This is a genomic window from Paenibacillus sp. AGC31 (genome assembly GCF_057334655.1).
Genome location: NZ_JBHFJH010000006.1, coordinates 1 through 57671, shown reverse-complemented (window position 1 = coordinate 57671; position 57671 = coordinate 1). Strand labels below are relative to the sequence as shown.

Genomic DNA, 57671 nt, shown 5'->3' with positions numbered 1-57671 from the left:
TGCCGGTTTGCCAGCCATTTCGGACCCTGGTTCTGACCTTGTACAGCTTGCACTGGAGGCCGGAATAACGGTCATTCCCATCCCTGGACCCAACGCTGCGTTGTCTGCTCTGATCGTGTCCGGATTACCGACGGAGCGTTTTACATTCGGCGGTTTTTTGCCGCGGGAGAAAAAGGACATGCGAAAAGTGCTGGAGGCTTTTGACGAATCCAACGGGACTTTGTTATTCTATGAATCGCCTCACCGTATTCGGAAAACATTAGTCCACCTCGAAGAGATTCTGGGTGATCGTTCGATTGTCCTGGCTCGTGAACTAACCAAGCGTCATGAGGAATTCGCAAGGGGCACCGTGAAGGAATGTATAGACTGGCTTGAAGAACATCCGCCTCTTGGCGAGTACTGTTTGCTGGTAGAAGGCATTAAGGAAGAGGAGCGTAAGGCTGAGCGCGAAGCATGGTGGCAGCTCATGTCACTCGCGGATCATGTCAGCCATTATGAGGATGAAGGACATAACCGCAAAGATGCAATGAAAAAAACGGCTACTGATCGCGGTCTGACGAAGCGTGATGTATATAATGCATTAATTGAGCAGTAATCTAACCAAATATCTTCTGTTGTGGGGAACATAACCTGAAAAGAAGCTTATAACCAACCTTAGTGGAATATTAAAAAGAGCAGAGTGACTCAAAAAAATTTCATCGTTTCTTCCGGTTCTCGTGTGACAGAATTATTTTGGATAATGGAACCCATAACAAGGCAAAAAAATACCTTCCTCGGTGGGGTTCACACCGGGAAGGTCATTAAGGAATATTAAAAAGGTTAGAAATAACAATTTAGATAAGTCCAGTATACCTGTATTTTTTATTTTGCTACAGGTGCAGGGATTTCGGAAATACATTCGTTACAAACAATTTTACCTTTGAAGTAAGTAACGTTCTCTGCATTACCACAGAAGATACAAGCAGGCTCGTATTTTTTCAACATGATGCGCTCGCCGTCAACGTAGATTTCCAGAGCATCTTTTTCACCAATACCGAGCGTACGGCGCAATTCAATTGGAATAACTACCCGTCCCAGTTCGTCCACTTTTCTTACAATACCTGTTGATTTCATCATTATAATCAGTGCTCCTCTCAGCTAACTATCATTGTCATTATTCGACATTATTTTATGTTTTATGATACTCATCATACCAACGATTCCCAAATCAGTCAACCTTAAAATTAGCTTAAAATTAAGGCTGTTTTTCACAAGGTTACGGGTGGTAAGGGATTGGAAGCTGTTTTTCGCATTTAAACCTCAATGTCAGCTTTGTCGATTTGGAAAACGACAAAACTACTTCATTCGACAAAGTTCGTCATGTCGTGTCGAATCCTAGGTGAATCGTAGAGCTCAAAGCGTTAATATAAAAGAAATTAAAGGAGTGAGTCGACATGGAACAACGTTTAACGGAAGAGAAAGTATTCAAAGATCCGGTACATAATTATATCCACGTGCAAGATCCGGTTATATGGCAGTTAATTAACACCCCGGAATTTCAGCGTTTACGCCGGATTCGTCAGCTGGGTACTTCTTACCTTACCTTTCACGGAGCAGAGCATAGTCGGTTCTCACATTCACTAGGTGTTTATGAGATCACACGCAAGATCATCTCTCAATTTGAAAGAAGTCATTATTCGGATTGGCCGAAGGAAGAAAAGATTGTAGCTCTGTGTGCAGCTCTGCTTCATGATCTCGGGCATGGGCCATTCTCTCACTCCATCGAGGAAGCTTTTGACATGAATCACGAAGATTGGACTTGTCGCATCATTACAGGTGATACCGAAGTAGGGGCGATCTTAAGACGGTATGCTCCTGATTTTCCTGAGAAAGTAGCATCTGTCATTCAAAAAACGTATGAAAAGCCGATTGTTGTGAACTTGGTGACCAGTCCGCTTGATGCAGACCGAATGGATTATTTGCTCAGGGATGCCTATTTTACAGGTGTAAATTACGGCACGATTGACCTTGATCGTATCCTTCGGATGCTGCGTCCTTATCATGGGCGGATTGTAGTCAAGGAGTCAGGCATGCATGCTGTGGAGGATTACCTAATGTCTCGGTATCAGATGTATTGGCAGATTTACTTCCATCCGGTAACTCGTAGTTCTGAAATTATATTGCGGCAAATATTCAAGCGAGCGAAAACACTCATACAACATGGTTTTCAATTCCGCTTCATGATTGATCCACTCCCTCAACTATTTGAAGGGGAATTATCCGTAGATGAATATTTGCAGTTGGATGAAGCATTAATTCAGACGGCATTTACGCAGTGGCGCAAGGAGGACGATACTGTTCTGAGTGAGTTATGCGAACGTTTTATGGATCGCAAGTTATATAAGTATGTAGAGCTTGAACAGGTCGACTTGACAATGATGGAAGAGATTCGGGAAGCTTTTGTACAGGCTGGCCTCGATCCCGAATATGATCTTGAAATTGATTTTCCTTCGGATAATCCGTATGATGTGTTTCGTCCGGATGAATCCACAGATAAGCAGATTCTTCTTCTGGATCGACAGGACAATTTACGTGAGTTGTCAGAAGTATCTGACATTGTCCGTTCCATCAGTGGGCTTCACCGAGGGAAACATCATTTGTATTACCCGCAAAACAAGGTGGATGCGATTATTCACGAATTACCGTCACATATACGCCCCTATTTCTTGTAATCGTGTGGGTATAATCCGATGAAGAATTTTGATATCAAAACACTTTCTAAAAGAGCTATTTTTCATGATACAGTAATCTGCTTTAATGGGGAGTATATGTAGATCGACATAATTTTGTAAATGCAAGCAGGCAAAATGAGCGCAATTAGCAATATATAGATCAGAATATCCGTATCTCTTCTATATATTGTAGTTGTGAAGAAACAAACGTGATGATGTAATACACAGATTACCCAAAATGTTTTATGTACGAGTCATTAAATTATTGGAATTTACAAATTAAATTTACAAAAGAAGATAGTCGTTATTTCGACATGAAGGGAGATACAGACATGATGCTGTTCGACACACATACACATCTGGATGCACCACAATTCGACGAGGACCGCGAGGACATGATTCAGCGTGCTGTGGATGCAGGAGTTGGTCGCATGATCAACATTGGCTTTAACCGGGAGACGATTCCAACCACAATGAAACTCGCTGAAACATATGATTTTATATATGCAGCTGTAGGGTGGCATCCCGTAGATGCGATCACAATGCAGGAGGGCGATTTGGAGTGGATTGCATCTTTATGCAAGCATGAAAAAGTGGTTGCGATTGGTGAGATTGGATTGGATTATCACTGGGACACTTCACCAAAGGAAATACAGCATCGCGTATTACGACAACAAATTGCTTTGGCGCGTGAAGTGAAGATGCCGATTGTCATCCATAATCGGGATGCACATGAGGATATCATAAGAATTTTGCGTGAAGAGAAAGCGGGTGAGGTTGGTGGTGTGATGCACTCGTTCTCGGGCAGCTGGGAAACAGCAAAAAGTTGTCTCGATATGGGCTTCCATCTCTCCTTCGGAGGACCAATCACATTCAAAAATGCAAAGCAGCCCAAAGAGGTGCTGGAGAAGGTTCCTATGGACCGGTTTTTCATTGAAACAGATGCTCCATATTTGACACCTCACCCTTATCGTGGGAAGCGAAATGAGACAGCGCATGTACGTCTGGTTGCAGAGGCAGCTGCGGAAATTAAAGGCATTTCGGTGGAGGAAATTGCTGCAATAACAACCAAAAATGCCATGGAACGATTTGGAATTCGTTAAAAAAACGAGTAAATGAGGTGAAAAAGGCAGGTAAGCGGAGTTAATTTGCCCTTTGATCCAAATAAATCAAGAATATTACAATATTTTAACCAAATATTCAGAAAAACGTACTTGATCAACGCTTTACAACATGCATCAAAACAGGATATCATCTTTTCAGTGAATTGTTGTGCGGAAAATTGGACAGATGTTCGGGGGATGAACAAAGGGACACTTTCCGATGAAACAACATTACTTTCATGAATCAGTCTCGCTGAGTCTCCGTTAACGGAGAGCGGGGGAACCAATAGGGCTTAAACATCGGTGTATTTGGCCGATGCGCAACGTTCGCTGACCCAAAAGCAGCGAAGGGAACTGCGAAGCCGTATTTGATTTCTTCTTTGGGTCTCGGGGTGAATTCAAGGGCGTCCGCCATGAGCGGGTGACCCAAGATAGGGCGGCTCTCTTTCGCCCGAACCCGACAGCTAACCTCGCAAGCGGAAAAAGAGAGGTAACCTCGTGCATGAATTTCCGATATTCAAAATCATTCGGAAGCCACGAAAGAGTTCCTCTTACACTCTTTCTTTGGCTTTTTTGTTTTTGAATAAAAGAAATATTGTCATCATACGGTAGGTATTCAGGAGGATGACATCATGTTGCGAAGATTGATTCATGGTGCAGAACCGGATTATGTTGGTCCAATCTGTGTTCTGTAGAAAATTTGGTATAGTCACGTCAAAGACATCATGCATTACTTTAGACGGCGAGGCTATGAAGGAGGACGGAGAAGTGGGCACATTCCAACCAGAAGAGACCCATGAGTCACGATCATCCAGTAAGTCTTTCGCGTTGCGGTGGAAGCATGAGAACATGCGTCAAATGGCATTGATCGCGATTTTCTCAATTGCGCTTACAATCATGATCTTGTTAGTCGTTTACGGTCAGGCCGGGAAACAAATTTCGCTGGTTATTGATGGCAAAGCTCAGGTGGTAGAGACTCGTACAGGAATGCTTCAGGAAATGCTGGAGGAGCAGTCGATCACAGTCAGCCCTCACGATAAGGTATCCATGTCCATGAATGGGGCGATTACAGATGGAGACCGAATCGTTATTGAGCGGGCCGTTCCAGTTAACATTACGGCAGACGGAGACACCAAGACTCTGTATACAACCGATTCATCGGTGGAAGATGCAATTCAAAAATCAGGTATTCAAGTTGAAAGTAATGATAAAGTGTATCCGGCGCTCGGAACTGCGATCAAAGCGGAGATGAAGATCCGTGTAGTGCGCGTAACAAAGCGTACAGTGGAAGTAGAGCAACCGATCGCTTACAAAGTTATTAAAACGGCTGACCCTAGCTTGTACAAAGGGGATAACCGTGTCGTTGTAAACGGCAAAGAAGGCACACTTGTACAGCATATCGAAAAGGTATTTCAGGATGGAGAATTGGTCTCCAAAAAAATGGTCGGCAAATCTGTCGCGAATAATCGTGTAGATAAAGTGATCGCTGTCGGCACCAAAGCAAAACCGGTCGTGAAAGAACCTGAGATTCAGACTGTATCGGCTCAAACTTCAACAACCAAAAAGGCTACAACAACGAACTCGAAGAAAACATCTGCCTCGGGCAGCAAAGTGATTACTGTATCCGGGACTTCTTTTAAATACTCCAAAGTACTTAAAAATGTATCCATGACTGCCTACTCTTCCGAAGAGCCTGGCATTGGTACTAAAACAGCTTCCGGTACTCGTGTAACGGAAGGTCGCACCATTGCGGTTGATCCCAAAGTCATTCCAATTGGCTGGTGGGTATATATCGAAGGTCTGGGATTCCGTCGTGCGGAAGATACAGGCGGTGCCATTAAAGGCAACAAAATTGATGTATATTATGACAGTGTGAAGCATGCCCTGAATTTTGGACGTAAGAAAGGCAAGACGGTCTACGTGATCGGTCCGGTGAAGCCGGAAGCGAACTAAAATCGTTTTACTTTGAAATGGGAATGCTATAAAATAGTTGCATGAATGATTCATGCGGAATATGCGGCGGAGGAGTCTGAATTCAGTCTCCCCGCCGTTTGGCAGAGAAGAGGATATTCCTCTTCTTTTTGCGTTAGAAAGGAAGAAATGGAACATGATAAAAGAAGTCATTGTGGTGGAAGGCCGTGACGATACGGTAGCTATCCGTCGGGCCGTTGAAGCCGATACAATAGAAACAGGTGGATCAGCAATCAACCAACGCATTCTGAAGCGGATTGCGCTTGCTCAGGAGAGACGGGGAGTCATTGTACTGACAGATCCGGATCATGCTGGCGAACGCATTCGTAAAATTATTGCGAATAAGGTGCCTGGCTGCAAACATGCCTTCATTCCGGAAGCCGATGCAACGCGTAAAGGGGACATTGGGGTGGAGAATGCCTCACCTGAAGCGATCCGTCATGCTCTGGCGCGCGTACATACTTCATACGAAGGTGCTCCGAGCCTGATCGATTGGGAGGACCTGATCGCGGCAGGACTTATCGTGCATCCGCAGGCTGCTGCACGTCGCATGGAGATGGGCAATCTGCTGGGCATCGGTTATTGTAACGGTAAGCAGTTCCACAAACGTCTCAGTGTATTTCAGATTACACGGGAAGAGTTCTCTACAGCATTAGCGCAAATTGAACGTGAAGGAATGTGAGCATATGAAGGATATGGAAGAGACGATAGAAATTGCAACGCCCAAGCGAACCAAAGAGATTATTCAAAGACACGGATTCTCATTCAAGAAAAGTCTGGGTCAGAACTTTCTGATCGATCAAAATATACTGAACAAAATTGTTAATGCAGCCGATTTGGACGAGTCCAAGGGCGCGTTAGAGATCGGGCCGGGTATTGGAGCCCTTACGGAGCGACTGGCTCGGGTAGCAGGTCCTGTCACAGCCGTAGAGATTGATCAGCGCTTGATCCCAATCCTGGGAGAAGTGATGCAGCCTTATTCGAATGTACGTGTTCATCATGGGGATGTGTTGAAGCTTGATCTGGCTGAGTTGTTTAATACGGATTTTGCATCCGTGGACAAAGTCAGTGTCGTGGCTAACCTGCCTTATTATGTAACGACTCCAATTATGATGAAACTGTTGGAAGAGAAGCTGCCGGTAGACAGTATTGTTGTCATGATCCAAAAAGAAGTGGCTGAACGCATGGCTGCTGCACCAGGATCAAAAGACTACGGCAGTCTGAGCATCGCAGTTCAGTACTACAGTATGCCGGAGCTTGTGTGTATTGTGCCGCCTACAGTCTTCATTCCGCAACCTAATGTGGAATCAGCTGTCATTAAGCTGAAAGTGCGTGAGAAACCACCAGTGGAGATTCCGGATGAAGCACACTACTTCGAAGTGGTACAGGCTTCTTTTGCCCAACGGAGAAAAACAATCTCAAACAACTTGAAGGCACGTTTCTTCACAAAGGAGAACCGGGAACAGGCAGACATTCTGCTGGAGCAGGCAGGTATTCAACCGTCCCGACGTGGAGAGACGTTGAGTCTGCAAGAGTATGCCACACTCAGCACCGTAATGTGGGAAGCAGGAGTACGTGCAGCACTGTAAAATTTGAATGAACCAAACCGGGTCTCTGCCCATACGATGGGGTAGAGGTGATTACGTTGATGAATATCGGAGACTTGGTCGTTCGGAAGTCATACGGCGGCGATGTGACTTTTCGGGTGGAAGGCCTCCAGTTGGATGCTGCGGTCATTAAAGGGACTGAGTTCCGGCTGATTGCCGATTCCCCGGTGGACGATTTGATACAGGTTCCTTACGAACCACAAAGCGCCAAGACTAGACAGGCGCATATTAAAGCACATCAGACCCTGTCCCGTCTGCAGCAGAATCGTATGGAACAGGCTGAGCGGAATCGGGAAGGTCTGGTACAGGATTGGTCTGCTCAGCAGGAACCGGCTTATTTTGAGATGCCTGGAAAGGTGCTTCATCTGGATGGAGATCCGAACTATTTGAAAAAAAGTATGGATCTCTATGAGCAACTTCGTGTGCCCGCAGAGGGACAATATGTCCATGAATCGGCAATGGCAGATACCCTATACCGTTTATTACCCAAAGTACGTCCGGATATCGTGGTCATTACGGGTCATGATGGGGTCCTAAAGACACGTCAGCCCTATGACTTATATAGTCTTGGTAGCTACAAGAATTCGCAAAATTTTGTGTCGGCCATTCAGGTGGCCAGACAATATGAACGCCATCTGGATGCACTGACTATTGTGGCAGGGGCCTGTCAGTCCCATTTTGAGGCACTGCTGCGCGCTGGAGCGAACTTTGCCAGTTCTCCAGGCAGAATTCTCATTCATGCACTTGATCCGGTCTATGTGGCTGCCAAGGCCTCCTTTACCTCTGTGCGGGATACGGTCAACATGAGTGATGTTCTGCACAATACCATCAGTGGCAGCCAGGGTGTGGGTGGTGTCGAGACACGGGGGAGTTACCGGGTAGGTCTGCCTGGGCTGAATGATTTATCTACGCTAAAAGTGAACCCCTCGGCAGTCTGATGTAGGCCATTTAAAGTCCCAATTTGGGGCTTTTTTTGTTTGCAAAAAAATTCATTGACAACAACTTTTTGATGCTGATATAATAATTAGCTTTGATTTGACAATGACTGTAAAAACCGGTATAATGGACAAGAAAAGAGGTGGTCGTCGACAATGGCTAAAAACACGCTGTTGGATATCAAACGCAATCTCGATGCACATATTGGTCAGAAAATTATGTTGCGGGCTAATGGTGGCCGCCGTAAGACCATTGAGCGTACGGGTGTATTGGAAGAAACGTACCCTTCTGTTTTTATTGTTAAGCTTGATGAGGAGCAAGAAACCTTCAAGCGAGTTTCTTATAGTTATGCGGATATACTTACGGAGTCGGTGGAAGTCATGGTTTATGACCCGGGCAGCCAGACGCATAGCTCCTATATGGAGACGTAAGTATCGATTTACAGGCGATTCGCCCCACAAGGCGGATCGCTTTTTTGTTTTTTAAACATCAATTCGCCCTCTAACGTAACCCATACATACTCAGGAATGAGCAAGGAACGGTCGCGGCATACTATATGGACAGGTAAAGAGTCAGTTTCTGAAGCAATGCAGGGAAACTGAATTTGGCCTGATGGCAAGATGTCCAAAACGTGAACGAACTCATCACATTATGAAGGATACTTTGGAGGAGGATGGTTTCATGAGTCGCAGAAGAAGAAGTGTCATGTCAGAGGATCTGAAGAATGAACTTGCGAAAGACCTGGGCTTCTACGATACGGTCCAACAGGAAGGCTGGGGTGGAATCAAAGCCAAGGATGCAGGAAACATGGTGAAAAGAGCCATTCAACTCGCTGAGCAGGCTGCCCGCAAATCTTAATCTGGTTCAAGCTGACAGAAAAGCGGGGGAAATCCATCAGGAACTACCCCGCTTTTTCCCCTTAGATGCGGAATAGAAATGACTTGACAGCCCCATTTTGATATAATATGTTAAGTTGTCTTAGGGAAAAGGTGAGGACGGGTGAACGCCTTGAAAATTTACGAAAAAGCGCCTGCTAAAATTAATTTGATGCTGGACGTTTTACATAAAAGAAGCGATGGATTCCATGAAGTTGAAATGATCATGACCATGGTCGATCTGGCTGATCGGCTGGAAATGTCGGAGCTGCCGCGAGATACTATTTTCATCTCCAGTCAGGCGGGGTATATCCCGCTCGACGAGAAGAATCTGGCTTTCCAGGCAGCTAGACTCATTAAGGAGCGCTATAACGTGCGTACGGGCGTCCATATTCATCTGGATAAAAAGATTCCAGTTGCAGCCGGACTTGCCGGGGGCAGCAGTGATGCAGCAGCAGCGCTGCGTGGATTGAACCGTCTGTGGCGGTTGAATATACCGGATCACGAACTGCAGGAGCTTGGAGCTGAACTTGGGTCGGATGTTCCATTCTGTATCACAGGAGGGACTGCACTCGCTACAGGCCGTGGTGAGAAGTTAACTCCCATTCCTAATCCGCCGCAATGCTGGGTAATTCTGGCCAAACCTCCGATCAATGTGTCTACAGCCGATGTGTACGGAAGGTTCCGCAGTGACAAGATTGTTCGTCATCCGAGTGCGGCTAAAATGGAGCAGGCTATTCGCAATCAATCATTCACGGAAGTCTGTAACCAGATGGGCAATGTACTTGAAGATGTAACGTTGAAGCTGTATCCGGAAGTTCAGCATCTGAAGGATGCCATGATTCGATTGGGTGCAGACGGCGTGTTAATGTCCGGTAGCGGTCCAACGGTATTTGGGCTGGTCTCCAAAGAATCCAAGGTTGCCCGGATATACAATGGTCTGCGTGGGTTCTGCAAAGAAGTGTACGCTGTGCGTATGTTGACGTAAAATTCGCTTTTATAATGTACAAACACGTATAAAGGTGGTATATTCTTAAATAATTATTCGGATTTGGATGTTTCCGTGATCGTGAGGATGGATCTCTGTGAAGAAGTTAAAACGAAGCGCAAGGCTGGTTGAAATGACGCAATACTTATTGTCCAGACCGCATACGGTTATTCCGTTGACCACATTTGCCGAACGTTATGGAGCCGCAAAGTCTTCAATTAGTGAAGATTTGGCGATTATCAAGGAAGTGTTCGAAGAAGGTGGGTCAGGAGAACTGAATACACTGGCTGGAGCAGCCGGGGGAGTTAGATGGATTCCGAAGGTGTCCCGAGAGCTGGCATTGGCTTTTGCAGAGCGACTCTCGACCCAGCTCGCGCAGCCTGATCGGATCTTGCCTGGAGAATACCTGTACATGTCTGATCTGCTCGGACAGCCCGCATTGATGAATGAAGCCGGCAAGATCTTTGCAACGGCTTTTGGCAACATGAATATTGATGTGGTTATGACGGTAGAAACCAAAGGAATTCCACTGGCTTATGCGACCGGAGCCCAGCTCAACCTGCCTGTCGTGCTCGTACGCAGGGACCATCAGGCTACAGAAGGATCGGCCGTAAGTATCAATTATGTATCCGGGTCCCATAAAAGTCTGCATACGATGTCCCTCTCTCGTAGGGCGATGCGTGAGCATTCCAGAGTACTTATTGTGGATGACTTCATGAAGGCCGGGGGTACGGTGCAAGGAATGATCGATCTTTTGGCCGAGTTTAATGCTACAGTTGCCGGGGTAGGAGTACTGGTGGAATCTGGTTCTGTGGATTCAGAAGAACGCCTGCTAACAGATTACGTATCTCTGGCGAAACTGACAGCGGTTGATGCCAAGAGCAGACAGATTTCCGTCAAGCCGGGCAACTATTTTGACCTGTAGAAAGATGACGAATGTTATGTCGTTAAAAGGTCTTTTCCATCGACCTGGCACTAACGTTGTCGAATTGTGTATTAAATAAAAAAATTCCTGAAATTAGGAAATTTTTGTGGTTATAAAAAGAAGGAGTTCGTATATGCTGTGTGGAATTATACACCAAGTTCTGATGGAAAAAGGTGGTGAACACACACATGCAAATTACGGATGTCAGACTCCGCCGTGTTAACTCGGAGGGGAGAATGAAGGCTATCGCATCCATTACCATCGATAACGAATTCGTCGTTCATGACATTCGTGTCATTGATGGTAACAACGGAATGTTTGTTGCTATGCCGAGCAAACGTACTCCTGATGGAGAGTTCCGTGATATCGCCCACCCGATCTCTTCCGGTACGCGCGAGAAGATTCAGGCAGCAGTTTTGACTGAATACGATCGTGCGGCAACTGAGGAAGAAGTCATTGAAGAAGGTGCCTGAGAACATTATTGGGGTTCGAAGGAAAAGAGAGCCATGTCTTATGGCTCTCTTTTCTTTTTGACCGGAATAAGATATATTCAGTATTGAGTTTAATAGCAGAGAACAAAAAGCGCATCGTGCGCTTGGTGGCAGGGCGGCATCTTAGGAATCATTGGGATTCGGTTAAGCTCGCAGGTACACGGCGTATACATATAGGTCACGATTCGTTGGTGTCCGCGTTGTTACGTGTGATTACAGAGACAGCAGGCGATGAACAGGACCGGCTTGAAGCCGGCTGAACGATACTCATTGGATATGGATCAGCAATGCATTTCAATGGGATTTTCAGAACAGGAGGTCGTTAATTTTGAAACGAATGGCAATCGTTCTTGCCGCAGGGCAAGGGAAACGAATGAAATCAAAATTGTACAAAGTACTGCATCCCGTATGCGGTAAACCTATGGTTGGACATGTGCTGGATGCAGCACTCAGCGCAGGCGTTGAACGCAGTGTAGTTGTAGTCGGTCATGGTGCCGAAGCGGTGCAGTCATTTTTGGGTTCCAGAGCAGAGTATGCACTCCAGGCAGAACAACTGGGTACAGGTCATGCAGTGAAGCAGGTTAAATCTTTGCTTGGCGGCGAAACAGGCTCTACAATTGTGGTCTGTGGAGATACACCTCTTGTAACCAGTGAGACGTTGGAAGGTCTGATGAAGCTCCATGAGAGTAGCGGAGCAGCAGCGACAGTTCTTACGGCTCAGTTGGACAATCCCAAAGGTTATGGCCGCGTTATTCGCGGAGAAGATGGATCTGTACAACGGATTGTGGAACAGAAGGATTGCACGGAGCAGGAAGATGCTGTGAATGAGATTAACACGGGCACATACTGTTTCGATAATGCAAAATTGTTCGCTGCCCTGGAGAAAGTGACGAACCAGAACGCTCAGGGAGAGTATTATCTCACAGACGTAGTTGGCATTTTCCGCAATGATGGAGAAGTCGTTGAAGCTTACATGTCGGATGACATCGCAGAATCCATCGGGGTTAATGACCGACTCGCACTTTCGCAAGCCGAAGCCTTCATGCGTGAACGTCTTGCCGTACGTCATATGTTGAACGGTGTTACGATCATTGATCCGTCATCGACATATATCGGAGCGGATGTTACGATTGGATCAGATACAGTTTTGTATCCGGGGACGATTCTCAAAGGCACAACTTCCATTGGTGAAGCATGTCATATTGGTCCTCAGGCAGATGTGGAAGACAGCGTTATTCAGGACGGAGTTACGATTAAACATTCGGTAGTATCCAATGCCGAGGTTGGTTCTGATGCAACGGTTGGTCCATTTGCTAATTTGCGTCCAGGGACTAAACTGGGTCGCAACGTAAAAATTGGTGACTTTGTTGAAGTGAAAAATGCTACAATTGATGAAGGTTCCAAAGTATCTCATCTCAGCTATATTGGAGATGCCAAAGTAGGGAAAAACGTAAATGTTGGATGCGGGGCAATAACTGTCAATTATGATGGTTATAATAAAGCTGTGACAACGATTGAAGATGATGCTTTTGTAGGCAGCAACGTCAATCTGATTGCACCGATTACGGTAGGAAAAGGCGCTTATGTGGTTGCTGGCTCCACCGTTACCCATTCCGTTCCCGAGAATGATCTGGCCATTGCTCGTCCACGTCAGGAGAATAAACCTGGTTATGCGGAGAAGATTCGCGGACGTGCCAAAGCCAAGAAACAAAATGCCAAACCCCAATAAGGGGTTTTGATAACAAGATTGCCTCCCGAAGATCGGGGAGGTGCCGACATGTCGCAGACGCTTATTGATTCCAATGAACCAGCACGGAGGGTTTTTATTTTATGACTTATTTTGATTCGAAATTAAAAATATTTACTTGCAATTCTAACCCCAAGCTTGCCCATCAAATTGCTGATTATATCGGGATCCCTATGGGTGAATCTCACACAACCAGCTTTAGTGATGGCGAGATTCAAGTGAAACTCTCCGAGAGTGTTCGGGGTTGTCACGTTTATATCGTGCAGTCCACTTGCTTGCCGGTTAATGATAACCTGATGGAAATGCTCGTTATGATTGATGCACTCAAACGGGCATCTGCCAAGACGATTAACGTCGTTATTCCTTACTATGGCTATGCAAGACAGGATCGCAAGGCACGTTCGCGTGACCCGATTACAGCGAAGCTGGTTGCTAACCTGATTGAAAAAGCGGGTGCAACCCGTGTCATCGCGATGGACTTGCATGCAATGCAGATCCAGGGATTCTTCGACATTCCGGTTGACCATTTGCTCGGCGTGCCAATTCTGGCTCAATATTTCCGGTCGAAACAGATCGAAAATCCAGTTGTTGTGTCGCCTGACCACGGTGGCGTAGTGCGCGCACGTAAACTGGCTGATTTCCTGAATGCGCCCCTGGCGATTATCGATAAACGTCGTCCTGAGCCAAATGTGAGCGAAGTGATGAACATTATCGGTAACATCGAGGGTAAAACAGCCATCCTGATCGATGACATTATTGACACGGCGGGAACGATTGTACTGGGAGCGAATGCTCTGATGGAAGGCGGCGTAAAAGAAGTATACGCGTGCTGTACTCACCCGGTATTGTCCGGACCTGCGATGGAACGTTTGGAGAATGCACCATTGAAGGAAGTCATCGTAACGGATACCATTCCAATTACGCATGCTAATCCGACAAGCAAACTCAAAGTGTTGTCCGTAGCGCCTTTGCTCGGAGAAGCGATTATCCGGGTTCATGAGGAATTATCAATCAGCAAGCTGTTTGAAATTGAATAAGGATGTCTGCATAAAGTAGTAGAGGGGTTACGTTTTCCGGTTCAATGGAAAATGTAACCCCTGTCGGCGTGCCGTTTTATTAAAAGTGAAACAGACGCTGGTCAGTCCATATAATTTGAACTACTAATTTACACAATAATGGAGAGGGCAGAAAAGATCTGAAGAAGTGAAGTTAAAAGCTTTCTGAAAGAAAGCTGCTTCGGAAGATGTTTCTGCACGCGCAGTAATCCAGTGTAAAATGGTTCGTTCATCTTATATGGTTAATACCCGGGGCGGGAGATAAATCGGAAACGACGCCGATGAAAAAGCGTGTCAGCAATTTCGACGAATTGATTATCGAAACGTGTGATTAGACCAATCTCAATATGGGTGTCGCGGTCGTATACCTGTACAGGTACGTGATATTCGAGATGATAGATAAAATCGCTATGTTGAGTCAGTTGTCCATTGTCTTCGCGCAAAACCCGCTCACCTTCCTGGGTCGATAAAATATTAACTGTGAACACTACAGTAAATCGATCTTTACTTTCTTGATATTATATGAAATATAACATTCGAAGTCTATGCCTCACCTCAGGCTAATCCGAAGGAGGGAACAAGATGAAGTGGATTGTTGGACTTGGAAATCCAGGCTCGAACTATGCCAAAACTCGTCATAATATCGGTTTTATGGCATTGGATCGGTTGGCTAATCGTCATAATATCTCCATTACACAGAATAAATGTAAGGCGCTGATTGGAGAAGGCAATATTGGCGGTGTGAAAACCGTACTGATCAAACCAATGACCTATATGAACTTGTCTGGTGAATCGGTTCGAGCCTATATGGATTTTTATAAAGTTAGTCTTGAAGATCTGATTGTTGTGTATGACGACATGGATACAGAGATTGGCAAAGTCAGATTGCGTTATCAAGGTAGTGCAGGCGGACATAATGGAATCAAGTCCATTATTCAGCATACCGGTACACAGCAGTTTAACCGGGTACGCATGGGAATATCCCGGCCCGAACCAGGACATGCCATTGTTGATTATGTACTGTCAACATTCATGAAGAAAGAAAAAGAAGCCCTGGATCAGACCATTGAGCAAACGTGTGATGCCTTGGAGCATAGCTTGACTCATACGTTCGAACAAACAATGGCGAAGTTTAACGGTTAATTTTGTAGACATACTTGGTAAAATAATCATAAAAGACGGGTTCGATTCAGCCATACTGGACATACTGGATGTATAAACCATGTTCAGGAGGCATAAACATGTCAGTGAATTACGTATGTAGGCATTGCCGTACCTTTATTGGACGAATCGATTCTGCCCAGATAACGGAAGTAGAGCTCGGCTTTCATTTCTTGACCCCCGACGAGCGGAGGGATATAATAGCGTATAATTCCGGTGGTGACATTACCGTTCGGATTACATGTGATTACTGTAAGGAAGCCCTGGAGCATAATCCGGAGCTTAGCCTGCTCGCGAGTCCGCTTCAGTAGACATCGCCTGTAACAGGATCGAATGACAGTTGAGGGCGGTTGCGTAATAACGCTCCACCTTTTATAGCCTTGGCAGCCTGCTGAGGCTTCTTTTCAGTTTGCATGAAAGCCATCGCTATCTCGAAATCAGGCTCAGCCGCATCAACAGATGTGGCAATGTTGCGAGTAATCCGATATGATGAAACAGGACAAAAAGGAATTTGTATCCATTTTAATAGTGATGCTACGCGTTTGCGTGAGATAATCAAGTAAGTTATAAGAGAGGTGCCCCTTTTGTTACAAGCACTTATACAGGCTTTTTCCAAAGATCCGGACTTCGGGTCCATTACAGCCGGAATCAAGTCCGGCATGAAGGAACAATTGGTTTCGGGTCTATCCGGCTCGGCGCGTCAGATTATGCTGGCTGCTCTGCATCAGGAAATGAACCGACCATTGCTCGTAGTAACACATAATATGTTTTCAGCTCAAAAAATTGCAGAAGATTTACAGGAAGCGCTTTCACCTGATCAGGTGTTGATCTATCCTGCCAACGAACTTGTCGCTGCTGAAGCTGCTGTTTCCAGCCCGGAAACATTGGGTCAGCGTATTGATGTGTTGGTCCGCTGCGCCCAGGGATTCAGGGGCGTTGTTGTTATTCCTTTTTCCGGGGTAAGACGTTATGTTCCGCTTCCGGAAGTGATGGCCAATGCTCGAATTTTGATTAAACAAGGCAACACACTTCAACTGGACTCCTTCCTGCTGGAGATGGTAAAGCTCGGATATGAGCGTGTGGAACGCGTGGAATCTCGTGGTGAGATGAGTGTACGCGGAGGTATCATCGACTTCTATCCGGTTACTTCATCGATCGCATATCGGGTGGAGTTATTTGATGATGAGATCGACTCCATTCGGACATTTGATCCAGCAGATCAACGTTCGATTGAACGGATTGAAGAAATTACGGTTTTACCATGCAAGGAGTTAATTGCAGATCGTGAACGTATGGAAAAGGCTGCCGATGCGGCTGCTCTTTTGCTGGAGCAACAGCTGGAGAAAATGACGGACCGGCAGGCGAAGCTGCGTCTTCGTGAAGAAATTCACCGGGAGATCGAGCTTTTGCGGGAACACGTGTATTTCTCCGAAATGTACAAATATATTTCTCCGCTCTATCCGGAGAACAAAACGATCTACGACTATATGCCGGAAGATACCCTGCTGGTACTAGATGAGCCTGCCAGACTATCGGAGACATCGAAACAACTGGACCGTGATGAATCGGAGTGGAACCTGCATTTGATGCAAAACGGAAAAACACTTCCGGATCTTCCATTATCCGCAGACGGTGATGAACTCTTGTATGAGCGTCCATTCCAGACGCTGTTTATGTCGATCTTTTTGCGCCAAGTTCCACACACCCAACCACAGAACATTCTGAACTTCATCAGTCGTGGCATGCAGGATTTCCATGGACAGATGAACGTACTTAAGGCAGAGATGGAGCGCTGGCAGAAGGCTGGAGTCCAAGTGCTCATGCTGGCGAACGGTGATGAACGACTCGAGCGGATGCGCCGGGTACTAATGGACTATGATATTCCAGAGCCAGAGATGATGATCGGTAATTTGCAAACGGGATTTGAAATGCCGTCCATTCATTTGGCTGTTGTGACCGAGGGCGAGATGTTCTCGCAAAAACAGCGTAAAGTACGCAAACCGATTCGGAATGTAGATAATGCTGAACGGATCAAATCCTATAGCGAGCTAAAAGTTGGCGATTATGTCGTTCATCAGAACCACGGAATTGGTAAGTATCTGGGGATCGGTACACTCGAGGTTGGCGGTATTCATAAGGACTACATGCATATTCTCTATGCGGGTGGAGACAAACTGTCTGTACCTATTGAGCAGATCGATCTGATTCAGAAATATGTTGGTTCCGAAGAGAAGGAACCGAAAATATACAAGCTGGGCGGCAATGAATGGACACGGGTTAAAAATAAAGTCCGCACATCCGTACAGGATATTGCTGATGATCTGATTAAGCTGTATGCAGAGCGTCAGACCTCCAAAGGGTTTGGATTCGACAAGGATTCCGCGGAGCAGCAGGAGTTTGAGGACATGTTCCCTTACGATGAGACGCGTGATCAGGTACGTGCGATTGAAGAAATCAAGAAGGACATGGAACAAAACCGTCCAATGGATCGTTTATTGTGTGGGGATGTTGGTTACGGCAAAACTGAGGTCGCTATTCGAGCTGCATTTAAGGCAGCTATTGAAGGTAAACAAGTGGCTGTACTTGTTCCAACAACCATTTTGGCACAGCAGCATTTTGAGACATTCCGTGAGCGCTTCTCCGGTTATCCGTTCAACATTCATGTGCTTAGCCGGTTCCGCTCCCGTAAAGAGCAGAATGAAACAGCCAAAGGCATCAAGGCAGGCACAGTGGATATTGTCATCGGGACGCATCGATTGCTGTCGCAGGATCTGGTGTTCAAGGATCTGGGACTACTCATTGTTGATGAAGAACAGCGCTTCGGAGTAACTCATAAGGAAAAACTGAAGAAGCTGAAAACCAATGTGGACGTGCTGACGCTGACGGCAACGCCGATTCCGCGTACGCTTCATATGTCCATGCTGGGTGTGCGTGATCTGTCCGTTATCGAGACTCCGCCAGAGAATCGGTTCCCGGTACAGACCTATGTGGTTGAACACAGCCAGGCGCTTGTCCGCGAAGCGATTGAGCGTGAACTTGCCCGTGGTGGGCAAGTGTATTACCTCTACAACCGTGTTCAGGGAATCCAGGAGATGGCTGCCGAAATTTCTGAACTTGTGCCTGAGGCCAAAGTTGGTGTGGGACATGGTCAGATGTCGGAAACAGAGCTGGAGAAAACGATTCTCGACTTCCTGGATGGTGAATATGACGTGCTTGTGAGCACAAGTATCATCGAGACCGGGGTAGATATTCCGAACGTAAATACACTGATCGTACATGATGCGGATAAAATGGGACTCTCCCAGCTGTATCAGCTGCGCGGACGTGTGGGTCGTTCCAATCGTATTGCGTATGCCTATTTTACGTACCAACGGGATAAAGTCCTTACTGAAGTTGCTGAGAAACGTCTACAATCAATCAAAGAATTTACCGAACTGGGTTCAGGATTCAAAATCGCCATGCGTGACTTGTCGATTCGTGGTGCGGGAAATCTGCTAGGAGCGGAGCAGCATGGTTTCATCGCTTCCGTCGGGTTTGATCTGTATTCCCAGATGCTCGCAGAGGAGATCAACAAACGCAAAGTTACGATGCTTGGCGAAGAGCCGGTACTTTCAGACCAGTGGAACACAACTCTGGATCTCAGTATCGATGCCTACTTGCCGTCCGATTATATCTACGACAGCATTCAGAAGATTGAGATCTACAAAAAAGTGGCGGTCATTGCATCCTTCGACGATGCGATGGAGTTGGAAGACGAATTGGTTGACCGATTCGGTGATCTTCCGGAGGCCGTTATCAACCTGCTGGCTGTTGCACGGATGAAAGTATACGGCAAGATCTACGGTATTGAGTCGATTTCCCAACGTGGTGAGGACATTACCGTGAAGTTCTATGAAGGGCGTGAACATGCCTTTGAACTCTCGAAAATCGCGCACATTGGAAATCAGTTCGAAAGACGTGTACAATTTGAACAAGGACCCCATATGCTGATTCACGCTAAAGGCAAGGGGCTTGGGGATAAGCAACTGATGGAGCTGGTAGAGAAAATTCTGGAGTCCATGAAAACTGCTTTTAAATCAAAGGGGGAACTAAAGGATGTTACCAAAGTATAAAAAAGTAGGAAAAGTACTGTCTGTGAGCATGGTCGCAGTACTATCCTTATCACTGCTTGCTGCATGTGGCAAGAAGGAAGAAGCAAAAGCACCTGAATCGACGGATACAAGTGCTGTAGTCGCTACGTATGATGGTGGTACCATTACAGCCAATGAATTCGACATGGAGCAACGTGTCATGAAATTCCTCTATCCGGAGTATGCACAAATGATGGATATGGATGATTTCAAAGAGTATCTGGTGAAACAGGAAGTTGCTTATGAATATCTGAGTGGCAAAGCAAGTGAAGAAGCCAAAACAGCAGGTACCAAAACAGCAACCGAGCAATTTGATAAAATGAAAGCTTCTGTTCAGGCAGATCAATGGACTGAGATGCTGAAAGCTCAGAACCTGACTGACCAGAACATTAAAGATTATATGACTCGCATCATGACGGTAATCAAAGACAAAGAAACAGGCGTTACGGAAGATGCCATTAAGGCTGAGTTTGAGAAAAACAAAGATCAGTTCACTACGGCTTCCGTTCGTCACGTGCTGATTAACTTCACAGATCCAAAAACGCAAAAAGAACGTAAAAAAGAAGATGCACTTAAAATTGCAAAAGAAGTAAAAACCAAGTTGGATGGCGGAGCTGATTTTGCTGAAATTGCAAAAAAATATTCCGAAGATCCAGGTTCTGCTGAAAAGGGTGGACTGTATGAAAATACACCTGTAGGCAGCTGGGTAGAGGCATTTAAGGAAGCTGCAAAAACATTGCCACTGAACAAAATCAGTGATCCAGTAGAGACAGAGTACGGTTACCACGTCATGAAAGTGGAAGCTCGTACAGAAGCTGACTTTGCCAAATTGACGGCTGAACAAAAAGAAAGTTTGAAGAGCCAATTGGCTGCAGCCGAAATCGATACGTTCATGCAAAATGAATTGGACAAAATCGTAAAAGAAGTTAAACTGCCAAAAACAGAAAAAGCTGAAGAAGGTAAGACTGAAGGCACAACTGAAGGCACTACGGGTACAGGAACTGAAGGAGAGAAAACAACCGAACCAAAAACGGATGACTCCACAGGTACGGATACCAAGACTGACCAAGGTACGACTGGAACAGACAAAGATGCAACTACAGATGAAGGTACAAGCAGCAAGTAAGCTGGTAAAATTGCTGTGTTAGCATACGTTCAGGGTTTAAATTTGCCCGAATGAATGCTTTGTATGACGCAAATATGGACAACCATACAGAGAAGCAAGGGGAGGACTTAGGATCTCCTTCTTGCTTCTTCTTTTATATATTCAAGTCGTATGGGTACATGGTCGCCTTCTTCGAAAGTTACACAACTATATTCTCCGAAGCATGTATAAGGAAATGGGAACAGATGAATACTATGGTCAAGATATCACACTAAACGTTCTGGGACTTTCCTCTACCCATTAAGGAACAGTAGTTGAAAAATCTTCTCGAGAAAGTGGGGCAACATGTGAAATGAAAGCTACTGGTATTGTCCGCCGTATAGATGACCTTGGTCGTGTGGTCATTCCAAAAGAAATCCGCCGTACGTTACGTATTCGTGAAGGTGATCCACTGGAAATTTTCGTGGATCGTGATGGAGAAGTTATCCTTAAAAAATATTCGCCAATTGGTGAACTTGGTGATTTTGCCAAAGAATATGCAGAATCCCTGTATGAAAGTACAGGACATGTAACGATGATTTCGGACCGTGATACTATTATCACGGTGGCAGGAGGCTCCAAGAAAGAATATTTGGACAAACAGGTGGGTCAACTGTTGGAAGGTTGTATGGAAAACAGAAAGACCATTTTGGAAACAAACAATGGTTCTTATGAGCTTAGCAAAGATCATGACGAGACGTTATCCTCTTTTGTTATTGCGCCGATTATTTCAGGTGGTGACCCCATCGGAACGGTTATTCTGTTCAATAAGGACGAATCAGTTAAGATGTCTCAAATGGAAGTGAAGATGTCTGAGACGGCTGCTGGTTTCCTTGGCAAGCAAATGGAACAATAGACCGCAGACCAACTCCTGGTGCCCTGTCTTGGGCATACGGGAGTTTTTGCATTTTAAAGGTACAAAGAAGTAGATCCGGATGATTGTGATGGGGAAGGGTTAGTCTGTGTGCCTTCAGGCAGGTATAATAGCAAGGTATGGTTAAAAGGATTACGCAGGAGGGACTTATGAAACAGCCGTCTACAGGCTCAAGGCTGCTACAGGGTGCATGTATACTTGGGTTTGCTGCCATTATCTCTAAAATTATTGGTGCTTTTCAGAAGATTCCGCTGCAGAATCTGGGGGGAGACGGTGTATTTGGCATCTACAATACGGTATATCCGTTATATATGCTCATTATCACACTTGCTGCTGCAGGACTGCCGCTGGCCGTATCCAAATTCGTAGCAGAACAGAACGCACTCGGAAGACCAGACGAGAGCAGAAGAATTATTCGATTATCTTCCCTTCTGCTCGGGGGAATTGGAATTATAATGGCGCTCTTGATGTATGCAGGTGCGCCGCTGATCGCTGACATGATTGGCAACCGTCATGTGGTTCCATCGATTCGTGCAGCTTCATGGGCCTTGTTGTTCGTACCGGTGATGACAGGGCTGCGTGGATATTTTCAGGGATTACAGCAGATGGTGCCAACAGCGGTATCACAAGTGGTGGAGCAGACGATACGTGTTACCGTCATGATTGTTCTGCTTCTGTGGTTGATGAGACGGGACGCTTCGCTTGAGACTATTGCCGCTGGTGCCATGATGGGCTCTGTTGCTGGTGGAATGGTTGGTCTGTTAACCATGTTAGGGTACATGGCCCGACATCGGCGGAAAGACAAGGAAGTGGTCACAGGGCAATTGAATTCGGAATGGAGCAGCAACGTTGGAGAGGTTGGATCAGACAGGCATGAACGTCAGGAGCATAGGTCGGTTACGCCGCAGAAGAAAACGGTGAGTACTATTAATCCCGCTCTGGGAGAACGGTCACGATCCAACGGGGAATGGATCAGGACGTTGCTCATGTATGCCATTCCAGTCTGTCTCGGTTCACTGGCTGTGCCGCTGATGAATCTGGTGGATACTTTCACCGTGCCACGGCTGCTGCGGGGAGAAGGACTGGATGAGCTTCAGTCGATGGTTTCCTTCGGCATCTACAACCGTGGATTGCCGCTGGTTCAACTGGTGACGATGCTTGCCACGTCACTATCTGTGCTGTTTATTCCGGCGATGGCGGAAGCCCGATTAAAGGGCGGGCCAGAAGCCGTCCGGCAGCAAGCAGGCCTCGCGCTGCGCTGGTTCTGGTTGATCGGCCTGGCGGCATCCGCGGGTCTCGCGGTGCTGGCGGAGCCGATTAACCGCATGCTGTACGGAGATGCCGCAGGCACCGAAGCACTGCGGTACATGGCGCTGACGGCTGCGGGCAGCACCGTCAGCATCATTGCAGCGGCGCTGCTGCAAGGCCTCGGCGCCGTGCGTGCACCCGCGTTCAGCATGCTGGCCGCCGCAGGCGTCAAGGCGCTGCTGAACGTCATGCTTGTGCCGGCGCTGGGCATCAGCGGCGCGGCTCTTGCAGGCGCAGTCGCCTACATGCTGGCGGCTGGCCTGAATGTGGCGCTGCTGGCGCGACTTGTCGCCCTGCGCCCTGCCCCTGGCGCCGTCCTGGCGAAGCCAGCGCTGGTGATCGCCGCCATGAGTCTGGCGGCGGTAGGCACGGCCTGGGCCGCCGAAGCGGTACTCGGCGGCATGGGTATCGCGGCCGATCGCAGGCTGGCCGCGATGGGCGTGAGCCTGCTGGGCATTGCCGCAGGCTCGGCCGTGTTCTTGCTGGCGGCGGCCCGGACAGGGTTACTGACCGCCGCGGAGCTGGCGGCTGTGCCCAAGTTGGGGCCTCGCCTTGCCAAGCAGCTGCGCAGACTGCGTGTGCTGCGCTAGCTCCATGCTCACGGTGCTTCTACACCTGGCACAGCGAATATGCAATTATAGGATATCGAATGATTCTGGTATAATACGTGTAATTAGTCCTGTTCAGACACGATGATTATGAGCCTGGACAGGATAGTCCGGATGGAGGTTTACGTAATGAGTGCAGCTTTAACCGTAGTGGGTCTTGGATCTGGAGATGCAGACCAACTGACCGTAGGTATTATCAAAAAAATGAAACATGCAGCTACACTGTATGTACGTACCCTGGATCATCCCGTATTGAATGATCTGCAACAAGAGGGGCTGGAGATGACATCATTTGATGCTATCTATGAGGCGAAGTCCTCCTTCCCCGAAGTATATGATGAGATCGCGAATCAACTGATAGAAGCCGCTCGCAAGGGGGAGGCCGGAACGGAGATTGTGTATGCCGTACCCGGTCATCCGATGGTGGCAGAAGCAAGTGTACGCCTGCTCAAAGAACGTTGTCCGCAGATGGGTATCTCATTGCGTGTCATGGGCGGGGAGAGCTTCCTAGACGAAGCCTTTATACGACTTGGATTTGATCCTATCGAAGGCTTTCAACTCCTGGATGCCAGCAGCTTGAATACAGAACTGGTACAACCACAGCTACATACGTTGATCGGACAAGTCTATGATGTGTTCACTGCTTCGGACGTGAAGCTGTGCTTGATGGAAGTTTACCCGGATGATTATCCGGTATTTGTTGGTCACGCGTTGGGTGTACAGGACCAAGAGGTCATTCACAAGATTCCATTGCATGAACTGGACCGGATCGAAGGGTACGGCAATCTGTCACTGATCTATGTGCCGAAGAACACTGATGATGCCCTGCGTCGCCGTTCCTTTGCGCGTTTACATGAGATCGTCAATATTCTTCGCAGTCCGGGTGGCTGTCCATGGGATCAGGAGCAGACACATCAGTCCATTCGCAAAAACCTGATTGAAGAGACCTATGAGGTCATTGAGACGATCGATGAGGATGACCCCGACCATATGAAAGAAGAGCTGGGTGATCTGCTGCTGCAGATTTTATTGCACTCCCAGATGGAAGAAGAAGTGGGCACATTTAATGTGTATGATGTCATCGAAGGTTTGAATGATAAGCTAATCTTCCGCCATCCACATGTTTTTGGAGATAATCAGGCAGAAGATGCGAATGAAGCTCTTCAGAACTGGGAACAGATGAAGGCAGAGGAGAAGAAGCGCAAAGGCCAGGATCAGCAGAAGGTTTCCGTGTTGGATGGTATACCGCGTGACTTGCCTGCATTGATGAAGGGATACAAGTTACAGAAGAAAGCAGCCAAAGTAGGCTTTGACTGGGATGATGTTGAAGGTGTGTTTGCCAAGATCGAGGAAGAACTGGCGGAGTTGAAAGAAGCGGTGCAACAAGGCCAGTCTGCGGAAGAACGGAAGCTCGAACTGGGTGATTTATTATTCGCAGCCGCGAATGTTGCAAGATTCATCGATACAGACCCGGAAGAGGCGCTTGCTGCGACCAACCGCAAGTTCGTCGGGCGGTTCCAGTACATCGAGGAGCGTTTGCGTGAACAGGGAAGAACACCAGCAGATAGCAATGTAGAAGAGATGGAGCAATTCTGGCAGGATGCGAAGAAGGCAGGATTATAACGGGTTCAATTTTCTGGGAAAAGCCAGATAACTTTATTCCATTCATGCTATGCAGTGTGTTATGATAATACGAACATGTGTTCATCTGTGTAAACTGGAGTTGGTGTTTAGCGACAGATGGTTTCGGGTATTGGTCTTAGACTGTTGCCTGCGGACCATCGACAAAAAGCTAAAAAAAGTCGCGGACCAAGGCAGGATTTCAGATACCAAGCCAGAATACATGTGTAGTGACCTAACGCGAATCAGCGGCAATCGATGCATTGTCAGGAATCGCAGATACTTTTTTTTCAATTTGGGAGGCTTTTAAAAATGAACAAAACAGATCTGATTAACAACATTTCAACCAAAAGTGGTTTGACTAAAAAAGACGTTGAGTCCGTATTGAACGGCTTTTTGGGAGAAATTACAGATGCACTTGCCAGCGGAGACAAAGTACAATTGATCGGCTTTGGCACTTTTGAGACCCGCAAACGTTCCGGTCGTACCGGACGTAACCCACAAACAGGGAATGAAATTGTGATTCCTGAGTCCACTGTTCCTGCATTCAAAGCAGGCAACAAACTTAAAGAAGCCGTAAAATAATGCGTCTTGATAAATTCCTGAAGGTCTCCCGGCTAATCAAACGCCGCACTGTGGCTAAGGACGTCTCTGAACAGGGACGTGTTCTGGTGAACGGACGTGAAGCAAAGCCCAGCGCCGCTGTCAAAGTGGGCGATGAGCTGACGGTTCAGTTCGGTCAGAAACTGGTCACCGTGAGGGTGGAACGAATTGCCGAGAGTACCAAGAAGGATGAGGCGAGCAGCCTCTACACCTTGGTGAAGGAAGAGCCGATCGCCAAGGATAACGGAATGAACTGGTAACAGTACATCTGGTATTAAATATTCATTCAATGCAAGTTGAATCGAAACGTCCTCCTGTAACAGGGAAGGGCGTTTTTGTTTTTTACTGGATACCGGGTTATTTGTTCAACAACGCTGGTTCTATTCCAACCTCCTCATCCATAAGCTAGGTGTAAGAAGGAGGGGTACATGCCATGGTTGAGCACGGTAAGGCCAAACAGCATCATCTGAGCATGCAGAATCGGAAACTGCTGGATCTGACGGGTGTCTCCAACGTGGAGAGCTTCGACAGTGAGGAATTTTTGCTGCAGACTGAACTTGGGCATCTGACCATCCGGGGGCACAATTTACATATCAAAAACCTGAGCCTGGAGGAAGGTCTGTTATCCATTGAAGGCACAGTCAGTTCGCTCCAATATCTGGACCCCGGTTCCCAGTCCAAAAATGGTAAGGGCCTGTTTGGCAAGATGTTCCGATGAGTCCGGATACTCAATGGATCACATTGATGTGGATGCTTACCTCGGGGGTCGTGATGGGAATGGCCTACGACAGTTACCGGGTACTGTCCGGACAGCTGCGGTTTCCGAGATGGAGTATTCACACGCTCGATCTGTTGTACTGGGTTGCTTCCGCGCTGTTCGTTTTTCGGATGCTATACGCCGGAAACCACGGACAGTTGCGGTTTTATGTCTTTTTGGGGCTGATTATAGGGGTTTGCTTCTATTTTTGGCTTTTAAGTGTTACAACCCAGCGTTTTGTGGTAATGTTAATTAAACTCGCAAGAACGCTGATTCATTGGTGTGGACATATCCTTAACATCCTGATCGTTATGCCGGCTAAAGGAATTTATAAGTTAATTCGCGTATTATTCGGTTTTGTAATTGCGATACTACTATTCCTGGGCAGGCTGGTGCTGCAGTGTTTGGTACCTTTCGGCAAGTTGTTCCGCTGGATGTTTAGGCCGCTCCTGAAACATTGGGTAACGCCACGCTTCATGATCCGTGTGGGTACAAGAATTGCAGCGATATGGAAACGCTGGTTTTAAGGAGGTCCGTAATGGGTAAAACACCTGTGGGCAGATCAAAGGCTCCAACTAACCAAGGAAAATCTGCCGGTGCAAAAAGGCGCCTCATGCTTTGGATGACGTTTATGATTGTATTTGTAATATGGGCAGGATATACATTCCTTGTGCAGACTGCACAAATTTCGGACAAGAGTTCTCATCTGGCCACTCAGCAAGCTTCAAAGGAAGATACGTTGAAGAAGCTGGAACAGTTGAAGTACGAAGTCAGCCGGTTGAATGACCCTGAATACATAGGACAGCTGGCACGGAAAAAAGGATATTATCTTCCTGAGGAAACGCCGATCCAGGTTGAAGAGTCAGGGAACTGATGGAATTCGGTCCATTACCGAGCTAGGTTTGTTATCCTTGTGTCTGAAGCCGTTAAACCGGAAAAAATAGGCTCTCTGATGGGGTAGTGTTCAGTTGACCTTGGTTTACGGCATAAGGTATAATTACATTAGCGCAGCATTGATTTTGGCATTCAAAAAATCGGGTTGTATATTTTTAAGGGAGGATCATTTTATTCTATGGCAATTGAAGTGGGCACCAAGTTAGAGGGCAAGGTGACAGGAATCACGCATTTTGGAGCATTTGTGGATCTGTCAGGAGGTGTCACGGGTCTCGTTCACATCTCGGAAATCGCCGACAATTACGTCAAAGATGTCAACGACCACCTGAAGCTGAATGACCTCGTTACAGTGAAGGTTATCAACGTTGACAAGGATGGCAAGATCGGACTTTCCATTAAGCAAGCTGTTGACAAACCGGTTGAGCAACAAACCCAATCTAGACCCCCGAGAGCTCCTAGACCGGAACGCAGTGGAGGAGATCGCGAACGATTCAGCGGCGGAGGCCCAAGTGGTGGCCAAGGTCGTGGTGGTGGCGGCGGTGGATTTAACCGTGGTGACCGCGGAGGCCGTTCTTTCAAGCCCGCAGCAGGCAAACCTTCATTTGAGGATAAAATGTCACGCTTCCTGAAAGATAGTGAAGAGCGGATCTCTTCGCTTAAGAAGAACACAGAAGGCAAACGCGGAGGCCGTGGGGCCAAGCGTGTGTAATCTGTCACAACCTGATCTAAACATATAAGTAAAACCGTTAGCCCATGGGCTAGCGGTTTTTTTGCGTTTCTATCACAGATAAGGAGTTGAATAGCTTTTTTTGTAAGGTGAAGCTCCATATCCCCAGTTTTTCTGCACGGCAAAATGGAACCATAAGAACATTTGTCGTCTACCATTTTTTACCGACAGGTTTCCGTGGCATTCCACAGTTATCCTGCTCAAATGATGGCGAGACCAAATCATCGCCGGTTCAAAATCAGACATTCCGATTGTCGGAATCAAGTAGGAGAATGAATGAAACCACAATAAGGCCGGGGGTTTCGCTCCACCGCGCCAGGCTTGTTTCTTTTGTCGTAAACTTTTTGGACCCTGCCCACCTATTCTGACAAACTACGTCTTCTAATCTATCTATAATCAGAACCATCGAGAACGAAACACGAAAATTCAAATTAATCGAATGGGGTGCCTTGAGGATGATGGAAAAGTGGAATGTCATTCAATTTCCGGGAATGAAAGCAGGTAAAGGAGGTACGGAAGCTCGGGAGGAGCTGTCGGTACGTCTGAAACATTGGCTTGGCTCCCGCAAGGCTGTCCAGATGGTTGCTTCCCGCAAATGGGTACTGCTGCTCACATTCATGGGATTTCTGCTCGGAAAGGCGATGATCCTGAATGAGTTATCTCCCTTTGCCATTGCTTACTTCGCCGTAATTGCTTTCATGCGCAGGGATTACATCATTCCGGTAGGCGCCGCTTTACTCGCAGGTAGTCTCTTTGCACCGTTTCCGGTACCACTCATTGTTGCATCGGAGATCGCCATCTTTTATCTGTTCTTCCGTGGACTGGAGTCATATGATCGTGCTGAATTATCTTATGCACCAACGATGGTGTTTACGACTACGTTTATGGTCAAATTATTCGCGGTTGTGATTGGGCCATCCTTCAGCTGGTACGCGATGCTGATGCTCACGATGGATTCGATATTAAGTTTCGTGCTCACCCTTGTTTTTATACAAGCCATACCGATCTTCACCTACCGCAAAAAAAAGTTCAGCCTAAAGAACGAGGAGATCCTTTGTCTGATCATATTGCTCGCTTCCGTTATGACGGGAGCCGTAGGGTGGACCATTCAGTCCTTATCCGTCGAGCATATGCTCTCCCGTTATCTCATATTAATCTTTGCTCTGGTGGGCGGAGCCCCCCTCGGAGCCTCAGTTGGGGTCATTACCGGCTTGATTCTGAGCCTGGCTGACATGTCAGCGGTGTATCAGATGAGCCTGCTTGCTTTTGCCGGAATGCTGGCGGGTATGCTTCGAGAGGGCAAACGTGCGGCGGTTGCACTGGGCATGCTGCTGGGTTCATCCATTCTATCCATATATCTGGGAGGACCGGGCGATGTTATGAACTCATTATGGGAGACGTGTGCAGCTATCGTACTATTCATGTTGACACCTAAAAGCCTGATGACAGCGATATCCAAATATGTACCGGGTACGCACGATCATACAAAATCCCAGCATGAGTATGCCAAACGGATACGGGATATCACGGCAGAACGGGTAACCCGGTTCTCGCAGGTATTCCGTCAATTGTCACGTAGCTTCGATCAGATGTCCGGTGCAGGGGAGCAGGTACAGAAAGAAGGTGGAATGGACCATTTCATGAATGCGGTTGCCGAGGGCACATGTGCAAGCTGCTTCAAGCGTACACAATGCTGGGATGCGAAGTTTATTCAAACCTACAAATATATGACGGACGTGATGAGTACAATTGAAGGAAACCCGGAGATCTCAGGCAAGCAGATTCCAGTGGACTGGAACAGGGTGTGTGCAAAACCGGAAGAGGTCCTTGAAGTCATGCGTGCCCAGTATGGACTGCATCAACATAACATGCAATGGAAGCGTCAAATTATCGATAGCCGGCAGCTGGTTGCAGAGCAATTGTCCGGTGTATCTCAGGTCATGGAGGACCTGGCCAAAGAAATTCAGCGGGAAAGTGATGAGATGGTACAGCAGGAGGAGCAGATTCGGGACGCACTGGAGTCATTGGGCTTGTCCATTCACTCCATTGAGATCATCAATCTGGAAGCGGGCAATGTAGAGATTGAGATTGTACATGCATATACACGTGGATTCGATGAGTGCCGTAAAATGATAGCTCCGCTGATCTCGGATGTACTGGACGAGCATATTGCTGTCTTGCATGAGACCATGACTGATCCTCGTCAGGGATTGGCGACCGTTACGTTTGGTTCAGCCAAAACGTTCGAGGTAACCACGGGTGTTGCTGCCGCTGCAAAAGGGGGAGATGTGATGTCAGGCGACAGCTTCAGTACGGTTGAGTTAGGCAACGGTACATTCGCGGTGGCGCTCAGTGATGGAATGGGCAATGGGGAACGGGCACGCATGGAGAGCAGCGCGGCTCTGAACATATTGGAACAGTTGTTACAGTCCGGCATGGATGAGAAACTGGCGATCAAATCCGTGAACTCCGTTCTGATGCTGCGCTCCCCTGAAGAGATGTATGCCACAGTGGATATGGCGCTGATCGATGAATATACGGCAGAGACCACGTTTATGAAAATCGGATCGACGCCAAGTTTTATCAAACGAGGACAGGAGGTTATTCAGGTTTCGGCCAGCAATTTGCCAATCGGTATTATTAAAGATATTGAAGTGGATCTGGTAACGGTACAGCTTCAGCCGGGGGATATCCTCATTATGATGACGGATGGCATCTATGACGCACCGGGGTATGCGGTGAACAAAGAGTTATGGATGAAAAGGCTCATTCAAGAGATTGATACAGAGGATCCGCAAGATTTGGCCGATTGCCTGCTTGAAAGTGTTATAAGATATCAGCAGCATGAGATTTTGGATGATATGACCGTTGTTGTTGGAAAAGTAGAGCATTTCCGCCCTGAATGGGCCACACTGCGTGTGCCTGGCATCAACCGGATGGAGCGTCCACGGACCGTCAGTTAATTGCATATTCTTCTGTTTGAAGTCTCTTCATTCTGGCAATGCTAGTCATAGAGTTGGAGAGTAACGAATAACGGAGGGATATCGGATGAAGCAAATCTTATTGATCACCGACGGTTGTTCCAATGTAGGACCAAGTCCGGTGCTGGCAGCGGCCGAAGCGCTGGAAGAGGGGATTACGGTTAATGTGGTTGGCGTGATTGATTATGGAACCATTGGTGAGCTGGGTAGTCGGGAGATTGAGGATATTGCCAGAGCCGGAGGTGGAATCAGCCAAATTGTAGGTACACGTCAGCTTGCCCATACCATGCAGATGATGACAAGGAAAACGGTGGTTCAGACTATTCAGCAGGCGGTTAATAGAGAGTTAACACAAATTTTGGGAGAGAAGGAGCCCAAAACGGTAACGGATCTGGAGCCTTCACAACGCGCCCGGGTCGTGGAAGTGATGGATGATATGGCTGAAACTACAGCCTTACAGGTTATATTGTTAATCGACGTCAGTGCCAGCATGAAACCCAAACTGGCTGCGGTAGAAGAAGGCATTCGTGATTTAATGTTAAGTTTGCAGGCGCGTATAGGTCAGAGCAAGCTTTCCGTATTTCATTTTCCGGGGCGACACAGTGGAGAAGATGCGGTAATGGATATTGACTGGACAACGGATCCAGGCCGTGTTCGGTCCTTGTTTGGAAGGTTGCAGATGAAGGGGGCAACGCCGACAGGTCCTGCAATTCAGAAGGTGATTGATTTTTACCGTTATGGTACACTGGAGAAACAGCAGGAAATAGAAGGGAACTATCGCATTGAAAGAGAAGGGATGCTCGGTGACAACGTTGTCTGACGCCTCTTTCCCGCCAGGAACAGTGGTTACAGGGAAATGGAATCGCAGTCGTTACACGATTCGGAAACTACTGGGCAAAGGAGCTAATGGCATCGTTTTTCTTGTCCAACGGGGTGAAAATGGCAAACACTACGCGCTAAAAATGGGATTTGATCCGGTTGATCTGCAATCGGAAGTTAATGTACTCAAATCCTTTCAACTACAGCGTAATCATGAGGCCCTTCGGCAGAGCGGCATTCCTTCCTATCTTAAAGATGTGGATGACTATGCCGTTCGTGGCCGGGATATTCCCTTTTATGTGATGCGTTACGTTAGAGGTGAGGCACTTCATCACTTCATTCGGCGTCAGGGAACAGACTGGACACTTCTGGTGGGACTTAGACTCTTGCAGAAGCTGGCACAGTTGCATCAGGCGGGATGGGTGTTTGGTGATCTCAAACCTCAAAATGTGTTGGTATCCGACTATGGGCAGGTGGAATTGATCGACTACGGCGGAGTTACGTCGATTGGTCGAAGCGTCAAACAGTTCACCGAATGGTATGATCGGGGCTTCTGGAATGCAGGCAGCCGTACGGCAGATGGTACCTATGATGTATTTGCATTTGCATTATTGTTGATTCATGTTCTTGAAGCAGACGCGCTCAAGGCACTGGCAGCCGAAGGATTACCGCAACTGCGAAGTGTGAATCAGCTCGTAGCGCTGGTGGAGCGCAGTGAGCGACTGGGTCCTTTTCGCAATTGGACGATTCAGGCATTACGAGGTCAGTTTTGTGATGCAGGTCATGCGGCACAAGGGTGGAAGGAAATGATGGCACGCCCCACTCCTCTCCGTCGTCGTTCCAAAAGTACAACACCGCGCTGGCTTAAGAACGCATTCGCTGTATCTGTGATATTACTTATTGGAGTGCTCATCTTTGCACTACTTTTCTGATCTGTGAGAGTGCATATACATAACGCAAGGAATGAGGAACAGGTATGGAGGCCTTACGCTGGAACATGCTGGTGAAGAACGTGCTGGATGCAGCAGAAGAGCATCAGTTATGGGTTCCCGGGGATCGGATTGTCGTCGCAGTATCGGGCGGGCCGGACTCGGTAGCTTTTTTGCATATCATGCACGAGATCAGCATGCGGCATGTCCCGCTTGAATTAATCTGTGCCCATGTACATCATGGTTTCCGGACCGAATCTGATGACGAAGCGGAGAAAATGATGGAACTGGCACAGCAGCTTGGTATTACACTTGAATGGACCAAGGCCGATGTACCTTCATATATGGAGCTGACGGGTCAAGGGCCACAGGAAGCGGCACGCAACAAGCGATATGCCTTTCTTCATGAAGTAGCTACCAAATATAATGCGGCAAGCATCGCTTTGGCACATCATGCGGATGATCAGGCGGAGACGGTCATGCTTCATTTGCTTCGTGGAACCGGCTTGTCGGGACTCTCAGGAATGAAGTTTAAAAGACGAGAAAAAAATGTGGAACTTATTCGTCCATGCCTTCGTATAAACAAGACAGACCTTGTAGAAGCTTGTAATACCCAAGGTTTTATGTATTTCAATGATGAGAGCAACGCCCTGCGTAAATATCGGCGTAATGCCATTCGCTTGGATGTGCTTCCTTTTTTGGGGCAGTATAATGGACAACTCACGCCGTCATTGAATCGGCTTGCCGAAATTGTGGGTGATGAAGACGATTTCATGGAGCAGAGTGCATATGACACATACAGGTGTCTAGTGCAGGTGAACGGCGGAAGGCAAACCTTTGAGGTGCCTTCCTTCTTGAAGTTACATGTCGCTTTACAACGAAGGTTGATTAAACTAATATTGAATTATCTGCCTTTGGACAGTGATTTTGTCGACTTTACCCGTATAGAAACCATTCGACACAAGGTCATGGAGACCCATGTGACGACCTGGAGCCTGGATATAGGACAGACACTCGCCTGTACTCGGGAGTATAATCTGATTTCTTTTGGCATACGGACGGACGTACAGGATCAATCTTACGAGTATCGTCTTGCGCAATGGAGTGGAACTTATGAGCTTTCACTCACCCCAATTAATCGGTATATTCGGTTGATGACGGTGAGTCCCGAGGACTATCATGTACCGGAATCGGCGGATCAAGCCGCGTTTGATGCGGATCAACTGCTTATGCCGCTGGTTGTGCGTTCACGGTTACCTGGAGATACCATGAAAGTGATGGGATTAAACGGAAGCAAAAAGGTGAAAAATATTTTCATCGATGAGAAAATCCCCCCATCTGTCCGTCCACGTATTCCTGTGGTATGTGATGGAGCAGGTCAGATCATCTGGTTACCGGGTGTTCGACGGTCCAATGTGGCTCCTGTCAGGGAGGGCACTTCCGCAATCCTGTACATGACTGTAGGCGATTCAGCGATTCAGGGGTAGTGGTTATGGTTCAGGTAAGGCTTTCATAGTATAACTTAGGAGGTTCGCACAGTTGCAGAACGACATTCAGGAAGTATTGATCAGTGAAGAAGAAATTCAGAGTAAAGTCAAGGAATTAGGCGCAACACTAAGTGCCGAATATGCAAATCGCAATCCTTTGGTCATTTGTGTGCTCAAGGGTGCGTTTATATTTATGGCTGATTTGGTTAAAAACATAACGGTACCTGTTGAAATGGATTTTATGGCAGTATCCAGTTACGGCGCTTCCACCAAGTCATCAGGTGTTGTCAAAATCATTAAGGATCTGGATGTATCCGTTGAAGGACGGGAAGTTCTGATTGTCGAAGATATTATCGACAGCGGACTTACACTCAGCTATCTGATTGAACTGCTAGAAAACCGCGGTGCCGAGTCGGTGCGTGTGGTTACGCTGTTCGACAAGCCTTCAGGCCGTAAAGTTGAGTTGGAAGCTCATTACACAGGCTTTGACATTCCTGACGCGTTCATCGTTGGTTACGGTTTGGATTTTGCGGAGAAGTACCGGAACCTGCCCTATATCGGGATTTTGAAGCCGGAAGTCTATAGTAGCTAATATCCTGCCCGACCCAAGCCTTGAGCTGTTCTTGGCTTCTGTTGAGAAGCCATGTCGGGCTATGTTAAAATAATTAAAGTGTCTCGAGAGGAGGTAGGGGATGAATCGGTTCATCCGGAATTCTGGTTTTTATTTGATTCTTTTTTTAGTTGTGGTGGGTTTGGTTAGATTTATCACTGATGGGAATGAAGTCATAGAAAACCCTAGATATGATCAGTTGCGCGCGGAGATTAAGGCCAATAACGTCTCTGAATTGACGGTTCAATTCAACGGTCAAACGTATCTCGTGACCGGTCAATACAAGAAGGTACCAGATGGCGCCAAATCAGAAAATTTCTCAACGTATATTCCTCCTACGGATGAGGCAATTAGTGAGCTTGTAGCTGCAAGTGAAACTAACAACTTCCAATATCAACAGGAGCCAATGAAAGGTGATAGCATCTGGTTGACGTTGCTGACTTCCTTTATTCCTTTGATCATTATGTTCCTGCTGTTCTTCTTCCTGTTTAATCAGGCTCAAGGCGGCGGCGGTAAAGTAATGAACTTTGGTAAAAGCCGTGCTCGTCTCTACAATGAAGAGAAGAAGCGGGTTACATTTGAAGATGTTGCGGGTGCTGACGAAGAGAAACAAGAACTTGTTGAGGTTGTAGACTTCCTCAAGGACCCTCGTAAATTCGCAGCAGTAGGTGCAAGGATTCCTAAGGGCGTATTGCTCGTAGGGCCTCCAGGTACCGGTAAAACATTGCTCGCTCGTGCCGTAGCCGGTGAAGCGGGTGTACCATTTTTCACGATTTCAGGTTCCGACTTCGTTGAAATGTTCGTCGGTGTCGGTGCATCACGTGTACGTGATTTGTTTGAAAATGCGAAGAAAAATGCCCCATGTATCATCTTTATCGATGAGATTGATGCTGTAGGACGTCAGCGTGGTGCTGGTCTCGGTGGTGGTCACGATGAACGTGAACAGACACTCAACCAGTTGCTCGTTGAGATGGACGGATTCGGAGTTAACGAAGGTATTATCATCATTGCCGCAACGAACCGTGCAGATATTTTGGACCCTGCCTTGCTGCGTCCTGGACGTTTTGACCGTCAAATTACGGTTGACCGCCCTGACGTAAGAGGTCGTGAAGCTGTCCTGAAAGTACATTCCCGTAATAAACCACTGACCAAAGATGTGAAGATGGATATTATTGCGAAGCGTACAACAGGTTTCTCTGGTGCGGATCTGGAAAATCTCTTGAACGAAGCGGCATTGCTTGCAGCGCGTCGTAACCGTAAAGATATTTCCATGAAGGAAGTTGACGAAGCGATTGACCGTGTCATCGTTGGTACGGAGAAGAAAAGCCGTGTCATCAGTGATCGCGAGAAACGAATCGTTGCTTATCACGAAGCAGGTCATACCATTGTAGGATACTTCCTCGAACATGCTGATATGGTACATAAAGTAACCATTATTCCGCGCGGACGTGCGGGTGGATATGTAATCATGTTGCCAAAAGAAGACCGTATGCTGGTTACCAAGCAGGAATTGCTGGATAAAGTAACCGGACTTCTCGGGGGTCGTGTAGCTGAAGAATTGTTCATCGGAGAAATTGGTACTGGTGCATACAGTGACTTCCAGCAAGCGACAGGTATTGTTCGCAGCATGGTTATGGAATACGGTATGAGTGAGAAATTGGGACCTATGCAATTCGGAAGTTCACAAGGACAGGTATTCCTTGGTCGGGATATCGGTCATGAACAGAATTACTCGGATTCCATTGCTTACGAGATTGATCAGGAAATGCAACGCTTTATCAATGACTGTTATGAGAAGTGTAAGGACTTGCTTGTTAAACATTCAAAAGAGATGCACCTGATCGCTCAAACTTTGCTTGAGGTTGAGACTTTGGAAATGGATCAGATCAAGCAATTGATCGAAACAGGTTCTTTGACTCCAAAAGCAGAGAATGACAATGATGGTGAAGGCACACCAACTGAAGGCGGAGAGCCAATCATCGACACCATCGGTGATGTGCGTGTTCGTATTCAAGGTAAAGATGAAACGCCTGAGCCACCAGCCGGAGATATTCCAAACGAAGCTCCGAATCTGGAAAAGGGTAATAACAATAACCCGGATGATGGCGGAACGAAGCCAACGTCTTAATGCACAATACATCTGGCTATGCTAGCAGGTAAATCAAGAGAGCCCTCGAGGCTCTCTTTTTTTATCCATTATTTTTAAAAGAGGATAGATAAAGATAAACGGGAGTTAGATGGCGAACCAGTTAGCAAACAGGTGGTTACAGCGGTGTTCCGGGTCTTTTTCATTTATTGACAGAGTCGTGAACGTTGTGTAAATTAGTTGTTAAACCGCTTGTGATTCGTTTCTCAAGCGAAGATAACGACTTAGGTTAGCCCACGAAACAGCGCATGACGCTGTCCCGATAAAGGAGAGGATCACAGGTGGAAGCTCTGGCTTTAGAGCGCAAGGCTGAGATGAACCGCGAGCTGCGTGCGCGGCTTATGGAGTTGAAGAAGGAACGTAATGCCATTATTCTTGCCCATTATTATCAACGTGACGAAGTACAGGAGGTTGCCGACTTCCGTGGAGATTCGTTTCTATTAGCCCAGAAGGCAGCCCAAACAGATGCAGATGTGATCGTTTTCTGTGGTGTTCATTTTATGGGTGAAAGCGCTAAAATTCTTGCGCCAAATAAAACAGTTATTATCCCGGACGAACGTGCGGGCTGCCCAATGGCAGATATGGTGAATGTGGATGGACTACGCAAATTGAAAGCACAACATCCTAATGCCAAGGTGGTTACGTATATCAATTCCTCTGCTGAGATCAAGGCAGAGACTGACATCTGTTGTACATCGGCGAACGCAGTCCGGGTTATTCAATCGGTGGATTCGGACGAAATTATCTGGGTACCGGATAAAAATCTGGGACATTATGTGCAGCAGCATACAGACAAGAAAATGATTATCTGGGAAGGTTACTGCAACACTCACGATATGCTTACAGTCAAAGATGTGGTAGAGATGAGAGCGAAGCACCCCAATGCAGAGTTTGTTGTCCATCCAGAGTGTCGCCCTGAGGTTGTGGAAATGGGTGATTTTGTAGGCAGCACAACAGCTATTCTGGAGTATTGCAAAAATTCATCAGCGAAGGAATTTATCGTAGGTACCGAAGATGGTACAGGATATCAGCTTCGTCTGGATAGTCCGGATAAACAGTTCCACTTTGCTACCAAGTTTCTCGTATGTCCCAATATGAAGGTGAACAACTTGAAGAAACTGGTGAAATGCCTGGAAACGATGAAGCCGCAAATCTACGTGCCACCGGCCGTTGCCGACAAAGCCAGAGAATCACTAGAGCGCATGTTGTTGGTAAAGTAGGATGCGCTACTCTTGCTCCAAGACAGGTGAATAACATGATACCGCAATATTTAGTTGATTTTGATCTGTCTGCGCTACCCATGGTAGAGACGGATGTACTGGTTATAGGCTCTGGGATTGCTGGTTTGTTTACTGCCATTAAGGCAAGTGAACAACAACGTGTATTAATGATCACGAAGAAGTCATTACTTGAAAGTAACACCAGATATGCGCAGGGAGGCATCGCTGCGGTTATTGCTGAGGATGATTCACCTGCTTACCACTTGCAGGACACACTTGTAGCAGGAGCGGGCTTATGCCGCTCCGAAGCGGTAGAGGTATTGGTGAATGAGGGTCCGGACGGAGTGAAGGAACTGATTCGTTTGGGTACTTTATTTGATCTGGAGAACGGCGAGTTGGCGTTGACGCAGGAAGGTGCGCATAGCCACCGCCGTATTTTGCATGCCAATGGAGATGCAACGGGATATGAGATTGTACGTGCGCTTGCTGTTGAAGTGAATGAGCATCCCGGGATTGAAGTATGGGATGAGCATTTTGTTGTTGACCTGATTACAGATCGAGATCGAGGGGAGTGCACTGGCGCTCTGGTTCAGAAGGATGACGGATCACAAGTGATCGTGAAGGCACAGGCAACTGTTCTTTGCTCTGGTGGGGCAGGACAACTATACCGATACACGACGAATCCGGATGTAGCTACTGCCGATGGTGTAGCCATGGCCTATCGGGCTGGGGCTATTGTTCGTGACATGGAATTTATCCAATTCCACCCTACCTCTCTTTGTTACCCGGGGGCCCCGCGTTTCCTGGTGTCAGAAGCCGTACGCGGCGAAGGCGCATATTTGCGCAATGTGAAGGGCGAGCGCTTCATGGATCGTTATCATGCCCAGCTTGAACTGGCCCCACGCGATATCGTGGCACGAGCGATTGTTAGTGAGATGGAGTCCACCAACAGTACCTTTGTGTATCTGGACATTACGCATGAACAGCCAGAGATGATCAAGCATCGGTTCCCTACCATATATGAGACTTGTATGCGTTATGGATTGGACATGACAACGGACTGGATTCCCGTTGCACCTGCTGCCCATTACATGATGGGTGGAGTGAAAACGGATCTTAGTGGAGAGAGCAGCATCTCCCGGTTATTTGCTTGTGGCGAGGTGTCTTCTACAGGAGTGCACGGAGCTAACCGTCTGGCAAGCAACTCTTTATCAGAAGCGATTGTATTTGGGCGGAGAATTGTTGATCGTATTCAATCTCTCCCTCCACTTGGCTTATTACAAGCAAGAGGGGTTGCGCCTTCATCTGTGGATATGAATAACAAGATCAATAAGATCACGGAAGAGCAAAAGCCGGTATCCGAAAGACGCTTACGGTTACAGAAAATGATGGTTCGTCAGGTAGGCTTGCGCCGGAATGGTGAGGATTTGCAGAAGGCTATGGACAAGCTGCAACAGGAATTGCAATTTTTTGATCAGACTCTCACTCATAAGGAAGAGCTGGAGTATGCCAACCTTCTGACCTGTGCCTGGTTAGTTACCAGCGGTGCATTACATCGCGAGGAGAGTCGGGGGGCTCACTATCGTGAGGATTTTCCGGCACGTGATGATATCGTGTGGCAGAAGCATAGTCTGCAGCAGCGAGAACAAGCGATTGTGGAGGAATTGATGTCATGATACTGAATGGATATAATGAAGGGCTTATCGAATCAATCAAAAACTGGCTTCGTGAAGATGTTGGTGCAGGTGACGTTACAACAAGTGTGACGATTCCAGCAGGCAACCAATCCAAGGCCATTATACACGCCAAAGACAATGGTGTTATTGCAGGCATGACCGTAGCTAAACTTGTATTTCAAGTCGTTGATCCTGATCTTGTATTTACACCGAAGGTAACAGACGGAGACAAGGTTACACATGGCACGATTTTGGCCGAGGTAGAGGGAAGTACACATTCACTGCTTACGGGGGAACGACTGGCACTTAACTTGCTGCAACGTATGTCCGGAATAGCTACGCGTACGCGTGCCTACGTGGAGGTGCTGGATGGTCTTGAGACCAGGCTCGTGGATACACGTAAGACAACGCCGGGCCACCGACTACTTGAGAAATACGCAGTGCGCGTGGGTGGCGGAGCGAATCATCGATTTGGACTGTACGATGCCGTTATGATTAAGGATAACCACATCAAGGGTGCAGGCGGAATCACCGAGGCGGTACAGCGTGCGCGAACCGTTATCCCACATACGATGACGATTGAAGTGGAGACTGAAAATCTGGAGCAGGTGAGAGAAGCCTTGCAAGCCGGGGCAGATATCATTATGCTGGATAACATGCATCCAGAGCGGATGCGTGAAGCGGTTGAACTTATTCGTGAACAGGCTCCTCATGTGAAGGTTGAAGCATCCGGTAACGTGTCTCTTCAGACCATTCGTGGCATTGCAGAGAGTGGTGTGGATGTAATTTCGGTTGGCAGGTTAACCTATTCCTTTGAGAGCCTGGATATTAGTCTGGATTTAAATGAAAAGAAAGAGGGGTGAACCTCTTTGATTCTAGTTGTAGACGTGGGGAACAGCAATATGGTGCTCGGCGTATATCAAGGCCGGGAATTGCTGCACCACTTTCGTCTGAGTACATCACGTCAGTCAACAGTGGATGAATACGGCGTATTGATTTATAATTTATTTCATATGTCCGGCATCAGGGCAAGTGACATCGAAGGTGTCATCATCTCATCTGTGGTTCCGCCACTGGTGAATGTAATCGAAGCGATGTGTGAGAAGTATGTAGGCAAAAAAGCCTTGCTCGTTGGGCCTGGTATCAAAACTGGCTTGAATCTGCGATACGAGAACCCTCGTGAAGTGGGTGCAGATCGTATTGTTAATGCAGTGGCAGCCGTTGAGAAGTATGGCGGTCCTCTCGTCGTGGTCGATTTCGGTACTGCAACGACCTTTGACTGTATTGACGAGAAAGGTCACTACCTGGGGGGAGCTATTGTACCCGGCATCCAGATTGCCACTGAAGCGCTCTATGAGCGGGCATCCAAGTTGCCTCGTATAGAGCTGGAGAAACCCAAAAAGGTCATTGGCCGTAATACTATTCATGCCATGCAAGCGGGTATTATATTTGGCTATGCAGGGCAGGTAGATGGTATTGTAGAACGTATTCGCGAGGAGATGGGGGCGAAGCCCCGAGTTATCGCGACGGGTGGTCTCGCTACACTTATCGCAGAAGAAACCCGTAGTATAGAGGAAGTTGATCCGCTGCTTACGCTTGAAGGGCTGCGTATTATATATGAGCGGAACCGGGAAAGGTGAGCATAGTGACGGCATACAGCGGGCTGAGATTACAGCTTAAGTGTTGTGCCGTTTTTTCTGTGTTACGACTATTATGGCGATACGCCAAAGGAGGCTGAATGACTTGGAAAACAACAACAAGCATGACCGGTTAATTCGTGGTACAGCAATGAATGGAAAGGTAAGAGCCTTTGCTATCCAGACTACGGAACTGGTTGAGGAACTACGCAGAAGACACGATACGTTTCCCACGGCTACAGCTGCCATGGGGCGTACGGTTACAACAGCAGCCATTATGGGTGCAATGCTCAAAGGTGAAGAGAAGTTAACGGTACAAGTCAACGGTGATGGGCCCATTGGACAGATTGTAGCTGATGCCAATGCGAAAGGCGAAGTACGAGGATATGTTTCTAATCCGCATGTACATTTGCCAAGCAATAGTGTGGGAAAACTGGACGTTGCAGGCGCAGTTGGAACGGAAGGTTTCATCAACATAACGAAGGATTTGGGACTGAAAGAGCCATATCGTGGCAGTGTGCCTATTATTTCAGGAGAACTGGGCGAAGACTTTACGTACTACTTTGCTCAATCGGAGCAAACCCCTTCTGCTGTAGGCGTTGGTGTGCTCGTTGATACGGATAATTCCGTTATTGTCTCAGGTGGATTCATTATGCAGCTGTTGCCGGGATTGACAGATCCAGAGATCACGGCGATCGAAAACGCCATTAGTACGTTGCCGCCAGTGACGACGTTGCTGGAGCAGGGACTTGAATTGGAAGAGTTGCTTCGCCGATTGTTGCCAGATGTACAAGTGATGGAAGGATTGGATATTCATTTTAGCTGTGAGTGTTCACGTGAGCGGGTAGAGAAGACACTAATCAGCCTGGGCCAAACGGAGATGGAGCAATTAATTGAAGAAGAGGGCCAGGCTGAAGTGGTCTGCCAATTCTGTAATGAAGCCTATGACTTTAACAAAGAACAACTTGAGACCATCCTAGAGCAAGCCAAGAACTGATCTATGCGGGGACGGGATGCGGAATGACAAGACAGGAAAAAGGGTTGTGGACGGCTGTAATTGTCTTGACGCTAGGTATGCTGGTCATGGGTAGTGTGATGGCTATGCATGGTCTCAGACAGGGCAAAGACGAGGCAGATGCATCCCATGATGCTAATACGGAAGAAGGAAGCACCGTAGCGACGATCAACGGAGAAGTCATCACGGACAAAGAGTGGACCGATGCGCTGAAAAGACGCTATGGCAGCGAGTTATTACTCCAGATGTTAAACCGTAAAGCAGTATTTGCCGAAGCAATTGAACGCAAGCTGATCGTCACTCCCCAAGAGATTGCAAGAGAACTTGCCGCCGCGATGGATGGGTACGATTCAGAGAAATCATATTTTGACGAAATGAAGTCCCAATTGGGCCTGTCGAAACAGGAACTTGAGTTGGAAGCCGGCTACAGGCTGCTGCTTGAGAAAATCGCAACGATTGGCATACAGATCAAGGATGCAGATATTGAGCATTACTGGACTGAACACCGTGAGGATTACGTTTCCCCCGAGAAATATGACTTGTCCATCATCGTAGTGAAGGAAGAAGATGAAGCCGATTCCTTACTGGATGCGTTGGAGAAGGGGGAGGACTTTGAAGAAGCTGCTCGCAAGCAATCGACAGACAGCTTCTCTCGTGATGCTGGTGGGAGGCTTGGGTGGATTGAGCGGAATGATCCATTCCAGTCAGAAGAAATCCTTCAACTTGCTGCCGGGCTGGATGTAGGCGATATTGCCGGACCCGTTCGAGTGGAAGAAGGCTATGTTATTATCAGACTTAATGATAAAGAAGAACGCCAGGTGCAATCGGCCGAAGAAGTCCGTGAGGAGATTCGAATGGAACTGGCTCTGAGTCAGGCTGATCCGTTGCCGCAGGTAGAGCAAATGCTGCGTAACAAGTATGAAGCCGTAATCCTGTCCGAGATTCCTGCCTCCTGAATTCAATGGAAAAGGTTGTCTCGTACTGCTGTATCTTGATAAAAATACTCTGTCTGCGGTCTTAGGGCCAAAGGCAGAGTATTTTTTTTGAGTACTCATATTGACAATAAGGGTTAACGTTGATAAGATGAAAATAATAAATACCTACTCGTTTACTCGGATATAAAAGATTTATTTATGAACAAAGAAACTTTCGGAAACCTCCGCACTGCTAGAAATCTTGGCAGTAAGGGATAGGATCAACAGGATTTCCGCAGTTCTTCTATAACAGCTAGAGGCTACCGGCCGCACAGTATAGGTTAACAGAACTCAAGTTTTATTCATCCACTAAGGAGGGCATTCATATGGCTAAAGTAGTTAATAACGTAACAGAACTCATCGGAGGTACTCCGCTTGTTCGTCTGAACCGTATCGTACCTGAAGGCAGTGCTGAAGTATTCGTGAAGCTGGAGTACCAGAATCCAGGTTCAAGCGTGAAAGACCGTATCGCAATTAGCATTGTGGAAGAAGCGGAAAAAGAAGGCAAGCTAAAACCAGGTGATACCATTATTGAAGCAACAAGTGGTAACACGGGAATTGGACTCGCGATGGTGGCTGCAGCCAAAGGCTACAAGTCTGTTATTGTAATGCCTGAGACGATGAGCTTGGAGCGTCGTAACTTGCTTCGTGCGTATGGTGCCGAGCTTGTGCTTACACCTGGAGCCGAGGGTATGAATGGTGCTGTTAAGAAAGCCGAAGAACTGCTGAAAGAAAACCCTTCCTATTTCATGGCTGAGCAATTTAAAAATAAAGCCAACGTGAAGATCCACCGTGAAACGACTGGCCCTGAGATTGTTGAAGCAATTCAATCTGTAGGCGGTACGTTGGATGCTTTTGTTGCGGGAATCGGTACAGGTGGAACAATTACAGGTACAGGCGAAGTGTTGAAAGAAGCTTTTGCTGGTATTAAAATTGTTGCAGTTGAGCCAGCAGCTTCGCCAATTTTGGCGGGCGGCAAACCAGGACCACATAAGATCCAGGGGATTGGTGCCAACTTTATCCCTGAGATTCTGGATCAGGAAATCTATGATGAGATCATTCACATTGAGAATGATGATGCATTCGAGACGGCTCGTCAGGTAGCGAAGGAAGAGGGCATCCTGTCCGGTATTTCTTCCGGTGCGGCGATCCGTGCAGGTCTTCAGGTTGCGAAACAGTTGGGTGAAGGCAAGCGCGTTGTGGTAATCGTGCCAAGTAACGGCGAACGTTACCTCAGCACACCTCTTTACAACTTCGAAGGCTAAGTCTGCAAATGACAAAACCAATCCTCCTTGCCCGTATGACGGGTATGGAGGATTTTTGGCGTAATGCTTTTAAAAGGCGCGACGCTTTAGTATACTATCAGACAATAGAACTAGCGACAGATGGAGGGCGGCACACCGCAATGACACACCTGATGACAACATACGCCGACTGGATGGAGTGGGCTGAACAAGGCTGGACCATGATGCCTTATATCACCAAGTCGGATGAGGGGCCGTATCATGGCGGTTTACCGTTATCGTGGGAGGCAGCCTGGGAGCAGGCGTCACCATACGCAATTGTGCTGGAGAATGGCAAAGGCGGGAGATATACATTTCTGGGGTTAGACCCCGTATCCGTTATTTCCGGTAAAGGTCAAGAAGCGGTTATTCATGATGTGACGCAAGGAACCACCTCGACGGACAGCGGCAAGCCGCTTGATGTATTGAAGAGATGGACTGCCCCGTATAACGCACCCAAGGTTAATGGGGCTCCGGACTTTGGGGGTGGATACGCAGGTTATCTCAGCTACGATGTAGCAAGATCATTGGAGAAGCTTCCAGTCTTGGCTGAAGATAATCCGTCCCTACCGGATTATTGGTGGATGCGCTTTGAAGAAATATGGGCTTATGACCATGAACAGCAGGCGCTTTTCTGCATGGTTCATCTGGCTATAGAGCCTAACCGGAACGAAACTGATATCCGTAGTCTATATTCAGCGGCAGAAGCACGAGCGACAGCGATGCAGCAACGTTGGCTTCACATTATGGGATTTGCACAGGCCGAGGAACAGCAGCAGGCAATGGAACGTCGCAACAAGCGGGTCAATCGTACCCCGCAGCCTGAAGATGCGGAAAGGGAATCGGAAGGATGGGAGACCTCCTTTCCCCAGGAGGACTTTGAACAGGCTGTACGCACGGTGCAGGAATATATCAGGCAGGGTGACGTGTTCCAGGTGAATCTGTCCTTGAGACAGGAGAAGCGGCTTCATTCGAGCGCTGAGCATATTTATGAATGGCTGCGCCTTGTGAATCCATCGCCGTATATGGGTATGCTGCGTAGTCCAGACTTCCAACTGGTAAGCGGATCTCCCGAGCTTCTGGTCAAAGTGGAGAATGGCAAAGTCAGTGCACGTCCCATTGCAGGGACCCGAAGAAGGGGCCGGGATGAAGCAGAAGATAAGGCTATGGCGGATGAACTGCTCAGCAGTGAGAAAGAACGGGCGGAGCATATTATGCTCGTTGATCTGGAACGTAATGATATCGGACGGATTGCGGCCTATGGTTCGGTTCATGTACCTGAATTGATGACCATCGAGAAGTATTCCCATGTCATGCATCTCGTTTCCCAGGTGGAAGGCAGGCTGGCAGAAGGGTTATCCGTATTTGATGTGATCGCTGCGACATTCCCGGGTGGAACGATTACCGGAGCGCCGAAAGTCCGCACCATGGAGATTATCGAGGAACTTGAGCCTGTACGGCGTGGGCCTTATACGGGTTCCATCGGGTGGATGGATTACAGTGGGAATATGGAATTGAACATCGTCATTCGTACACTTGCCATTAAGGGCGGTATTGGTTATGTACAGGCCGGGGCAGGGATTGTTATTGATTCCGATCCATATCGGGAATACAAGGAATGCCGCAACAAGGCAAGAGCCATGATGAGAGCTGTGAATTACAGCGAAGAGGCGGAAGCTGTTAAACTAAAATAAAACGAAGCAACCGTCACTTGCATTGACGGAAGATGAGGAGGAGCAGGCATATGATACTGGTTATCGATAATTACGATTCCTTCACGTACAACCTGGTTCAATATCTGGGTGAACTGGGCGAGACGGTGGAAGTTCGCCGCAACGATGAGATTGATCTGGCAGGCATAGAGGCACTGGCACCTGATCATATTCTGATCTCTCCGGGCCCGTGTACACCGAATGAAGCAGGCATTAGCTTGGCGGTCATTGATCATTTCAAGGGAAGCATTCCGATCTTTGGTGTTTGTCTGGGGCATCAGTCCATTGGACAAGCGTTTGGTGGCAATGTCATTCGTGCGGAGCGCATGATGCACGGCAAAACATCCGAGATGCACCACAATGGAACATCGGTATTTGCCGGATTGCCATCCCCATTTACAGCTACCCGTTATCACTCCCTGATTGTCGAGCGCAGCAGCTTGCCTGACTGCCTGGAGATTACAGCGGAGACAGCTGAAGGTGAAATTATGGGTTTGCGCCACAAAGAATATGCGATTGAAGGTGTTCAATTCCACCCGGAATCCATTATTACAGACCACGGACATCAGATGCTTCGCAACTTCTTGTCCCAACAAGTGAAGGTATAACATGCAATATGCCGCGATAAACGGAGAGTTGGTCAATATGGCGGCGGCCGTGGTTCCTGTAACGGATCACGGCTTTTTGTACGGACTTGGATTGTTTGAGACGTTTCGAACGTATCAGGGCGCCCCTTATTTGCTGGAACGGCATTTGGAGCGGATGGCTTCAGGGTGTGGGGAACTGGGCATTCCTTTTACAACGACCGCGGCAGAGGTGACGGATTGGATTCAACGTCTCATGAATGCAGGGGGACTTCAGGATGCCTACGTGCGTTACACGGTATCAGCGGGGGAAGCGCCGTTAGGCTTACCTTCTGGTGACTATACGAAGCCCAATCATATTGTACTGGCAAAAGCATTATCTGAACCCTCTCCCTCTTTATATGAGAGTGGCAAAATGCTCCAACGCTTGTCTACACCCCGCAACACGCCCGAAGGAGAAGTGCGGTTCAAGTCGCTGCATTACATGAACAGCATTCTGGCGAAACGGGAGCTGAACCAGTACGGGCAGTATGTGCAAGGTGCAGAAGGGCTACAATTAACCCGCGATGGTTATATAGCTGAAGGGATCGTCAGCAATATATTTTGGACACGGGAAAAAGTACTCTACACGCCAGCGCTCTCAACCGGAATTCTGCCGGGCATCACTAGAGCTGTAGTAATGGAGATTGCCTCGCAGCAAGAATTCGCCTGCATCGAAACGCTAGCTATGTGGGAGGACCTCCTTCAAGCAGATGAAATATTTCTAACAGGCTCGGTTGCAGAATTGGTTCCAGTTACGACTCTGCGGGATCAGGGCGGAGCAGAAACGACAATAAGCAACGGACATATAGGCCCAGTTACAGCAGTCCTTCTGGGTATGTACCGGCAGAAAGCGGGGTATACTTCATGACACTCACACCGATCATCTATGAACGGAAATATGCATGGGGGCCAGCGGAGTTGAAGCTGGGTGCAAGAACACAGATTATGGGCATCCTTAACGTCACGCCTGATTCGTTCTCGGATGGTGGACGTTATACCAGCGTGGAGCGGGCGGTTGCCCATGCCAAGCAGATGATGGAAGACGGTGCTGACCTGATTGATATCGGTGGGGAATCTACCCGACCCGGATCAGAGGTAGTCAACGCCGATGAAGAGCTTAGCCGGATTATTCCGGTTATTGAAGCACTGCATCAGCAAGCCCCACACATTCCGATATCGGTAGACACGTATAAAGCCGATGTTGCACGTCAGGCTATTCTGGCAGGTGCTCATATTATTAATGATGTGTGGGGTGCCAAGGCAGATCCAAATATGGCCCGCACGGCGGCAGAGCTGGGGTGTCCCATCATTCTGATGCATAATCGGCAGAAGCGAAACTATACCGATTATCTGAGTGATGTCGTCAGTGATTTGCAGGAGAGCATACAGATTGCATTAACAGCCGGCGTGAAAGCAGAGCAAATTATCCTGGACCCGGGCATTGGTTTTGTGAAGGATCTCGGAGAAAATCTGAAGCTCATGTCATCGCTCGGTTTGCTCAATGAAATGGGGTATCCCGTTCTGCTAGCCACCTCACGCAAAAGGTTCATCCAGAACACCCTGAATGTCGGGGCGGATGATGCGCTGGAAGGCACTGCTGCGACCGTTGCATTTGGCATTGCCCAAGGCTGCCAGATGGTTCGGGTTCACGATGTGAAGCCGATTCGGCGGACGGCAGACATGTGTGATGCCATGTTGTATGCTTCTCCAGGTCTACGGAGGAAATAATGCTGGCGGGTCCGAGTGACCCGTCCAGTGAAAGCGCAGCGTTTTTCAAAGGCGAAGCAAAAGGATAACTTCAAATAGATTAAATATTTCAATATATATAGAGGGCAGGCGGATCGTATGGATAGAATGGTATTGCATCGTATGGAGTATTACGGATATCATGGCGTTTTTGCAGAAGAACGGAAGCTTGGGCAGCGGTACTATATTGATCTGGAGATTGATATGGACCTGGGCGAGGCTGGACGTAACGATGATCTGACCAAAACGATTAATTATGCGGATATCCATGAGCTGGTAAAACAGATTGTTGAGAATAAATCATTCCAGTTAATTGAAGCTTTGGGCGAACATATTGCATCTTCTTTACTAGACACTTATACTATTATCAATGCATTGACAGTCAAGGTGACGAAGCCACATCCGCCATTCGATATTCATTTTGAGGGCGTAACGGTAGAGCTTCGCCGCACAAGAAAGTGAGAACCGATCATGATTGCACATTCGACCTCTGAATTCTCAGAGGCTTATATTGCTTTAGGGGCCAATTTGGGTGACCGGGAACAGACGCTGTTTGAAGCATTGTCTTTGCTGGATGAACACCCTCATATATCCGTTCTGCGTTGTTCTGCACTATATGAGACGGAGCCTGTAGGATATGTAGATCAGCCTGCGTTTCTGAATATGGCAGTCGCCGTACAGGTGATGCTGACACCAGAGCAATTGCTCACGGAATTACTGGATATCGAGAACCGGCTTGGACGTGTTCGTGATATTCGCTGGGGACCGCGCACCGTTGATCTGGATCTGCTCTGGATGCAAGGTGAGACGCGAGATATCGAATTACTTCAATTGCCTCATCCCCGTATGGGAGAACGCGCTTTTGTACTGGTGCCACTGTCGGATATCGTGCCGGAAGGCGAGATTTCAGGTTTGTATACCTTTGTACACTCATCGTTGTCTGTACTGGATGGAAAGGATGGAATTCAGCTTTGGAAAACATGCAATTGGCCAATCGAATCCGGGCATTCCGGAAGCTGAAAGGTTTAACACAACATGAACTTGCGGCCGAGACCGGCATCTCGCTGGCCATTCTGGGAACCATTGAACGGGGAAACCGTAAGGTATCACAGCAAGAGCTCGATCGAATTGCTGGTGTGCTGGCAATCAGTATCGAGGAGTTGCGGGGCAACTAGGACCGTTTCGGTTCCTCATGTTACAACAACCAAGACACTGATCGAACTTAATATCGTGATATATACAGAATTAAAAAAGGAGTGGAACGACTACCGTGCTTAACATTGGTGGCATTGAAATGAAAAACCAGGTCGTACTTGCGCCGATGGCTGGCGTATGTAATCCGGCTTTTCGTTTGATCGCAAAAGAATTCGGAACAGGCCTCGTATGCGCGGAGATGGTGAGTGGCAAAGCCATTGTCCATGGCAACCAGCGTACACGTGAGATGTTGTTTGTAGATGAGCGTGAGAAACCGCTGAGCCTTCAAATTTTTGGGGGAGATCGTGATTCCCTCGTAGAAGCAGCCAAAATCGTGGACCAAGAAACCAATGCAGACATCATCGACATTAACATGGGATGCCCTGTGCCAAAGGTAACGAAATGTGATGCAGGCGCACGTTGGTTGCTTGATCCAAAAAAAATCTATGAGATGGTATCGGCTGTCGTGGACGCAGTTGAGAAGCCGGTGACGGTCAAGATGCGCATCGGCTGGGATAACGAGCATATCTTCGCGGTGGAGAATGCGCTCGCGGTTGAACGTGCTGGTGGACAGGCGGTAAGTGTACATGGACGTACGCGTGAGCAACTCTATACAGGCACAGCGGACTGGTCACACATCAAAGATGTAAAAGAGGCTGTCTCTATTCCGGTGATCGGCAATGGTGATGTCCATACACCAGAGGATGCACGCCGTATGCTGGATGAAACGGGTTGTGACGGAGTTATGATCGGCCGTGCCGCCCTGGGTAACCCCTGGATGCTGTATCGTACCATTCAATACTTAAGCACGGGTGAATTGCTTCCTGACCCGAATGGCGAAGAGAAGATCCGTGTTGCCATCCTGCATATGGATCGCCTGATCGCATTGAAGAATGAGACGGTTGCTGTACGCGAGATGCGCAAACACTTGGCTTGGTATTTGAAAGGCTTGAAAGGATCTGCTCGCATCAAGGACGTTATTATGGAAGGTACCAAGCGTGATGAGATGGTACAGATTCTGGAGAACTTTGTGAGTCAGCTGAAAAGCGAAGGCAATTTGGAGTCAGAACCGGTAATTGCCGGAAGTGCATCGTAATTAAGACTGTAAAACGTTTACAGCTATAGAGGACGTAACATTGACTTTTCGAGATCGTTCCCCTATACTTTCACAGTATAAATTCGCCATGTGCGTTAATTAAAGGCTAGTCATCAGGAGGAATATTCTATTTCTCTGGAGAACTTCATATAGTTTTGAAGATGTATGCGGGCGGAGCTATGTAAGTAGCACTGATTCCGTTGCCGTACAATCCAAATTATTCCCATGACAGGAGAATCGGTTGAGATGAGCGACAAGGAAGTTATCCTTACACCAGAGGGACTTAAGAAGCTGGAAGAAGAACTGGAAACATTGAAATCAGTGAAGCGCCGCGAAGTGGCTGAACGGATTAAGGTAGCCATCGGGTATGGAGATATCAGTGAGAACTCTGAATACGAAGATGCCAAGAACGAACAGGCTTTCATTGAAGGTCGTATTATTACTTTGGAGAAAATGCTTCGGAACGCACGCATTATTAACAGTGATGAGATTGACACCGATGTCGTTAGTGTAGGTGCAACAGTTACTGTGGAAGATTTGGAATTTGGTGATATCACAGAATATACAATTGTAGGTTCTGCTGAATCTAACCCGCTTCAGAACAAGATCTCAAACGAAAGCCCTGTTGGTAAAGCGATCCTGGGCAAGAAAAATGGTACAGTGGTTGATGTAAGTGTGCCTGCTGGCGTAATTCAATATAAAATTGTAGATATTAAAAAGCTATAGTAACGAAGCAGTTGGGCACGGTAAACAAAAGCTTCCCTTGGGAAGCTTTTTCAACATTTGAGGAAGAGTGTCCTCACGGGATGCCTGCAATGTAAATAAGGAGATGAATACAGATCATGACGGATGAAGTCTTGAATCAGGAAACCGAACTTAGCGAGCTTTTACAAATTCGCCGTGACAAATTGGACGAGCTCCGCAAATTGGGAATCGACCCTTTTGGCCAAAAATACGTACGTACCGAAGAAGCCGGCTCCATTCTGAAGAAGTATGAAGAACTGACCAAGGAAGAGCTGGAAGAGAAGCACATCGAAGTCAGTATTGCCGGACGGATTATGGCGAAGCGGGGAATGGGTAAAGCAAGCTTCGCACATATTCAGGACCTGAGCGGCAGAATCCAGATCTATGTTCGTCAGGATAGCGTGCCTGAAGACAAGTATGCGGCATTTAGCCTGCTGGACCTTGGCGATATCGTTGGGGTAACGGGTGTGATCTTTAAGACCAAAACAGGTGAAACTTCTGTCAAAGTTAAAGATCTTGAAGTGCTGTCCAAATCGCTCTATCCGCTTCCGGATAAATTCCATGGTCTCACCGACGTAGAGCTGCGTTACCGCCAGCGTTATGTTGACCTGATTATGAGCCCGGACGTACAACAGACCTTTATCGCACGTTCCAAAATCATTCAATCGATGCGTCGTTATCTGGATTCCCTTGGATATCTGGAAGTGGAAACACCTACGTTGCATACCATCGCAGGAGGAGCGGCAGCACGTCCGTTCATCACACATCACAACGCGCTGGATATGGAACTGTACATGCGGATTGCAATTGAACTTCACCTGAAACGTCTGATTGTTGGCGGACTGGAGAAGGTATATGAGATCGGTCGTGTATATCGGAATGAAGGTATGTCCACACGTCACAATCCGGAGTTCACAATGATTGAATTGTATGAGGCATATGCCGACTACAAGGATATTATGCAATTGACGGAGAATTTGGTTGCTCATATTGCACAGGAAGTACTGGGTACGCAAGTGATCCAGTATGGAGATTATGAAGTGGATCTTACGCCGCAGTGGCGCCGTGTTACGATGGTGGATGCAGTTAAGGAAGTTGTGGGTGTAGACTTCTCCGTACACATGACGGATGAGGAAGCACATAACTTGGCGAAGGAACATAAGGTTCCGGTTGAGAAACATATGACATTTGGTCATATCCTGAACGCGTTCTTTGAAGAGTTTGTAGAAGAAACGTTGATTCAACCGACGTTCATCATGGGACATCCTCTTGAAATCTCACCACTGGCGAAGAAAAATGATGTAGATCCACGCTTCACGGATCGCTTCGAATTGTTCATCGTTGGACGCGAGCATGCCAATGCCTTCACAGAGCTGAATGATCCAATCGATCAGCGTCAGCGCTTTGAAGCACAGATGCTGGAGAAAGAACATGGGAACGACGAAGCTCATGAGATGGATGACGACTTCATCCGTGCGCTCGAATATGGTATGCCACCAACAGGCGGATTGGGAATCGGAGTTGATCGTCTGATCATGCTGCTTACTAACTCCCCGTCGATTCGTGACGTACTGCTCTTCCCACACATGCGTCCTCGTACGCAAGATTAAATAAGGAACGTAGAATACGTTCATAATAGAAGAGGAACCTGCCGTTCAGTATCATGCTGGGGCAAGTTCCTCTTTAGGTTTACATAGACGCTAAAAATAAAGTTTGTCAGATGGCCCTTGCTCTCAGCACACCATTAGGGTAACACCGCGTCTTGAATTTGTTAGATTAACCTGTTCGTATTTTGTTAAAAGAGGTGCCCTTCATGAAGTTCAGGCTTCACTTTGCCAAATTCTTATCTCCTCCGTTAATTCTGGTCGGTGGTTTTCTGCTTATCATTGCGATGGGAACGGTGCTTCTCATGTTGCCAATCTCCAACCAAAGCGGTATGCATTTGGCGTTTATTGATGCGCTCTTTACATCAACCTCTGCCGCTTGTGTGACTGGACTTGTCGTTGTGGATGTAGGGACGACCTTTAATTTGTTTGGTCAGATCGTCATTATGGTATTAATGCAGCTTGGTGGACTCGGCTTCATGACTATGGCTACTCTCTTTGCGCTAGTGTTGGGCAAACGAATCTCGCTCAAGGACAGGCTGTTGCTCAAAGAAGCCATTAATGCAGACAGTATGGAAGGGATAGTACGCATTATCCGCAAAGTTTTGATTTTCTCCTTTACCATTGAAGGGGTGGCTGCCGTCATACTGGCGCTGCGCTGGGCAACGGAGATGTCATTTGGTCAGGCTATATACTATGGAATATTCCATTCCGTTTCCCTGTTTAATAATGGCGGATTTGATCTGTTCGGCAACAGCTTCCAATACTACACCGGAGACTGGCTATTCAATGTGACTGCTTCTGTGCTCGTTATCTCTGGTGGACTTGGATTTGTAGTATTGAATGATCTATTTGAGTATCGCAAACGCCGCCGTCTGTCTCTTCAGTCGAAACTGGTGCTGTCTGTATCTGGAGGACTGATTGGTATAGGAGCGATTGTGTTGTTTGTTTTCGAATTCACCAATGGACATACACTGGCTTCACTCACCTGGAGCGAGAAGATCTATGCGTCCTTCTTCCAGTCTGTCTCTACACGTTCGTCGGGAACAAGTACAATCGATATCACGGAGATGAGGCAGGCTACCCAATTTTTCTTCATTCTGCTGATGTTTATCGGGGCTTCCCCGGGATCGACAGGGGGTGGGATCAAGACGACTACATTCCTGATCATGATTGGTGCAGTGTATGCCATGATTCGGGGAAATAAGGATATTGTGTTTTTCCGCCAGCGTGTTCCGAAAGAACTACTAATGAGGGCGCTGACCATTATTATGGTTTCTCTGATCATATTCATGATCGTGGTGATGCTTCTGCTTACGACAGAGGATGCGCCATTCCTTTCACTGATGTTTGAAGCTGCATCCGCAATCGGTACCGTGGGTCTTTCTGTAGGAGTGACTGATGAGTTGACCAATTGGGGCAAAATCATTATTACCTTTACCATGTTTGTAGGTCGGATTGGGCCATTAACCATCGCGTATGCCCTTCGTCCGCGCAAAGAGAAGAAACTGTATCGTCATCCGGAAGGCCGGATCATTATCGGATAAAAAGAAAAACCGCCAGACATTCAGAACTAACTCCTGTTATCGTAACGGGCCTTAGTCACAACGAATGTGCTGCGGTTTTTTTTGGTTTAACGACACAAGGAAGCAAGATGTAAGGTGAGAACATCGTCCATGAGCCTGCCATTCATCTGATCTGGTCTAAGCACGGTATGGATACCCAAGCCATCCACCAGTGCATACAATCTCTCGATCTCCAGTTCTTTGTCCAGATCAGGTTTGGAGAGATCGAGTTTAATCAAGTAGGTGATAACAGAACCTACAGCTTTTCTAAGTTCATCATATACGGTATTAGCAAGTCCCTTGAGTGCAGGATCGGTTTTCGATCTGGCTGTAAAAGCGTACCACACCTCCATTTCGGCCAGTTTTTCTTCCGTGTTTGGTAAGAACTCGAGCAATAAGCATTTCATATTGTCCATGGGAGAGCCGGTGAAGGACATTTGTTGGACTCGATGAGACACCCGTTCAGATACCAAATTCATAGCATATAGTAGTAATTCCGATTGAGTAGAAAAGTAGTGACGCATCGAACCGACCGAAACTCCAGCTTCTTCAGCGATATTCCGAACAGAGGCTTGTTCCATGCCATCTCTCCGTATAATACGCCATGCTGCCTCGGCTACGAGCATACGCTGTTTATCGTGATCAACAATTTTAGGCATAGGCATAGTATATCACTGTTGATTATTATAGTACACACGTGCTAAATTATATTTAATACATTTGTATCAAAAAAAGGAGAGGCTGAAATGATTGGTTATTTCATTATAGGTTGTGAGATTGCCTTTTGGGTGTTTGTGTTCACGGGTCTGAGTGTAAGGTATCTCCTTGGTATGAAGCGGTTAGGTATCGGTTTGTTAATGGCGACGCCGGTTATAGATCTGTTATTGCTGGTAGCTACAGTTATGGATCTACAGCGAGGAGCTACAGCAAGTATGATTCATGGCATAGCTGCGGTGTATATAGGAGCAAGCATTGCTTATGGTCACCAGATGATCGCTTGGGCGGATCGATATTTCCTATATTGGTTCAAGGGTGGAGAGAATCCTCGCAGAAACAAGTTATATGGTAGAGAACATGCGAGTCGTGAGCGTAGTGGATGGTTTAGACATCTATTGGCTTGGGCTATAGGAAGTGCTTTTCTATTCGCCATGATATGGTGGATCGGAGATGCTGAACGTACAGCTGCCTTCGATAATCTGATCAGAGTGTGGGGAATAATACTCGGAATCGATTTTCTGATAAGCTTTAGTTATAGTTTATGGCCAAGAAAGGTTCCTGCTAGGAATGTTAAACATTAAAAAGCTGGGTGAGCGTGCATACGAACTGGCTAAGTTGGGAGAATCCCGTATGTACGCCCCGTATTAAATCGAACCGATTGTTAATATAGATTCAAAAAAAGACTTGCAATGCAAATCTGTACATGGTATATTCTAAATCTGGCCAAGAAAACACAGTTTACACGGTGCGGCAAGCGAATGAAATAAGCTTCGAAAGAAACTTAAAAAAAGAGCTTGCAAAGTTGGTACGGATGTGATAAGATATAAAAGTTGCTGAGGAGAACAACACTCGGTAGCAAAATAAGTTTGATCTTTGAAAACTGAACAACGAGTGAGTAAACATTCTGCTTGCAGAATGAACGCGAAAGTTGAGACAGGCCTTGGCTTGGATCGACTGGAGCACAAATGAGATTTTTAATCTCGTCAGATTCAAAATGAGCTTATCGCTCTTTTCAATACTTTATTGGAGAGTTTGATCCTGGCTCAGGACGAACGCTGGCGGCATGCCTAATACATGCAAGTCGAGCGGAGTTGATAGGAAGCTTGCTTCCTTGATACTTAGCGGCGGACGGGTGAGTAACACGTAGGCAACCTGCCCTCAAGTTTGGGACAACTACCGGAAACGGTAGCTAATACCGAATAATTGTTTTCTTCTCCTGAAGGGAACTGGAAAGACGGAGCAATCTGTCACTTGGGGATGGGCCTGCGGCGCATTAGCTAGTTGGTGGGGTAACGGCTCACCAAGGCGACGATGCGTAGCCGACCTGAGAGGGTGATCGGCCACACTGGGACTGAGACACGGCCCAGACTCCTACGGGAGGCAGCAGTAGGGAATCTTCCGCAATGGGCGAAAGCCTGACGGAGCAATGCCGCGTGAGTGATGAAGGTTTTCGGATCGTAAAGCTCTGTTGCCAGGGAAGAACGCTTGGGAGAGTAACTGCTCTCAAGGTGACGGTACCTGAGAAGAAAGCCCCGGCTAACTACGTGCCAGCAGCCGCGGTAATACGTAGGGGGCAAGCGTTGTCCGGAATTATTGGGCGTAAAGCGCGCGCAGGCGGTCATTTAAGTCTGGTGTTTAATCCCGGGGCTCAACCC

At 47.3% G+C, this 57671-nt stretch carries 56 protein-coding genes, 1 rRNA gene and 1 riboswitch (1 of these 58 running past the window's edge); of the genes, 54 read left to right on the top strand and 3 right to left on the bottom strand.

Annotated elements, in window-relative coordinates; all coding sequences use genetic code 11:
- Positions 1-595, top strand: the 3' portion of a protein-coding gene (rsmI, locus tag ACE04G_RS05270) for a 16S rRNA (cytidine(1402)-2'-O)-methyltransferase (RefSeq protein ID WP_221825848.1). It extends 293 nt beyond the left edge of the window; 595 of the gene's 888 nt are visible here — the last part of the coding sequence; its start codon lies off the left edge, out of view; it ends in the stop codon at positions 593-595.
- Positions 596-861: 266 nt separating this feature from the next.
- On the opposite strand, the gene ACE04G_RS05265 is transcribed toward rsmI, so the two are convergent.
- Entirely contained in the window at positions 862-1116 is a 255-nt protein-coding gene (locus ACE04G_RS05265) for an AbrB/MazE/SpoVT family DNA-binding domain-containing protein (protein WP_017691383.1), read from the bottom strand.
- Positions 1117-1433: 317 nt separating this feature from the next.
- On the opposite strand from ACE04G_RS05265, the gene ACE04G_RS05260 reads away from it, so the two are divergent.
- The 14 genes from ACE04G_RS05260 (at position 1434) to ACE04G_RS05195 (ending at position 14391) form a co-directional block, all read left to right on the top strand.
- A complete protein-coding gene (locus ACE04G_RS05260) occupies positions 1434-2711 on the top strand; it encodes an HD domain-containing protein (RefSeq protein ID WP_237178564.1) in 1278 nt (425 codons plus the stop codon).
- A gap of 332 nt (positions 2712-3043) precedes the next feature.
- Complete coding sequence (locus ACE04G_RS05255) at positions 3044-3814, top strand: TatD family hydrolase (protein ID WP_237178565.1); 771 nt, start codon at positions 3044-3046, stop codon at positions 3812-3814.
- Between the two features lie 241 nt (positions 3815-4055).
- A riboswitch (cyclic di-AMP (ydaO/yuaA leader) is annotated at positions 4056-4309 on the top strand.
- A 273-nt stretch (positions 4310-4582) separates the two neighbouring features.
- A complete protein-coding gene (locus tag ACE04G_RS05250; RefSeq protein ID WP_339180974.1) occupies positions 4583-5767 on the top strand; it encodes a resuscitation-promoting factor in 1185 nt (394 codons plus the stop codon).
- 154 nt (positions 5768-5921) lie between these two features.
- Positions 5922-6467, top strand: a complete 546-nt coding sequence (gene rnmV, locus ACE04G_RS05245; protein WP_076216767.1) for a ribonuclease M5 — start codon at positions 5922-5924, stop codon at positions 6465-6467.
- A gap of 4 nt (positions 6468-6471) precedes the next feature.
- Positions 6472-7374 carry a 16S rRNA (adenine(1518)-N(6)/adenine(1519)-N(6))-dimethyltransferase RsmA gene (rsmA, locus tag ACE04G_RS05240; protein WP_307415471.1) on the top strand — a complete coding sequence of 301 codons (903 nt, stop codon included), beginning with the start codon at positions 6472-6474 and terminating at the stop codon, positions 7372-7374.
- 59 nt (positions 7375-7433) lie between these two features.
- Positions 7434-8330 (top strand): sporulation peptidase YabG, encoded by an 897-nt coding sequence (gene yabG, locus ACE04G_RS05235; RefSeq protein WP_017691377.1) that lies wholly within the window; start codon positions 7434-7436, stop codon positions 8328-8330.
- 153 nt (positions 8331-8483) lie between these two features.
- A complete protein-coding gene (veg, locus tag ACE04G_RS05230) occupies positions 8484-8759 on the top strand; it encodes a biofilm formation stimulator Veg (RefSeq protein WP_017691376.1) in 276 nt (91 codons plus the stop codon).
- 250 nt (positions 8760-9009) lie between these two features.
- A complete protein-coding gene (locus ACE04G_RS05225) occupies positions 9010-9186 on the top strand; it encodes a small, acid-soluble spore protein, alpha/beta type (protein ID WP_017691375.1) in 177 nt (58 codons plus the stop codon).
- Between the two features lie 150 nt (positions 9187-9336).
- Complete coding sequence (ispE, locus tag ACE04G_RS05220) at positions 9337-10191, top strand: 4-(cytidine 5'-diphospho)-2-C-methyl-D-erythritol kinase (protein ID WP_036606140.1); 855 nt, start codon at positions 9337-9339, stop codon at positions 10189-10191.
- Between the two features lie 97 nt (positions 10192-10288).
- On the top strand, positions 10289-11116 hold the full coding sequence (gene purR / locus ACE04G_RS05215; RefSeq protein ID WP_076216765.1) for a pur operon repressor: 828 nt from the start codon (positions 10289-10291) through the stop codon (positions 11114-11116).
- A 188-nt stretch (positions 11117-11304) separates the two neighbouring features.
- Positions 11305-11589, top strand: a complete 285-nt coding sequence (gene spoVG / locus ACE04G_RS05210; protein ID WP_017691372.1) for a septation regulator SpoVG — start codon at positions 11305-11307, stop codon at positions 11587-11589.
- 83 nt (positions 11590-11672) lie between these two features.
- Complete coding sequence (locus ACE04G_RS05205) at positions 11673-11867, top strand: hypothetical protein (protein WP_221825846.1); 195 nt, start codon at positions 11673-11675, stop codon at positions 11865-11867.
- A 77-nt stretch (positions 11868-11944) separates the two neighbouring features.
- A complete protein-coding gene (gene glmU, locus ACE04G_RS05200; RefSeq protein ID WP_260633062.1) occupies positions 11945-13336 on the top strand; it encodes a bifunctional UDP-N-acetylglucosamine diphosphorylase/glucosamine-1-phosphate N-acetyltransferase GlmU in 1392 nt (463 codons plus the stop codon).
- A 101-nt stretch (positions 13337-13437) separates the two neighbouring features.
- The gene (locus ACE04G_RS05195; protein WP_017691370.1) at positions 13438-14391 is read left to right on the top strand and encodes a ribose-phosphate diphosphokinase; all 954 of its coding nucleotides are present in this window, start codon (positions 13438-13440) and stop codon (positions 14389-14391) included.
- 260 nt (positions 14392-14651) lie between these two features.
- Here the strand turns inward: ACE04G_RS05195 and ACE04G_RS05190 are convergent, their stop codons facing one another.
- Entirely contained in the window at positions 14652-14852 is a 201-nt protein-coding gene (locus ACE04G_RS05190; protein WP_024633712.1) for a hypothetical protein, read from the bottom strand.
- Between the two features lie 139 nt (positions 14853-14991).
- On the opposite strand from ACE04G_RS05190, the gene pth reads away from it, so the two are divergent.
- The 37 genes from pth (at position 14992) to ACE04G_RS05005 (ending at position 55281) form a co-directional block, all read left to right on the top strand.
- Complete coding sequence (gene pth, locus ACE04G_RS05185) at positions 14992-15552, top strand: aminoacyl-tRNA hydrolase (protein WP_221825843.1); 561 nt, start codon at positions 14992-14994, stop codon at positions 15550-15552.
- Positions 15553-15650: 98 nt separating this feature from the next.
- Positions 15651-15881 (top strand): anti-sigma-F factor Fin, encoded by a 231-nt coding sequence (gene fin / locus ACE04G_RS05180; protein WP_210110415.1) that lies wholly within the window; start codon positions 15651-15653, stop codon positions 15879-15881.
- Positions 15882-16154: 273 nt separating this feature from the next.
- A complete protein-coding gene (gene mfd / locus ACE04G_RS05175; protein ID WP_221825829.1) occupies positions 16155-19682 on the top strand; it encodes a transcription-repair coupling factor in 3528 nt (1175 codons plus the stop codon).
- Entirely contained in the window at positions 19666-20826 is a 1161-nt protein-coding gene (locus tag ACE04G_RS05170) for a peptidylprolyl isomerase (protein WP_221825827.1), read from the top strand. Before mfd ends, ACE04G_RS05170 begins: the two co-directional genes overlap by 17 nt.
- Before the next feature lie 331 nt (positions 20827-21157).
- A complete protein-coding gene (gene spoVT / locus ACE04G_RS05165) occupies positions 21158-21700 on the top strand; it encodes a stage V sporulation protein T (RefSeq protein ID WP_036606123.1) in 543 nt (180 codons plus the stop codon).
- A 167-nt stretch (positions 21701-21867) separates the two neighbouring features.
- Positions 21868-23616, top strand: coding sequence for a putative polysaccharide biosynthesis protein (locus tag ACE04G_RS05160; RefSeq protein ID WP_221825825.1), 1749 nt, complete (start codon positions 21868-21870; stop codon positions 23614-23616).
- A gap of 147 nt (positions 23617-23763) precedes the next feature.
- On the top strand, positions 23764-25257 hold the full coding sequence (gene yabN, locus ACE04G_RS05155) for a bifunctional methyltransferase/pyrophosphohydrolase YabN (protein ID WP_449004817.1): 1494 nt from the start codon (positions 23764-23766) through the stop codon (positions 25255-25257).
- Between the two features lie 309 nt (positions 25258-25566).
- Positions 25567-25839 carry an HU family DNA-binding protein gene (locus ACE04G_RS05150; RefSeq protein WP_017691362.1) on the top strand — a complete coding sequence of 91 codons (273 nt, stop codon included), beginning with the start codon at positions 25567-25569 and terminating at the stop codon, positions 25837-25839.
- Positions 25839-26117 (top strand): RNA-binding S4 domain-containing protein, encoded by a 279-nt coding sequence (locus ACE04G_RS05145; RefSeq protein WP_017691361.1) that lies wholly within the window; start codon positions 25839-25841, stop codon positions 26115-26117. The genes ACE04G_RS05150 and ACE04G_RS05145 overlap by 1 nt, the downstream gene beginning before the upstream one ends.
- Positions 26118-26290: 173 nt before the next feature.
- Positions 26291-26575 (top strand): sporulation protein YabP, encoded by a 285-nt coding sequence (gene yabP / locus ACE04G_RS05140; protein ID WP_036606119.1) that lies wholly within the window; start codon positions 26291-26293, stop codon positions 26573-26575.
- Positions 26572-27141, top strand: a complete 570-nt coding sequence (gene yabQ, locus ACE04G_RS05135; RefSeq protein ID WP_237178573.1) for a spore cortex biosynthesis protein YabQ — start codon at positions 26572-26574, stop codon at positions 27139-27141. Before yabP ends, yabQ begins: the two co-directional genes overlap by 4 nt.
- 11 nt (positions 27142-27152) lie before the next feature.
- A complete protein-coding gene (locus tag ACE04G_RS05130) occupies positions 27153-27488 on the top strand; it encodes an FtsB family cell division protein (protein ID WP_017691358.1) in 336 nt (111 codons plus the stop codon).
- A 198-nt stretch (positions 27489-27686) separates the two neighbouring features.
- On the top strand, positions 27687-28217 hold the full coding sequence (locus tag ACE04G_RS05125; RefSeq protein WP_017691357.1) for a S1 domain-containing RNA-binding protein: 531 nt from the start codon (positions 27687-27689) through the stop codon (positions 28215-28217).
- A 473-nt stretch (positions 28218-28690) separates the two neighbouring features.
- Complete coding sequence (spoIIE, locus tag ACE04G_RS05120) at positions 28691-31198, top strand: stage II sporulation protein E (RefSeq protein WP_449004818.1); 2508 nt, start codon at positions 28691-28693, stop codon at positions 31196-31198.
- Between the two features lie 85 nt (positions 31199-31283).
- Positions 31284-32036 (top strand): VWA domain-containing protein, encoded by a 753-nt coding sequence (locus ACE04G_RS05115; RefSeq protein ID WP_221825814.1) that lies wholly within the window; start codon positions 31284-31286, stop codon positions 32034-32036.
- Positions 32020-32967 (top strand): serine/threonine protein kinase, encoded by a 948-nt coding sequence (locus ACE04G_RS05110; protein WP_449004819.1) that lies wholly within the window; start codon positions 32020-32022, stop codon positions 32965-32967. The genes ACE04G_RS05115 and ACE04G_RS05110 overlap by 17 nt, the downstream gene beginning before the upstream one ends.
- Positions 32968-33011: 44 nt before the next feature.
- Positions 33012-34451: a tRNA lysidine(34) synthetase TilS gene (gene tilS, locus ACE04G_RS05105; protein WP_449004820.1), complete on the top strand. Its 1440-nt coding sequence runs from the start codon at positions 33012-33014 to the stop codon at positions 34449-34451.
- Positions 34452-34503: 52 nt separating this feature from the next.
- Positions 34504-35043 carry a hypoxanthine phosphoribosyltransferase gene (hpt, locus tag ACE04G_RS05100; RefSeq protein ID WP_017691352.1) on the top strand — a complete coding sequence of 180 codons (540 nt, stop codon included), beginning with the start codon at positions 34504-34506 and terminating at the stop codon, positions 35041-35043.
- A 100-nt stretch (positions 35044-35143) separates the two neighbouring features.
- A complete protein-coding gene (ftsH, locus tag ACE04G_RS05095; RefSeq protein ID WP_449004821.1) occupies positions 35144-37189 on the top strand; it encodes an ATP-dependent zinc metalloprotease FtsH in 2046 nt (681 codons plus the stop codon).
- Between the two features lie 299 nt (positions 37190-37488).
- A complete protein-coding gene (gene nadA, locus ACE04G_RS05090; RefSeq protein WP_091039121.1) occupies positions 37489-38427 on the top strand; it encodes a quinolinate synthase NadA in 939 nt (312 codons plus the stop codon).
- Positions 38428-38462: 35 nt separating this feature from the next.
- The gene (nadB, locus tag ACE04G_RS05085) at positions 38463-40103 is read left to right on the top strand and encodes an L-aspartate oxidase (protein WP_449004822.1); all 1641 of its coding nucleotides are present in this window, start codon (positions 38463-38465) and stop codon (positions 40101-40103) included.
- On the top strand, positions 40100-40966 hold the full coding sequence (nadC, locus tag ACE04G_RS05080; protein ID WP_221825805.1) for a carboxylating nicotinate-nucleotide diphosphorylase: 867 nt from the start codon (positions 40100-40102) through the stop codon (positions 40964-40966). Before nadB ends, nadC begins: the two co-directional genes overlap by 4 nt.
- A 6-nt stretch (positions 40967-40972) precedes the next feature.
- The gene (locus ACE04G_RS05075; protein ID WP_026081372.1) at positions 40973-41743 is read left to right on the top strand and encodes a type III pantothenate kinase; all 771 of its coding nucleotides are present in this window, start codon (positions 40973-40975) and stop codon (positions 41741-41743) included.
- Positions 41744-41846: 103 nt separating this feature from the next.
- Positions 41847-42737 (top strand): Hsp33 family molecular chaperone HslO, encoded by an 891-nt coding sequence (gene hslO, locus ACE04G_RS05070; protein ID WP_036606110.1) that lies wholly within the window; start codon positions 41847-41849, stop codon positions 42735-42737.
- Between the two features lie 23 nt (positions 42738-42760).
- Positions 42761-43711, top strand: coding sequence for a peptidyl-prolyl cis-trans isomerase (locus tag ACE04G_RS05065; RefSeq protein ID WP_036606109.1), 951 nt, complete (start codon positions 42761-42763; stop codon positions 43709-43711).
- Positions 43712-44055: 344 nt separating this feature from the next.
- Positions 44056-44994 (top strand): cysteine synthase A, encoded by a 939-nt coding sequence (gene cysK / locus ACE04G_RS05060; protein WP_036668448.1) that lies wholly within the window; start codon positions 44056-44058, stop codon positions 44992-44994.
- A 140-nt stretch (positions 44995-45134) separates the two neighbouring features.
- The gene (locus ACE04G_RS05055; RefSeq protein ID WP_449004823.1) at positions 45135-46706 is read left to right on the top strand and encodes an anthranilate synthase component I family protein; all 1572 of its coding nucleotides are present in this window, start codon (positions 45135-45137) and stop codon (positions 46704-46706) included.
- Between the two features lie 50 nt (positions 46707-46756).
- A complete protein-coding gene (gene pabA, locus ACE04G_RS05050; protein ID WP_036606106.1) occupies positions 46757-47332 on the top strand; it encodes an aminodeoxychorismate/anthranilate synthase component II in 576 nt (191 codons plus the stop codon).
- A gap of 1 nt (position 47333) precedes the next feature.
- Complete coding sequence (locus tag ACE04G_RS05045) at positions 47334-48218, top strand: aminotransferase class IV (RefSeq protein ID WP_449004824.1); 885 nt, start codon at positions 47334-47336, stop codon at positions 48216-48218.
- Entirely contained in the window at positions 48215-49078 is an 864-nt protein-coding gene (folP, locus tag ACE04G_RS05040) for a dihydropteroate synthase (RefSeq protein ID WP_449004825.1), read from the top strand. Before ACE04G_RS05045 ends, folP begins: the two co-directional genes overlap by 4 nt.
- Positions 49079-49195: 117 nt before the next feature.
- Positions 49196-49558 (top strand): dihydroneopterin aldolase, encoded by a 363-nt coding sequence (gene folB / locus ACE04G_RS05035; protein WP_289390814.1) that lies wholly within the window; start codon positions 49196-49198, stop codon positions 49556-49558.
- A 9-nt stretch (positions 49559-49567) separates the two neighbouring features.
- Positions 49568-50116, top strand: coding sequence for a 2-amino-4-hydroxy-6-hydroxymethyldihydropteridine diphosphokinase (gene folK, locus ACE04G_RS05030; RefSeq protein WP_339181029.1), 549 nt, complete (start codon positions 49568-49570; stop codon positions 50114-50116).
- Complete coding sequence (locus ACE04G_RS05025; RefSeq protein ID WP_036668438.1) at positions 50077-50271, top strand: helix-turn-helix domain-containing protein; 195 nt, start codon at positions 50077-50079, stop codon at positions 50269-50271. The genes folK and ACE04G_RS05025 overlap by 40 nt, the downstream gene beginning before the upstream one ends.
- Positions 50272-50366: 95 nt before the next feature.
- On the top strand, positions 50367-51386 hold the full coding sequence (gene dusB / locus ACE04G_RS05020) for a tRNA dihydrouridine synthase DusB (RefSeq protein WP_076216744.1): 1020 nt from the start codon (positions 50367-50369) through the stop codon (positions 51384-51386).
- A 246-nt stretch (positions 51387-51632) separates the two neighbouring features.
- Positions 51633-52112, top strand: coding sequence for a transcription elongation factor GreA (gene greA / locus ACE04G_RS05015; protein ID WP_076216743.1), 480 nt, complete (start codon positions 51633-51635; stop codon positions 52110-52112).
- A gap of 116 nt (positions 52113-52228) precedes the next feature.
- A complete protein-coding gene (gene lysS / locus ACE04G_RS05010; protein WP_047844500.1) occupies positions 52229-53740 on the top strand; it encodes a lysine--tRNA ligase in 1512 nt (503 codons plus the stop codon).
- Between the two features lie 203 nt (positions 53741-53943).
- Positions 53944-55281 carry a TrkH family potassium uptake protein gene (locus tag ACE04G_RS05005; protein ID WP_237178589.1) on the top strand — a complete coding sequence of 446 codons (1338 nt, stop codon included), beginning with the start codon at positions 53944-53946 and terminating at the stop codon, positions 55279-55281.
- An 86-nt stretch (positions 55282-55367) separates the two neighbouring features.
- Here ACE04G_RS05005 and ACE04G_RS05000 read toward each other — a convergent pair whose 3' ends face one another.
- Positions 55368-55958, bottom strand: coding sequence for a TetR/AcrR family transcriptional regulator (locus ACE04G_RS05000; protein WP_221825794.1), 591 nt, complete (start codon positions 55956-55958; stop codon positions 55368-55370).
- Positions 55959-56045: 87 nt separating this feature from the next.
- On the opposite strand from ACE04G_RS05000, the gene ACE04G_RS04995 reads away from it, so the two are divergent.
- Together ACE04G_RS04995 and ACE04G_RS04990 are read left to right on the top strand one after the other, a co-directional pair.
- Entirely contained in the window at positions 56046-56597 is a 552-nt protein-coding gene (locus tag ACE04G_RS04995; protein ID WP_221825791.1) for a hypothetical protein, read from the top strand.
- A 439-nt stretch (positions 56598-57036) separates the two neighbouring features.
- Positions 57037-57671, top strand: a 16S ribosomal RNA gene (locus ACE04G_RS04990); the annotation flags it as partial.

Bases quoted from the DNA above. Each gene is read 5' to 3' on its own strand.
- veg (WP_017691376.1), top strand. From the start codon at position 8,484: ATGGCTAAAAACACGCTGTTGGATATCAAACGCAATCTCGATGCACAT.
- ACE04G_RS05065 (WP_036606109.1), top strand. From the start codon at position 42,761: ATGACAAGACAGGAAAAAGGGTTGTGGACGGCTGTAATTGTCTTGACG.
- folK (WP_339181029.1), top strand. From the start codon at position 49,568: ATGATTGCACATTCGACCTCTGAATTCTCAGAGGCTTATATTGCTTTA.
- spoVG (WP_017691372.1), top strand. From the start codon at position 11,305: ATGCAAATTACGGATGTCAGACTCCGCCGTGTTAACTCGGAGGGGAGA.
- tilS (WP_449004820.1), top strand. From the start codon at position 33,012: ATGGAGGCCTTACGCTGGAACATGCTGGTGAAGAACGTGCTGGATGCA.
- lysS (WP_047844500.1), top strand. From the start codon at position 52,229: ATGACGGATGAAGTCTTGAATCAGGAAACCGAACTTAGCGAGCTTTTA.
- pabA (WP_036606106.1), top strand. From the start codon at position 46,757: ATGATACTGGTTATCGATAATTACGATTCCTTCACGTACAACCTGGTT.
- ftsH (WP_449004821.1), top strand. From the start codon at position 35,144: ATGAATCGGTTCATCCGGAATTCTGGTTTTTATTTGATTCTTTTTTTA.
- ACE04G_RS05145 (WP_017691361.1), top strand. From the start codon at position 25,839: ATGCGTCTTGATAAATTCCTGAAGGTCTCCCGGCTAATCAAACGCCGC.
- spoIIE (WP_449004818.1), top strand. From the start codon at position 28,691: ATGATGGAAAAGTGGAATGTCATTCAATTTCCGGGAATGAAAGCAGGT.
- ACE04G_RS05055 (WP_449004823.1), top strand. From the start codon at position 45,135: ATGACACACCTGATGACAACATACGCCGACTGGATGGAGTGGGCTGAA.
- rnmV (WP_076216767.1), top strand. From the start codon at position 5,922: ATGATAAAAGAAGTCATTGTGGTGGAAGGCCGTGACGATACGGTAGCT.
- ACE04G_RS05000 (WP_221825794.1), bottom strand. From the start codon at position 55,958: ATGCCTAAAATTGTTGATCACGATAAACAGCGTATGCTCGTAGCCGAG.
- folP (WP_449004825.1), top strand. From the start codon at position 48,215: ATGACACTCACACCGATCATCTATGAACGGAAATATGCATGGGGGCCA.
- pth (WP_221825843.1), top strand. From the start codon at position 14,992: ATGAAGTGGATTGTTGGACTTGGAAATCCAGGCTCGAACTATGCCAAA.
- ACE04G_RS05225 (WP_017691375.1), top strand. From the start codon at position 9,010: ATGAGTCGCAGAAGAAGAAGTGTCATGTCAGAGGATCTGAAGAATGAA.
- ACE04G_RS05170 (WP_221825827.1), top strand. From the start codon at position 19,666: ATGTTACCAAAGTATAAAAAAGTAGGAAAAGTACTGTCTGTGAGCATG.
- fin (WP_210110415.1), top strand. From the start codon at position 15,651: ATGTCAGTGAATTACGTATGTAGGCATTGCCGTACCTTTATTGGACGA.
- nadB (WP_449004822.1), top strand. From the start codon at position 38,463: ATGATACCGCAATATTTAGTTGATTTTGATCTGTCTGCGCTACCCATG.
- ACE04G_RS05005 (WP_237178589.1), top strand. From the start codon at position 53,944: ATGAAGTTCAGGCTTCACTTTGCCAAATTCTTATCTCCTCCGTTAATT.
- ACE04G_RS05160 (WP_221825825.1), top strand. From the start codon at position 21,868: ATGAAACAGCCGTCTACAGGCTCAAGGCTGCTACAGGGTGCATGTATA.
- ACE04G_RS05265 (WP_017691383.1), bottom strand. From the start codon at position 1,116: ATGATGAAATCAACAGGTATTGTAAGAAAAGTGGACGAACTGGGACGG.
- ACE04G_RS05130 (WP_017691358.1), top strand. From the start codon at position 27,153: ATGGGTAAAACACCTGTGGGCAGATCAAAGGCTCCAACTAACCAAGGA.
- cysK (WP_036668448.1), top strand. From the start codon at position 44,056: ATGGCTAAAGTAGTTAATAACGTAACAGAACTCATCGGAGGTACTCCG.
- glmU (WP_260633062.1), top strand. From the start codon at position 11,945: ATGGCAATCGTTCTTGCCGCAGGGCAAGGGAAACGAATGAAATCAAAA.
- greA (WP_076216743.1), top strand. From the start codon at position 51,633: ATGAGCGACAAGGAAGTTATCCTTACACCAGAGGGACTTAAGAAGCTG.
- yabG (WP_017691377.1), top strand. From the start codon at position 7,434: ATGAATATCGGAGACTTGGTCGTTCGGAAGTCATACGGCGGCGATGTG.
- ACE04G_RS05125 (WP_017691357.1), top strand. From the start codon at position 27,687: ATGGCAATTGAAGTGGGCACCAAGTTAGAGGGCAAGGTGACAGGAATC.
- spoVT (WP_036606123.1), top strand. From the start codon at position 21,158: ATGAAAGCTACTGGTATTGTCCGCCGTATAGATGACCTTGGTCGTGTG.
- ACE04G_RS05150 (WP_017691362.1), top strand. From the start codon at position 25,567: ATGAACAAAACAGATCTGATTAACAACATTTCAACCAAAAGTGGTTTG.
- folB (WP_289390814.1), top strand. From the start codon at position 49,196: ATGGATAGAATGGTATTGCATCGTATGGAGTATTACGGATATCATGGC.
- yabN (WP_449004817.1), top strand. From the start codon at position 23,764: ATGAGTGCAGCTTTAACCGTAGTGGGTCTTGGATCTGGAGATGCAGAC.
- ACE04G_RS05025 (WP_036668438.1), top strand. From the start codon at position 50,077: ATGCAATTGGCCAATCGAATCCGGGCATTCCGGAAGCTGAAAGGTTTA.
- ACE04G_RS05045 (WP_449004824.1), top strand. From the start codon at position 47,334: ATGCAATATGCCGCGATAAACGGAGAGTTGGTCAATATGGCGGCGGCC.
- nadC (WP_221825805.1), top strand. From the start codon at position 40,100: ATGATACTGAATGGATATAATGAAGGGCTTATCGAATCAATCAAAAAC.
- yabP (WP_036606119.1), top strand. From the start codon at position 26,291: ATGGTTGAGCACGGTAAGGCCAAACAGCATCATCTGAGCATGCAGAAT.
- rsmA (WP_307415471.1), top strand. From the start codon at position 6,472: ATGAAGGATATGGAAGAGACGATAGAAATTGCAACGCCCAAGCGAACC.
- ACE04G_RS05195 (WP_017691370.1), top strand. From the start codon at position 13,438: ATGACTTATTTTGATTCGAAATTAAAAATATTTACTTGCAATTCTAAC.
- ACE04G_RS05255 (WP_237178565.1), top strand. From the start codon at position 3,044: ATGATGCTGTTCGACACACATACACATCTGGATGCACCACAATTCGAC.
- yabQ (WP_237178573.1), top strand. From the start codon at position 26,572: ATGAGTCCGGATACTCAATGGATCACATTGATGTGGATGCTTACCTCG.
- ACE04G_RS05260 (WP_237178564.1), top strand. From the start codon at position 1,434: ATGGAACAACGTTTAACGGAAGAGAAAGTATTCAAAGATCCGGTACAT.
- ACE04G_RS05115 (WP_221825814.1), top strand. From the start codon at position 31,284: ATGAAGCAAATCTTATTGATCACCGACGGTTGTTCCAATGTAGGACCA.
- ACE04G_RS04995 (WP_221825791.1), top strand. From the start codon at position 56,046: ATGATTGGTTATTTCATTATAGGTTGTGAGATTGCCTTTTGGGTGTTT.